Here is a 57,671-nt window from a genome sequence, read left to right as displayed (position 1 = left end):
AGATTATTCACTTCTTCCAAATGCCCTTTTTCCAAAATATCCTGAGCTTTCATTTTATTAAGTATACCTAAATACCAATCAGCTATTTGCTTTTTCTCATCCTCAGAAACTGGATATTTCTCTACTACGAAGGTTTTGATTTCATCAGGATTTCCTTGGTAAGATCTGATAAGATCCTCCATTTGGTACATGTAGATGATGTATTCGGCGATGTTGTTTGACTTTTTGTTTTCGGCTACTGACTGCATGAGACTGGTTTTTGAAAAGACAAAGTTGGGGAAATTTTCAATTAACAATTAACAATGATCAATTTTCAAATAGCATAAGAAGTGGAGGCTAAACTTGAATATTGAATTTGAAACTTGATCATTGAGTTTGAAAATTCTCTTATCTCCTACTTATTTACTACTTTTGCGGGCAGAATGGATATGCAAAAAATAAGGAATTTCTGTATTATAGCCCATATTGATCATGGGAAGAGTACTTTGGCGGATAGACTATTACAGCAAACTGATACAGTCGCAGATCGCGATATGCAAAATCAGTTGTTGGATAATATGGATCTAGAGCGGGAGCGTGGCATCACGATCAAGTCTCATGCGATTCAAATGAAATATACACATGAAGGTGAGGTTTATACGCTGAACCTAATTGATACCCCCGGTCACGTGGATTTTTCATACGAGGTTTCCCGATCTATCGCTGCCTGTGAAGGTGCTTTGCTAATCGTGGATGCTTCTCAAGGAATTGAAGCTCAGACGATTTCCAACTTATACTTGGCATTGGGTCATGATCTGGAAATCATCCCTGTACTAAATAAAATTGACCTTCCTGAAGCTGATCCAGAATCCGTTGCCGATGAGGTGATTGATTTGATCGGTTGCGATAGAGAAGATATTATTTTGGCCTCCGGCAAAACGGGTATTGGTATTGACGATATCCTGAAAGCAGTGGTAACTAGAATCCCCGCTCCTAAAGGAGATCCAGATGCACCTCTTCAAGCGATGATTTTTGACTCGGTTTACAATCCATTCCGAGGCGTGGAGGTAATCTTCAGAATTTTCAACGGTACGTTCAGCAAAGGAGACAAGATCAAATTTGTCAACACTGGAAAGGAATACGAGGCGGATGAAATCGGGATTTTGGGCTTAAACCAAATTCCACAACAAACCATGAGCGCCGGTAACGTAGGTTACCTGATCTCTGGGGTGAAAGTTGCCAAAGAAATCAAAGTGGGTGATACAATCACGCACATCAAAAGACCTTGTGATAAAGCTATTCAGGGTTTTGAAAACGTAAAACCTATGGTTTTCGCAGGTATTTATCCTGTGGAGACTACGGACTACGAAGAGCTACGCTATTCCATGGAGAAGCTTCAACTGAACGATGCTTCGCTAGTTTGGGAACCTGAAACATCCATGGCTTTGGGCTTTGGATTCCGTTGTGGATTCCTGGGAATGCTCCACATGGAGATTATCCAGGAGCGTTTGGAGCGGGAATTTGACATGACTGTGATCACGACAGTGCCTTCGGTACAGTTCAAAGCACTCATGACAAATGATACCTACCAGATTATCAATGCACCTTCCGATATGCCTGATCCAACTCGGATGAAGCATATTGAAGAGCCTTATGTGAAAGCTTCCATCATCACTGCCGCAGAATATGTTGGCGCAGTAATTACGCTTTGTATGGACAAGCGTGGTCAGATCAAAAACCAGGTTTACCTTACTGCTGAGCGTGTGGAATTGACTTTCGATATGCCATTAGCGGAGATTGTTTTTGACTTCTTTGATAAATTGAAAACCATATCCAGAGGCTATGCTTCCTTGGATTACGAGTTGAAAGGATACGAGATCTCGCACATGGTGAGATTAGATGTGATGCTAAATGGCGAGCCAGTTGATGCCTTGTCAGCGGTAGTTCACAGAGATAAAGCGTACGATTGGGGCAGAAGACTTTGTGAGAAACTGAAGGAGCTGGTTCCACGTCAAATGTTTGAAATCGCTATCCAAGCGGCCATCGGGCAGAAAATTATTGCTAGAGAAACAGTAAAGGCAATGCGTAAAAATGTGTTGGCAAAGTGTTATGGAGGTGATATTTCCCGTAAGCGTAAATTGCTTGAAAAGCAGAAAAAAGGTAAGAAGCGAATGAGACAAGTCGGAAACGTCGAGGTGCCTCAGGAAGCATTTATGGCGGTGCTGAAGCTGGACTAGTCGGAGGTACGATTTACGAAGCGCGATTTACGAGATTTAATTGTACCTCTATCTTCTATTTTCATAGGTAACTTTTTAGATTTAATTCTAAATGAATGCTGTATGAAACATGAAATGATTAGAAGGACAAAGCAATTTGCAATTGATGTTTGGAGATTGTGTTCTAGGTTGCCGCATTCCAGAGAGTATAACGGTTATGTGAATCAGTTAATTAGAAGTTCTAGTTCAGTTGCCGCAAATTATAGAGCAGTTACAAGAGCAAAGTCAAAAGCTGATTTTATTAATAAATTGAAAATTGTGGAGGAAGAAACCGATGAAAGTCAATTCTTTCTTGAAGTAATAGATGAGATCAATGATAATCATGACCTGATTTCTGAGATCAAGCGACTAATTAAAGAAGCTGATGAACTAGTAGCGATCATAGTAGCTAGCATAAAAACAGCAAGATCCTCTTAATTCTAAAAGTAGATTTTCAGGATCATTATATAATTTAAGGGTTGGAGTTCCTGAGGAACTCGTAAATCCAAAATCGTAATTCGTAAATCAAATGATCTTAATTGACGGTAAAAAAACCTCACAAGACATCAAATCCGAAATCGCTGCCCGAGTGGCAGAAATAAAAGCTGAAGGAGGCAAAACACCTCACCTAGCAGCTATTCTTGTGGGAAGTGATGGAGCGAGCCAAACCTATGTAAATGCAAAAGTGAAGGCCTGTGGAGAATGTGGTTTTGAATCAACTTTGGTAAGACTGGAGGATAATGTCTCCGAAGAGGAATTGTTGAAAGTGGTGGAGGATATTAATGAGAATGCTGATATCGATGGATTGATCGTACAGCTTCCGCTGCCTAAGCATATCTCTGTTGAGAAAGTGACCAATAAAATCAAGCCTGAGAAAGATGTAGATGGATTTACTCCAGCAAACGTTGGACGTATGGCTTTGAACTGGCCTGCTTACGTTGCGGCGACTCCTTACGGCATCGTAGAATTGCTGAAGAGATACAATATCGAGACTTCAGGCAAGCATTGCGTGGTGATCGGTAGATCCCATATCGTAGGAAGTCCGATGAGTATCCTGATGGCCAGAAATGGCTATCCGGGAAATGCTACGGTGACGTTGACTCATAGCCGGACTGCCAATCTTCCAGAGATCGCTAAAACTGCTGATATTCTGATCGTAGCTTTAGGAAAGCCTCATTTCGTAACTGCTGATATGGTGAAGCCAGGCGCTGTGGTAATCGATGTGGGGATTCACAGGATTGAAGATGCAAGCAAGAAATCAGGTTTCAGATTGGTTGGAGATGTGAAATTTGAGGAAGTTTCTGAAATCGCTTCTGCGATCACACCAGTACCAGGTGGAGTAGGACCTATGACGATTGCATCGTTGCTTTATAATACACTCTTGTCAGCTGAGAAGAAGGTTTACGGGTGATGATGATGCGTTTCTGTTAGTGGAATCTTTCTAGCGGCAAGACAGGCCCGAACAGAGGCGTTAAAGTAATTCCTAAGAAAATAAATGCAAAAGGTTAGCATCGGGTTTGCTTAGAATAGGCAAGTCTGATACTTTTGCAGTCTGTTAACCGCGCACGTGGTGAAACTGGTAGACACGCCAGCTTGAGGGGCTGGTGCTTTAAGTAGTGTGGAGGTTCGAATCCTCTCGTGCGCACAATGAAGCTCTGAAGCAATTCAGGGCTTTTTTTGTGACCTTTGAGGTTTTCGAAACCTCGAAGGTCTTGTTGTTTATTAAACCGCAAAGGCACAAAGGTATAGTTTGAATGATTGCTCGTGCCTCGGTTTGTGTCTCCACAAACCGAAATAGAAACGCCTTACCAAATTACTTTATAAAGAGTCAACTTAAGAATGGATTTCAAGAAAGTATTATCTTGAAAAATGCATGAACGTTGGAATGAAATTTATCAACTATTGGAAACCGTCCTTTCTTTATTAACTGCTTTATTTTCAGGTTTCAGTCTGTTTTTAGTATATAAAGGTTATTTATTAGCTAAACAGTATAAGGATCAGCAAAAAGAATTGAAAAATCTTGAAGAGCTGATATCAGTAAGGAGAAAATTATATCAAGATCTCAAATCAATGGAGGAAAAATTCAATATTTTCTACTTTGGTGGTTTTGAATATGATGAGCTTATTAATCCAACCCCTGAACAAATGAGAATTCCTGAATATCATTTTTCAGCCATTTTACCTCTTCCGAATTACCAATTGGTGCCTATAATTAAAAATAGATATAAGAGCGTTTATCAGGATATAAAAAACCTTGAAAGGGAAATAGAATTTAATGTGCTGTTTGTTTCATATCCAGAAATAGGTCAACAGCTTAGCCTTTTGAAGAATGAAATCAGTCATTGGGGAAAAGTTTATAAAAGCGAGGGTCATTATAAATTAGATAGTCCTACAACACCAATTATGTCATTTGAAGGCGGAACTGAAGATCAATTTAATGATCAGCGCTCTTTTCAACATAATGCATCAAGAGAGGTGCGAGATTTATTCGAGAGTAACAATCGAGAATCAATATTTTCAATATTAAAAAAACTAATGTCTTTGGTGATTGATATATCCAAACCAACAAAGAGGAGCTAGGACGCTTTATTTTTTTTAGACGATCTGCAAGTTTTATGATTTGAATTTGGTTTTTTTAGGGAGACCGTATAGTCCAAAAAATAAAAATCAGAGTAAATTAGTGAAGACTTGAATGTTTGCTATAAGCAGCCGCGATCTAACTTTTAACCTCCTTTTTCCACCATCGGCATCCTTCCTCCCATATATTTTCCTTACATTTTCAGCCTAAATAAACACCCATGAATCGATTATTTCCTTCGGCTTTCTTTTGCCTTGTTTTTTTTGCTTCTCAGTTTACCTTTGCTCAAGAAGCTCAATTCCCTCTCGTAAAAGATTTTGGGGGGATTTATGAAGTTCCTGAGGCCTCTGAAAGGCCAGATGGGAGTTTGGATTATTACATCCTAGTAGACATGACCTCAGCAGCTGAAGATAATGCTAAGATCAGTCGCTGGGTGGATAATATTGCCAGAATGATGAATCTTCACGGCCTTGCGGGTGTTTCTAAGGATCGCATGCATGTAAAAGTGGTAGTACATGGTGGAGCGATTGCTACCGTTATGAACAATGAAGTATATCAAAAGCGATATAATTCTGATAACCCGAATATTCCTGTTTTCAAGGCATTGGAAGAAGCAGGAGTAGAAGTGTTGGTGTGTGGGCAGTCACTTCGAGCTAGAAATCTAGAAAAATCAGATCTTTATGAGGGCGTGGAAGTAGCTTTGTCAGCTATGACCACAGTGACTACCTATGCTCCAAAAGGCTACACGATCTTAAAATTTTAATCCCCAATTGGAATAATTATTGGTTCCTGGGGTAATGTGTTTTTAATGAATAAGAAATCCCCTAGTTCCAGTACTGCTGGGAAAGTCGTTACCGGCTTTTTCATAGCCGCCATTTTCCTGATTGGAATGGCAGGGTTGACTTATTACACTCAGAATAGGCTCCTTGAAACCATGAAGGAACTTGCGGAGCCAAATCAGAAACAAAACCTGCTCAATAATCTTCAATCTGAGATTATTCAAATCACCCAGATGGATCACTCTACTGTTGATCAGGACTTTAGAGTTCAGGATTCAAGTGTGATTTCGCTTAAACTTAAGCTTCAGGAATTAGCATTATTGGCTGAAGACTCCTTAGAAAACAGCTATATCCAGAGTATAAGAACCAATCTCGATACCCTCATCTTGGGTTATATCAACTTGTATGAGGTTAAATCTAGTTTGGCTAATCGGAATTTCACCCAAGAAGCGTTGAACAAGGTGGAATTGGGAATTAGAAGGCGTGCAGCGAGTCTGGAGCAAAAACCCATAGAGAAGATCAATCCAAAAGCTTCCTTGTTCAATGAGCTGGAGGAAGAAATGACTTCTCGCCAAGAGGCAAAGACAGGTAAAGTTCAGCAAAAGACCATTATTACTAATGAAGATGACAAGTCAATTGCCTTCCTTCGTGATTTACAAAAGCAAAATTTCAAAGACTCCAATTTGCCAGAAGGGCAGACTCTAGATAGTGTTCTATATAACATCAAAGGTGTAATCAACAGAGTCAATCGGGAGGAGTCTATACAGCGGCAGAAACTTGCCAAGATGGAAGCCGATATTTCCATCAGCCAAAGCAAAATTATCAACACTATCCAAAGTCTCGTAAGCACCCTTCAGCAGCGTGCGATTGAGAAATCGGATCGCCAAAATGACTCCGCCTATCAGCTTACTTATGACATGACTTATTTCTTGATCATGATCGTGGTATTAGCAGTTATAGGTGCTGCGGTAATGGTTTATTCGATTTTGAAGGAGATCCAGGTTACAAAGAAATATCAGGAAAATCTCGAAATCTCGAGACAGAAGTCGGAGCAGTTAGCTAGGTCTAAGCAGGAATTTTTAGCCAACATGAGTCATGAGATTCGAAACCCTCTTCACGTAATTCAAGGCTATAGATCAGTTTTAGAAAAATCAGAATTAGACTCCAGTCAGCAATCCCATTTAAGAATGATAGGGTTTGCATCAGATACTTTAATGGAAATCGTCGATGAGGTGCTTGACTTTTCGAAACTGGAAGCCGGTAAGTTGAAGTTAGAGGCAAGGCCTTTCGACCCGGAGGCTCTCTTTTTCTCCTTGCAAAGCTTTTTTGAATTGCAGGCTGGAGAAAAGAAAGTCGATTTTGAATGGGCTTTGGATCTCCCAAAAGACAAATGGTTGATCGGTGATCAGCTTCGTTTGAAACAAATCCTAAATAATCTGCTTAGTAATGCATTTAAATTTACTTCAGAAGGCTCGATTTGTGTAAATGTGGGGTGGGTGAAAAATGAACTGACTGTGGAAATAAAGGACACAGGTATTGGGATGTCTCCAGCAGTGCTCGAAAAGGTCTTTATGGAATTTGATCAGGCCGACACCTCGATCTCTAGAAAATATGGAGGAACAGGTCTAGGTTTGGCCATAGTTCAGCGCTTGGTTTACTTGATGGGAGGAGAGATTAGCGCAAAAAGTGTAGAGCATGAAGGAACCTGCATGTTGGTGACTTTGCCTATGGTAGCTACAGAGTCCCAGCGCGTTGAGTTTAACCCCGATGAAATAGCAACCATTGATCTTACGGGGCTGAAGATACTTTTGGTCGATGACGACAAGGTGGGTATCAGGTATTTGGAGACTATTTTAAGTTACTTTGGGGGGTCTATTATCGCCTATCCTGGGGGTACTAATTTCCGGGATGAGTTTGTTGAGGTTGATTTTGACTTGGCGATTTTGGATATACAAATGCCTGAGTTCTCAGGATTTGATGTGGTGGCTAACTTACGATCTATTGATAAGTATAAAGAGATTCCGATCCTGGCTATGACAGCGAATGTGTTTGTGGAAGAGCGGGAAAAAATGATGGAAAGTGGTTTTACGGAGATAATTTTCAAGCCTTTCCAAGAGCGGGTATTGGTCGAATGCTTAGGTAAATTTTTCCCAAATAATGTGGTTAAAAACTCTCCTTTGAGCCCTAAAATCAGTGAATCGGAAAATACGTTGTTTCAGTTGAAAGATCTGGCGAGATTTTGTATGGGCGACGAACTTCTTCTGCAAGATATTGTACGTGAGCTGATAGCGGAGACTAGGAAGGATCTCGGTAAATTGAAAAAAGCGAGGTTAGAGGATGATTATGAGCAGATTCTCGAGATTTGTCATCAATTAGGAAGTCGCTTAGGTCAAATCAAAAGTACTGCAGGTCAGACGGCTAGGAAGGTAGAGAACAGTTTGAAAATAGGGAATAAAAATGGCCTCGGTGAAACGTTAAATCAGCTGGATGAAGAAATTAACATCTTGCTGTCAGCGCTTTCCGAGACCATTGAAAAAACTGCGGATTTACAAAGTTAATCCAAACCGTATTTTTCCATTTTACTATAAAGGGTTTTACGATCCATATTTAGAATTCGGGCAGTTTTGGACTTATTAAATTTGGTGTCCATCAGTACTTTTTGAATCAATTCTTTTTCCTGCTCTATCCACTGGGATTTATAATCCTTCGGAGAAAGCTTATCAGTCTTGCTTGAGTTGGAGGGGTAGCTTCCGTTTGACCCAACTAGACTCACAGAAGGCTCATAAATGTCTGCAGGCAAAGAGTCTTTCTCTACATATGATCCTGACGTCAAAAGAACCGCGCGTTTGATGATATTTCTTAACTCCCGCAAATTGCCTGGCCAGTCATAGGCAAGGAAAATCTCCCAAACTTCAGGAGAAAACCCTTTGACATTTTTGCCAAGACGGGCATTACTCTCTTCCAAGAATTGATCTGCGAAATCTTGCAAATCTTCTTTCTTGCTTCTTAGTGGGATAGCGCTTAGGGTAAATTCATTCAATCTATGATATAGATCCTCACGGAAATGCCCATCCCCAGCCTGCAAAATCAGATTATCATTTGTGGCAGCAATAATCCGTACATCGATTTGAATTTCCTTATTACCTCCGATTTTTCGGATGGTTCTCTCCTGAATCGCTCGCAGTAGTTGTATTTGCACATCATAGCTCAGATTTCCAATTTCATCCAAGAAGATGGTGCCACCATTCGCCATCTCAAAATGTCCTGTTTTGTTCTCTAAAGCTCCCGTAAAGGCACCCTTTACATGTCCAAAAAGTTCACTGCCAGCTAGTTCTTTGGGCAAAGCTCCACAGTCAATTGCAATAAAAGCTCCATCTTTTCTGGTGGATAAATCATGAATTCTTCTTGAAATAAATTCCTTGCCTGTACCGGTTTCTCCTAGAACCAATACGCTTAAATCAGTCGGTGCTACGAGTTGTATATGCTTTTCAAGTTTTTCGGCCTCAGAAGAAGTCCCTATTACATAGCTACTTTTTACCTTGTTTTTTGGTGAAAAACTTGTTGGAGCTGCAGTGTTCTCCGTAGAATCAGGCTCTTGGATTTTGGCTGAAAGAGATTCTTTTACAGTTGCCAACAGCTCATCCGGGTTGATCGGCTTGGTGATGTATTCGAAAGCTCCTAGTTTCATTGCCTTAATTGCAATTCGTATATCGGAGTAGTGAGTGATTAGAATCACTTGGGTATGAGGATAATTGCTTTTAGACCATTGGAGCAACTCCATGCCAGTGCCATCCGGTAGCCTGAAATCGGCAATGATCAAATCGAACTTAGAATTGCTAAACAATTGCTGTGCTTCCTTGACTTTGATAGCAGTCTGAATTAGGAATCCATTTTTCTCTAAAAAGGTCTTGACTATTCTGGAATAAGTCAGATCATCTTCTACTAATAATATGCGCTTCATGAATATCTTTCTTTGTAGAGCTAGTTAACAAAAAAAGCACCAGACAAGTGCCCGATGCTTTTTTACTTGAGAGATTAAGCAACTAGTCTTTTATTTTGTTTCCTTTTTTCGTCAGCTTTTCTTTTAAGTATTGCCAAATACACCAGGGAAATAGGAGATGCAGAGGGTATGCCTATTAGTGAAAATGCGCTTTTGAGCTATTTGTTGATATAAGTCAAAATGTATTTGTATAAAAATGCCTCAGATTGTTCTTTATAAATCTAAAAACACCCAATAAAACATAGGCTATCTCAGCTATTTCGCAGGTTATTCTGAATAGCAGGATTTGACAGAATATTTAATCTTTGAAGCGAACTTTTTTGAGGGAAAATTCTTTTAAAAACTAGTAACTTTGATTCTTCAAAATAACATTTGCCATACTCTATGAGTGACGCCATCAAACACGAATGCGGCATAGCAATGATTAGATTGCGAAAACCTGCCCAATATTATATCGATAAATATGGGACAGCAGCTTTTGCCTCTAATAGGCTCTATGTCCTGATGCAAAAACAAATAAATAGAGGTCAGGATGGTGCAGGAGTCGCCAATGTCAAAATAGACACAAAGCCTGGGACTAGATATATCAGTAGATATAGATCTATTGAGCCTTCAGCTGTCAATTTCATCTTTGACAAAATCAACAGGAAATATAAGAAGGCCAAGAAAATCGGAGGTCACGATGCACTTTCTGACGGAAACTGGTTGAAAGAAAATATTGCTTTTACTGGAGAAGTATGGCTGGGGCACCTGAGATACGGGACACATGGAGAGAATTCCATCGAGACTTGTCATCCTTTCCTGAAGCAAAACAACTGGAGAAGCCGAAACCTGGGAATGGCCGGTAACTTCAACATGACGAATGTGGAAGAACTTTTTGATAAGCTAGTTCAGCTGGGGCAGCACCCAAAAGAAAAGACTGATACTGTCACCGTGATGGAGAAAATCGGCCACTTTTTGGATGAAGAAAACCAACGGATTTTTGATAAATATAAGCACCAATTCTCCAATGAGCAGATCACTCAGGTGATTGAGGACGAATTGGACATGGCTAGAATCCTTAGGAGATCTTGTAGAGACTTTGATGGGGGATATGCTATGGCTGGCATCGTAGGGAATGGCTCAGCTTTCGTAGTGCGGGATCCTTCAGGCATTCGTCCAGCCTATTATTATGCGGATGATGAGGTGATTGTAGTCGCTTCAGAAAAACCAGCGATAAAATCTGCATTCAATATCAATTTCAATTCAATCAAAGAAATTCAGCCAGGTGATGCCTTGGTAATCAATAAAGATGGATCTTTTGCAGAATCAGAAATTATGCCTGCAAGAGAAAAGAAATCTTGTTCTTTTGAGCGTATCTATTTTTCTAGAGGAACTGATCCAAATATCTATCAGGAAAGAAAAAATCTGGGTAAGGCATTGATCCCTCAGATCTTGAAAGCGATTGATTTTGATCTTAAAAATACCGTTTTCTCATACATTCCAAATACTGCCGAAACTGCGTTCCTAGGAATGATTGAAGGGTTGGAGGATTATTTGGCGGCCAAACGAAGAGAAGTCTTTGTGGACGGCAAACCTCACATGGGGGATTTGGATGAGCTATTGAATTTCCGGCCAAGAGTGGAAAAGCTGGTGAGCAAAGATGTGAAATTGCGTACATTCATCACCAACGACGAAGATCGTGATTCCATAGTCGCCAATGTTTATGATACCACCTATGAGGTAATCAAGCCAGGTGTGGATACCCTAGTGGTAATTGACGACAGTATCGTAAGGGGAACTACACTAGAGAAAAGTATCTTGACTACGTTGGATAAGTTAAATCCAAAGCGAATCATTATAGTTTCTTCTGCTCCACAGATTAGATTCCCTGATTGCTATGGAATCGATATGTCGAAAATGAAGGAATTTATTGCTTTTAGAGCGGCATTAGCCTTGATCAAGGAACGGAAAATCGACTATACACTTGAACAGGTTCATGATTCATGTGTAGCACATCCTTATTCTACCGAGAATTTCGTCAAAGGCGTTTATAGCTCTTTTACGGATGATGAGATTTCTGAGAAAATCTCTGAGATTGTTACCAATGATGATATCAAAGCTGAAGTGCAAGTGATTTATCAGACAGTTGATAATCTTCATAAATGCTGTCCAGACCATCTAGGCGACTGGTATTTTACGGGTGATTATCCTACCACTGGTGGGATGAGAGTTGTCAACAGATCTTTCGTAAACTTCATGGAAGGCAAGACTGTGAGAGCATATTAAGCAAAAATATTTCGAATATAGTAATAGAATTATTAAGGCACAGAGAGGTTATTCTTTGTGCCTTTTTTCTTTCAAGACAGTTCAAATTCTTAATTTCACCTAATCAGAAAAAAATAAAAAATGGATATAAACGTAGCCCTCCTTAAGGAAATCTGTGAAATAGCCGGAGTACCTGGTCTTTGAGAAAAGAGTAAGAGATTTAGTTATTGATTTGGTCACTCCCTTAGCCGATGAAGTCAAAGTAGATAACATAGGAAATGTAATTGCCATCAAAAAAGGTAAAAGAAATCCCGATGGTAAGCGGGTAATGATCGCTGCTCACATGGATGAGATTGGCTTTATCGTCACACATATTGACGATAATGGTTTTTTGAGATTCCATACGTTGGGAGGTTTTGACCCGAAGACTTTAATTGCTCAGCGAGTGATCGTACATGGCAAAAAAGATCTGGTAGGCGTGATGGGAAGTAAACCTATCCATGTAATGTCAGCTGAGGAGAGAACAAAACTTCCAAAGACGACAGATTTTTTCATAGATCTAGGAATGTCTAAAGAAGAGGTGGAAAAATACATTACAGTAGGAGATCCAGTAACACGAGATAGGGAATTGATCGAGATGGGTGATTGTGTGAATTGTAAATCTATAGATAACCGCGTTGCTGTGTTTATTCTTATTGAAACTCTTAAGCAACTTGAAAACCCTGCTTATGATGTCTATGCTACCTTCACCGTGCAGGAAGAGGTTGGATTACGTGGCGCCAATGTAGCAGCGCATGGTATTAATCCTGATTTTGGGATTGCTTTGGACACCACGATTGCTTTTGATGTGCCAGGAGCTCAGGCTCACGAAAAAGTGACTGAATTAGGTAAAGGCACGGCGATCAAGATAATGGATGCGATGACCATCTGTGATTACCGCATGGTAGAATTTATGAAGCAAACAGCAGACAAAGCAAAGATCTCTTGGCAGCCTGAGATTTTAGTAGCTGGTGGAACAGATACGGCTGGAGTTCAGCGTATGGGCAAGCAGGGTGCAATAGCAGGAGCTATTTCTATCCCAACTCGACATCTTCATCAGGTTATTGAGATGGCTCATAAGCAAGATATAGCAGACTCAATAGCATTGTTGAAAACCTGTTTAGAAGAGATAGATCAGTACGACTGGAAGCATTGATTTTCTTATTTTAATTATAATTCAATTGTATAAACTTCTGATATTGGGTTAGTATTAATATTAAACTCAAAATTAATTGTCTCATTTTCAGTTAAATATTAATTAAGTTAAGTTCGCCTATTTGATAAGTTGTTTTTTTTCTTTCTTCTAGTTAATTTTTTTAGTTCGACTTAAATTCAAGAAATGAAAAACTTTAAGAATTCCTGTTTATCAGCGGTGTTAGGAGTAACGGTTTGTTCTACTACTTTTCTAACAAAGACTAATGGCCAGACTTTATCTGGACCAGAATGTTCAGAATATCAGGATAATAGAAGAAAAACGATTGGCGCTTACATTAGACTAGGAGGCTCCAATGTGAATTGTGAACCTACTGCTTGGATTAATGTAGGTGATCAAGTTAAATGTAAAACTTCTCAAGATGATCAATGCTCAGGCGAGACAGCGTGCACATTAAGTCAACCTTGAAATAGAAAGGGGTTCGAAAGAACCCCATTTTAATTTGGTTAATATGAGAAGATTTACAACGTTGCTTTTTTGCCTAATTAGTTGTGTGGAACCTGCAGAGGAGGCAGTAGAACTAGGTAATAGAAAAATAGAAGATAGGGTACTACTCTCCGAGGTCGCCGAAAGTATCGATTATGTGATTTTAGATATAGAGTCAGATGCTGTGATCTATGGCGTAGATAAATTGATCTATGAAAATGGTAGATTTTTCATTTTGGATAATTCTTACACTGAAACATTGGCTGTTTACACAGATGTAGGCACCTATTTATTCTCGTTGGAGATAGGATTGGGTGGCCCAGATGAGTTTGTGGAAATTTCAGATTTTGATTATGACCCTATTTCCCGGGAGATTTTTATCTTTTCTGGATCCCAAAGAAAGATTTTTGTATTTGATGAAAACGGAAACCCAAGCAGACAATATAAAATACCTAGTTCCTTTATCATTCATTCCTTAGGTTATTTGGGACAAAATAAATTCGCATTTTTCAGAGATATGACAGAAGAGTCTAAAGTGGATTTACCAAGTCAACTTTTTACTTATGATTTTGATAAGGGGCAAGTCTTAGATCAAGCCATTCCTCTTTCAAAAACCAAGATAATTTTATCCCAAGACTTTGCACTAGTTCGTTCAGGAAAAGAATTGTTTGCTTCAAAAATGTATGATTCAAGTATATTTTCCATATCTGATGAAGGACAAATCAGTGAAGTATTGAAGTTTAGTGATATAACAAGTTTAAGCAACCGAGAAGATATCGTTGATGAAGAGAGTTATAGGAAGGTGATGGCTGAAGAAAAGGGGGTTTTTTATATGGGGTATTGGAGTGGCAATTTGGATAATCATCTTTTTCTTATCAAAAAGGATCAGAAACCAGTATTACGATGGAAAAGCAAAACTCAGGATGTGTTAACTGAAAGGATTCAAAATGATCTGGATATACCTATATTCTCCAATTTCAAATATTTGAGTAATGAGGTCTTAATAGCGGTGTTAGATGAGGAGGCAATAGGCGGACTTCAAGGAATTCCGGATGGTAAAGCATTCCTGCAAAAGCACAGACCTGAAGGAGAATACTTGAGTCCTATCATTGCTAAAATTAAGTTAAAGCACGAATGAATTACTTGATCTCTATAGTATCCTTTTTGTTTTTACCCATGTTCGAGTCGGACAAAATGGTGGTAGTGAGTAACACTGAATTAGGATATGACTATATGATAGATACCCATGAAGTGACCATGGCTGAATTTGAAAAATTTGTTTCAGCTACCGGTTTTAAGTCTACCTGTGAAACCCGTGGAACTGGCCCCAAACCAACAGGTGATAGTCCCTCCGAACTAGTTGAAGGGTTGAATTGGCGTCATAATCAAGATGGAAAGCTGATCGATAAGAAATGGTATGCTAAACTACCTGTTACCAGAGTGACGATTACTGATGTTAAAGCTTATTGCAAATGGGTTGGGAAAAGACTTCCAACTGTAAGGGAGTGGAAAATTGCCGCTGCTGGAGGTGTTTGGCCACCGGTTTACAAATATTCTGGTTCAAATAAGGCAAATAGTGTAGGCTGGTATGATACAAACTCGAAGATGGAAATTCAACCAGTCGGCACCTTGGCGCCAAACCAATTGGGGGTATATGATATGTCTGGAAATGTGGAGGAGTTTGCGCTTTTAGAAAAAAATGGCACAGTGTACCATAGAATAGGGGGACGTTTTTTTAGTGACAAAGATATGATGGCAATAGAGGGTAATTACAGCTTCGATCTGAGTAATACGGAGTTTTCCAGTCCTTTTCTTGGTTTCAGGTTGGTGAAAGATGTACCTCGGTAGTTTGAGAAATTGCAAATTCATGCAGGTCAATTTACCTTCCTTTAGTTAAGATTTTTTCAAAAATTGCCCACTTTAAATAACCTTAAATTCAGTACATCATTTTTTTCGCAAGCTAGTGCAGCCTGGCTTTTGATTTAAAAGGGTAGAACCAACTATCCACTTTTAGTATGGCATTAGTGAAACGTGACAAAATAATTGTAGAACCTTTCTTAGCCTTTGGAAATGAAGATGAGGTTTTTTTCAAAGGAAGAGTAATAAAGGCCTATACAGAGAAGAGGCCGTCTTCCCGGAATAATTGGTTCTCAAATATCATTTCGGCAGTCAAAAGATATTCAGGTTCTTCTGTATCCCTTGCGAAGGTTGAAATCACCTTTCAGGGAAAAAGCTTTATTGTATCAACCGATGAAGATGGGGTTTTTGAGCTACAGATCGGGGACTCCAAACCCAGTACAGAGATAAATGAATATGTAACCTATCAGGTGTTGGAGCCAGTGACTAAAAAGTCTTCAGTAGTACATATGGAGGTAGTCAGGTACTCTGGAAAATCTTGGGGTGATTTCAGATATAGATGATACGATTATAATATCTCATTCTACTGATTTGGGGAAAAAGTTCTGGCTTTCTATCTCCAAGAATGCATACACTAGAAGGCCCTTGCCTGGTGTGTCCTGAATTTTATAAGAAGATTACCGAGGATATGGAAATACCGATTTTCTATGTGTCAAGTAGTGATTGGTCGCTTTATGATATGATTCGGGACTTTCTGAAATATAGGCATATCCCAAATGGCCCTATTTTGCTGAAGGATAAGCATATCAACCTGAAAAATATATGGAAGTCAGGGGGAGGAGATCATACGCATAAACTTAAGAAGATCGAGCTGCTTATGGAAATGTATCCAGAGATGCAGTTCTATTTGATCGGAGATAGTGGACAGCATGATCCAGAGATTTATGCTGAAGTGATTAAGAACTATCCCGGAAGAATCAAGGATGTATTCATTAGAATTGTTGGGAAATTGGATGAAAATAGAGAGAATGAGTTGAAGAATTTGGCTGGGTTTGATCACTTTCATTTTATATCCTCATCCAAGGAGGCAATTCAAATAGTCGAAAATGAATCAATTTTTAATTAGGCTAACATTTCAAATGAATGACTAGAAAATGTCTCTTAGTTTTCAATCCTATTTCTGGGAATGATTCTATTACCGAAGCGGAGCTTCTGGAACTAGCTGAAGTTAAATTGCCGGATTTTCTCCTTGAATTATGGAAAACTACTGGTGAAAAGGATGATGAAAAATTAATAAAGAAATTTGAAGAGCTCCTTCCTGATTTGGTTCTGATTGGTGGTGGAGATGGTACAGTTAAGTTGGTTGCAAATACGCTGCATGGCAAGAATGTCCCGCTTTGCATTTTGCCTTTAGGCTCAGCCAACGGCCTGGCTAAATGTATGGAAATTAATGATTTGGTGGATTCTTGGGAAGCTATTCATGATTTTAGCCCTCAGGCAATAGATGCTATCTACATCAATGGCGAACTTTGTCTTCATTTAGCCGACTTTGGAATGAATGCCAATCTGATCAAAAAATTTGAGGAGGAGGAATCCCGAGGCATGTTTGGCTATGTGAAGAATTCGTTTTCTGAGATTTTTGGTGCAGAGGAAGCTCGTTTTCAACTTATTGTAGGAGAAGAGGTAATTGAAATTAAGGCTAAAATGATCGTTCTAGCCAATGGAGATCGATACGGAACGGGGGCAATTGTGAACTGTAGAGGCAAAATGGGCGATGGGAAATTTGAGGTTATTTCCATCAATCCGCAGTCTGCTGAGGATTATTTGAAAATGACAATGGCATTTTTTAAGGGAAATCTGGACCAATTGGAAAGTGTGCAGACTTGGTCAGTAGATTCATGCCAACTTTTGAATCCAACAGGCGCTAAGTTTCAAATTGATGGAGAAATAATGGGGAGTCCAGAATCAATTACTGCGAAGATAGAGAAGCATGCATTTCAGTTTTTGACAGGAAAGTCATTCAAAGCTTGCCATATTTCCTAGAAAGCGTTCACTCATCTAAAAGAGTTAATCAGAACCCCAGAATTCCTTAACTTACTTTTATCTTTTTACATCAACCCTGATTTCCATGTTTAGAAAAGTAATTATTACTGGCCTTTTGGGCAGCGTACTCATTTCCTGTAGTTCTGAGAAGAAAGAAGTGATGGTCTCCGAAGAGCCCAAAGCAGAATGGATAGAAATGTTTAACGGACAAAATCTAGAAGATTGGACTCCGAAAATTTACCATCACGAGGCCGGTGATAATTACCAAAATACGTTTCGCGTAGTTGACGGCGCTATAGAAGTTAATTACGATGACTACAATGAGGGCTTCAATGATCGCTATGGTCACTTGTTTTACAAGAAGTCTTTTTCGTCCTTCCACATGACATGGGAATACAGATTTACAGATCAATGGCTGGAGGATGCAGCGAGCTATACTTACAGGAATAGTGGAGTGATGTTCCATTCTCAAGCGCCTGAGACGATTCTAAAAGAGCAGGATTGGCCGATTTCTGTGGAATGGCAAATGCTAGCTGAAGAAAAAGAAGGGGTGTCTAGACCCACGGGGAATATGTGTTCACCAGGGTACAGATGTGTTTTTCGAAGGTGAAAAGGATCCTCGCCATTGCATCAATTCCACTTTTCCAACCTTCAAATGGGATGAGTGGGTAAAGGCTGATTTGGTAGTTTATGGAGATTCGTTGGTGATTCATATGGTAAATGGAGACACCGTCTTACAATACACCAAACCACAGATCGGTGGAGGTGTTGCAAATAATTTTGACCCTAAATACAAGGAAGATGGCAAGCTTTTGAAAGAAGGTTATATTGGTTTACAAAGTGAAGGGCAAGGGGTGATATTTAAGAATTTGAAGATTAAAGAGCTTTAAGAAGTATCTAGTATCAAGACATAAGTAGCAAGGTTTCAAATTTGAGAACCAAGATTCTAGAATCAAGAAATAAAGAGTTACTAACTATTTGCCGCCGTTCGTGTCACACGAACGGCTTTTTTTATTTGTTCAAAAAGGGTGGGCTGAAGCTTCCGGATTCCAGCTTCCTACTTCAAATAAACCGTCTTTCCTGTCTTTGCACTTTCCACGGCTGCAGAGAGAATTTCTACAACGATCATGTTATTTTCCAAAGAAGGTAGAGCATATTCCTCAAGAGTTTGATCACCATTAATCACTGCTAGGAACAGTGTGAATGGATCTTCAAAAGGTGTGTTTTGATATTCAAGTTTTAACTTTTCTTCTTCAAAACCTGAATATCCTTCAGCAGATAGAATGCGAACATCAGTGGGATTGTCTGCGTAAATCACTCCGGTAAGTCCGTAGATTTCCATGTCTTTTCTGCCAATTGGCCAGTTCCAAGATGCCTGGATAGTAGCTTGGGAATCTTCATAATTTAGGATTATCGTAGCCTCATCATCCACTTTTGGATTGTTTTCAGGCTGAAGCTGTTGAGTCACGGCAGTTACAGATTTAGGCCTTTTCCCATTTTCCAACCAAGTCACCAGATTTGCTCCATAGCAACCAAAATCGATGATTGCACCGCCGCCATTTAATTTCGGGTCAGTCAGCCATTCTAGGAATTCTTCGCTTACACCAATTTTTTTCGGTCCTTTATGTCCATCTCGTACTACAATTTTCCGAAGGTCTCCTACCTCACCACTTTGAAGAACTTCATAAGCTTTGAAAGTGCTAGGATACCAAGTCGTCTCGTAATTTGTGATGAGCTGAATGTTGTGTTTCTCAGCTAGAGCTTTCATCTTTTTAGCATGTTCCAGGCTTACCGCCAATGGCTTTTCTACCATCACATGGATACCTCTTGGGGCGCAAGCCTCGACTACTGCTAAGTGATCGTAGATATTCCCGAAAGCCGTTACAGCTTCAGGTTTCGTCTTCTCAAGCATTTCTTCCATGGTGTCAAAAACCAAATCCATGGAAATACCATGCTGCTCAGTTAGACGTTTTGCCAACGCTCTATTCGGTTCAGCAATTCCGACGATTTCTAAATCTGTACGATCTTTAGCATTCAGGATCCAGCCCACATGCCCATGAGTTAGACCGGCCACACCAATTTTTGTGCGTTTCTGCTGGGCAAAAGAATGAGTACTTAAAAAAACTGAAAGTATTAAACAGAAAATGAATCGGGTTTTCATGGGTTAGTTAGGTTTGAGAACTAAAAAATCGGGAAATTGGATTGGCTTTGCAAGGATGCGATGATTTTTAGTTTTAATAGAACTCGACCATTGCAATACATTCAGTTTTGGAAGGCCTTAAAGGAAGGTACGTATTAGAATGATTAACCTAGATAGGATACAACTGCCATTTCAATTTGACAGTCAATTGCTTTAGGAAGAGGTGAAAAACTGATGGAAGTGGTGTGGATCAACCATTTTGAAATATAAAATTACCAAGGGAATTGGTCAGTGATTCCGCTCACAGCTAGAGTAGGAGTGACGCATCCTATCTTAATGGCGATAGCTATTCCAGGTGATTATGATTTTGTACCGACTCCTAGCCTAGAATCCAGTCCTTATTTTTTAATCAGTCTTGGAAAGCTTCAAAGCAGAAAAATGTTCGGTGAGGTTGATGAAATTAACTCCAGGTTCGGAGATAAAAGAGCATTATGATTATGATTTGGATGAAGGAGAAGTTCGGATTTACCTACCCGTTTTCACCAATGATAAGGTGATCAGATGAATGACTGGCTTATGGGGATTATGGGTTAACCAATATGCAAAAAGATATAGTCAGAAAGCTTTTGTGAGATGTTCTGATCTAAAAGGAGCTTTTTGAAGCAATTGCGAGTTTGTAGGTAGTATCCCATTAAATGTGTAAAGCAATCTGAAAAATTAATGAATAACTTTTCAACGTTTACACACTTAATGGGATAGTATTAATTAATGAGTTACTGCTTCTTCAATTTTGGCTTTCATGAAGCTCACCTCACCAGTCTCCACGTCGTAATAGCTACCAACCATTCCTATTTCGCCACTTTCGAATAATTCTTTTAAGACTGGGCTTTCTTTGATAATGGTGTCCATCATGCAAATCACATTTTGTTTTTCCACCGCATTGATAAATTCAGGATCAGTTTGGTCTGTTTCAGGCATTTCATTTTTAACTTCATCAATAGCAGGATTAATCTTCTCCAGTAAGCCCGTTAAGTTACCAGTTTTCACTCCTGCGCATGCACCTTTAATTGCCCCGCATTTGCTATGACCAAGAACTACTATAAGTTTTGACCCGGCAAGTTTACAGGCAAACTCCATGCTGCCCAAAATGTCATTGTTTATAATGTTCCCAGCAATCCTGATACTAAAAATATCTCCTAGACCTTGGTCAAAGATCAGTTCTGCTGAGGTTCTGCTATCGATACAACTCAATACTACGGCAAAGGGAAATTGACCGTCTTTGGTCTCATTCACTTGCTCAAGAAGATTTCTATTTATTTTCAGATTATTTATAAACCTCTGATTGCCTTCTTTTAATATTTCTAAAGCTTTTGCTGGAGTAATTGTAGCTTGAGTTTCTGCTGTATGTACTTTCATTTTTTTAATGTTAGGTTGTGGAGGGATAAGATTAATTTTGAAACAATTCACTGTATTTATCTTCTGATAAAACACGCTTTTCCGTGTAGACATTGTTGTTCGTTTCAATGTCATTTTCAAGTCTATATGCTTTTTTGAAACCTATAAGTACGACGGTTATGCCTTTTTCTTCGGCATTTATCGTCTTAAATTCATTGATCAAATCCAAAACATCTTGAGCGATATATACGGTGTCAGAAGCATCAATAATTACGTTAGAGTAGTCAGGTAATTTGTTAAGGGTAAGCTTGATTGCAGCTTTATTGAGAAATGAAACCTCTTGAGCCAAATCCACATGGATTACGTCGCCATGTTTGTATTCTTCTGTTCTGAAATAGTAAGCTTTTTTAATATTCCCTCTAAGAATGAACACAATACTCATAAACATTCCCAATACTACGCCATTCAGTAAACCTAGGAAAACGACCGCTAATAAGGTGATGATGAAAGGGATAAATTGATACTTCCCGCGCTGCCAAAAGTGCTTGACGGTACTTGGGTTTGCCAATTTGTAACCTATCATTAATAAAATGGCAGCAAGTGTCGCCATTGGTATCATATTCAGAATAGTTGGTATACTGAGAACACAGATAAGTAGCAGTAAACCATGCACTATAGTGGACATTTTGGTTTTTGCTCCTGCGTTTGAATTTGCAGAAGACCTCACCACCACCGAAGTCATCGGTAACCCTCCTAATACTCCGCTGATCATATTACCAATTCCCTGGGCTTTTAATTCCACGTTTGTGTTGACAAATCGCTTTAATGGATCCAATCTTTCAGTAGCCTCTATACATAAAAGTGTTTCAATCGATGCTACTATAGTTATGGTAAAGGCAACTACCCATACAACTGGATTAAATATCGCATCATAAGATGGAGTTGTAAAAATGCCTTTGAATTCTTCAAAACTGGTTGGTACAGGTAGGCTCACCAAATATTCAGGGGTGACAACCAAGGAGCTATTTGTTATTATGAATATCCCATTGATCAAGATACCAGTAGCTACGGCTACTAGTGCACCTGGAACAAGCTTTAGCTTCTTCAAAGCAGCAACTTTGTTCCAGACTATAAGTACTGTTAAAGACGCTGCAGTGATAATCAAAATGCCAGGTTGAATCTCCTGAAACGCGGTAAATAAGTCTGCAAACAGCCCGAAACCAGAACTGATTTCGACGTCTGAACCTAAAGCTAGAGGGATTTGCTGAATTAGAATAATTACACCAATTCCTGCAAGCATGCCTTCAATTACATTGGAAGGGAAGTAATTAGATATGGTTCCTGCTTTCACAAAGCCTAGGAGTATTTGCATAGCTCCGGCTAGAATAACGGCTATTAAAAATGCTTCGTAACCAAGATCGGTAATAGCGACGAAAACAATTGCTGTTAGGCCTGCAGCAGGTCCTGAGACACTTATGTGGGATTGGCTTAGAAATCCGACTACGATACCTCCAATGATTCCTGAAATAATTCCTGCAAATAACGGGGCTCCAGAGGCCAATGCGATTCCCAAACATAGCGGTAGCGCTACCAGAAATACGACTAAACCTGATGCGACATCTGATTTCAGATGCGCAAATAGATTATTACTTTTCATGTAAATAAATTATGAGTTAAAATTCCTGCACTAGTAAAAAGGTGTATTACCTATACGATTAGATTATCCACAAATGACAGGATAGGTGTCATAGGGAAAGAAAAAATCAGGAAAACTCAGGGGGAGGAACGATAATTCCAACGTGATGTATGGCCGTCAAATAGCCGACATTGCTATATTTTATTGTAATTAATTCAGAGAATGTTCTTTCGTCTAAATAGGTACTTGAGAAAATATAATCGTCCAGATTAGCAGATACCTTGACTTCATGTTCTTTAGTCTCTTCTTCTGCAAAAGAATATACCATAGAAATATCCACTTCCTCATCTATAGCTGACACAATAACAGAAGGCACCACCAAAAGGGAAGTTAGTATAACTAAAAACCCAAAGGCAATGATGCTATATATGGCTTTGCTGAAAATCAATCTTATTAAGTATGAGCTGTGGTTAGCGAATTAACTAAAAGTCAACGTGAATTGATATCAATTGTTCAATTTTTTTTATGGTTTATTACGTTTTTATACTAAATGAGGACTGAAAATTATGGAATTGATTTTCTTAGACGTTTGATTTAATAATGAATTTCAGCTCATTACAGCGGTTTTGTTTTGCTCTTTCTACACCGGGAAAATATTTAATGCTTGGGTCTGCGAATGACAGACTATACAAGCAGGGGATAAGAAATTGCATGAATAGCCATCATAATAATTACAAAATGAAATTCTGTTGAACCGTAGATTCCTTCAACTTAGTTTGAAGAAATCTACGTCAGTTACGATAAGGTAAAGCGATATAGAATATAATAAACAGTAAAGAGGAGGTGATTTCGATTTCCTGTCATCCTCGCTGGCTGATGGAAAATGACTTTCTACCCGAAATGCAAAGAAATTCAAGTAGCTCTCTTCAATGCTAATTCTATATAATTCCCGCTACATCCTAGCGATAGTCATTCCTCCATCCACGCAAATCACTTGTCCTGTGGAGTAGGGAAGATCTCCTCTCACCAAAGCAGCAACCACTTTTCCAATATCTTCTGGAACACCCATTCTTGGCTCTAAAGTCATTCCATTTTTGACTCCCTCATGATACTTTTCCCGCACCTTCTCTATCATATCTGTCTCTATCACTCCAGGGCGAATCTCATAAACCGGGATTCCGAATTCAGCCATTTTCACTGCCATGACTTGGGAAAGCATAGCCAATGAAGCTTTGGACATGCAATAAGATGCACGGATCTTGGATGCTACTGTGGCAGAAATAGAGGTCACGTGGATGATTGATATTTCGGAATCAGGAGTGGCAGTCTTAAGTTCTGACATCCACTTTGCGATAGCCTGGGTTAGGAAAAAGGTCCCTCTTTGATTGATGTTCATTAAATGGTCAAAATCGTCTTCCGTAATATCGAACACATCGGATCTCGTTCTCGGGGCAACTCCCGCATTATTTACAAGCACGTCGATTTTCCCAAACTTAGCGATCATCCCTGAAACAATAGCCTCACGATCCTCTGCGGAAGCAATGTTTCCTTGTAGGTATTCTACCCGTACACCAAATCCTTTCAATTCCTCCAAGGCTTCACGTACACTAGCCTCCTCACGCACTCCATTGATAGCTAGGTTAAAGCCTTCCTCAGCGAGTTTTTTAGCAATTCCCAAACCAATCCCTCTGGATCCCCCAGTTACTAATGCTACTCGGCTCATGATGCTTTGATAGTTTTAAGTGTTTCGTGTATTTCCATTTTCTTATAAAAAGGATCCAGTGGGAAGCATCCTGAGATCATTCCATTTCTTCGCGCCGTAGTACAATCCGAGAAGGTACGACAGATTTTTGCCCGCTTCATTGGTGTTCCTTGCAGAACATCTGCTGGCAATTCGGGATAACTCAGTACCATTCTTCCCAAGCCGATAGAATCTGCTTTTCCTGCTTCTAATACGTTTTGAGCCACATTAGGTAGCCATTCTTGTAAGTAAGAGTAGGCAGATCCGACGGTGTAGAATTTAGGGAATGCTTTTTTTACTTCTGCGACAGCATCGATTTGCCGAGCGACTCCATGCAATGGATCTTCTGGTGGCATGTAGCCGTCTGAAGGTGGGAAAAGCGCTGGGCGCTGTATATGCGGATTGTAATAAGGACTGCCTGCTGTGGTGCAAAGTAATTCTATGTCCAGTTTTTCCAGTTCTTTCAGAAACTCAAATGACTCCGATAGATTCTCGCCTATGCCTGATTCATTTCCTCCAAAAGCATAGTTATAAGGACTTTCGGCAGCTGGAATTCCAGTTCCTTCAGTCCCTTGCTTAAATGGCACCCAGTCGAAAATGCTCATGCGGACTCCAATTTCCAATCCTGGTGCTTCTGCTCTGATTCCGGCGGTTATTTCCCGGATAAAACGGGTTCTGTTTTCTAAAGACTTTCCATATTTTCCTTCACGGTCATAAGCACTCAGGAATTCATGTCCTAAATAGCCATGACAATGTTTGATGTCCACGAACTTGTATCCGGTCTTTTGTGCGCGAACTGCTGCAATCACATAAGCATCGATCAGCTCGGATATTTCTCCATCAGTCATAAGCGGGTAATCATCCGCCAAACCAAATTTCTTATTCAACACTGGATGCGAATATAGAATCTTCGGCTCCATCTGAGTTTTGCTATTCGGTTTGCAAAACCTGCCTGAATGTGTGAGTTGCAGGCCTGTGAGTAAATCATCTGTGCTTCCAAATGCTGCCTTGTGCTCACTTTCCACCATTTGATATAACTCATCAAAGTCTCCGAGATTTTGCTCATTGATCATGAGTTGATTCGGATTGGCACGTCCAGAAGGCTGCACTGCTACAGCTTCGCAGCCCCAGAGTAATTTGGCTCCGCTGATAGCAAAGTTCTTCCAGCGTCTTTTGGTAAGTTCGGTAGGTTTGCCGTCCGTAGTCCCATCCCAACCTTCCATGGGAAGGATGCAGAATGCATTTCCAATCTTATTGCCGGCTCGTGTGGTATGTGCTCTTGCAAAAGGTGAGTTTTCTCCAGTTTTTAACTCTTCATCAAAATCTAGGTTAATACTCTCTTTATTCAGGTGGTCACGTAGATTTTCTGCTGTTTTCAGCTGCGCGACTCTCGGGTATTGTGGCTTGTATTTTCCAGTGCTCATTGGCTTACGCAGTTAAAGTAGCTGTAGTAGTTTTCTCCTTTTTGCATGCGCTGAATAAGCAAAGCCAACTCTCGGGCATGGTAATCCCCCCACATACATGACTCCCCGTAAGGAGCTTTAGTTGGGTCTGGTCTATAGTCCCAACCATTTGGTTGATGATAAATGGAGTGTAAGATCAAACCTTGGTGGGTTGGATCAGTTGATAGATAGGGCTCTGCGAAAAGATTACCTGCTATCTGAATTCCAGCGTTGATGTACTTCTCTGATCGTTCAGGATCGGAGCTTTTCAGCCAATTCCCAATTCTGATCAATCCCTGAGCGGTGATACAAGCTGCAGAAGAATCTATAGGTTCGTGCGCATTGAAAGGATCAGATTTCTCGTTTAGGTAATCTCCCATTTTATGCAAATTGGGAGCTCCGGTATCCCAGTAAGGAATTCCATCTGTAGGAGTATTTGCCAGGTAAAATTCAGCTGTGGCATTTGCCGCCTCAGTTAGTTCTTTGATCAAGTCATTTTTAGAAATGATCTCAGCATAATCACTTTCATCAATTTGATCTAAAATTTCCAACGTTTCCCCAATTCCACAAATAGCCCAAGCCAAGCCACGAGTTTCAGGTACTGAAGCCTGTGTAGCCTTGCTGAGAATTTGGACAACGGTAATTTCCATCGTTAGTGTTGAAGATGATTTCATGCGCCGTTCTACCAGAAACATCATAGGTGTCTCTGCCATTCCCGTAGTAAATCGAATATCGAATTGTGCTCAAAATATGCTGAATAGCTCGCTGGATCAGTGAAATTCGTTTGTCATTTTCACCTTGTAGCACATGCCCCAAACCGTGTGAGACGACCAAAGCTCTGCATGAGCGAATGGTGTCCACAAATAATGAGTGTGGACCATTGAATGAATAAATATAGCCTCCGTCAACCGTACGTGTCCAGCGCATGGCCTGCACAGCTCCACTAATTTTCAGGGCTAATTCGTAGAAGTTTTTCTCCCAATCAGCGCCTTCAATTTTACCTTCTTTTATCAGTCTAAGCAGATTTCCATAGGTACTCACATTGTTGAAACCATGATCATGCACACCAGTATGCGTGAGGTGCGGAGCCATTTTGTTCAAGGTATTATCTCTGCCGATTTTCAAAAATTGCTCGTCGCCAGTTGCATCAAACTGGAGAATTGCCGAGCCGTACTGGAACCCTTCGAGTCCATTCCGTCCAGCCTCTTGTGACATATTTTCCTTTTTCTGTGAAAACAGGCGCTCCATTCGCCGTATCAAAGGATGTTTCTATCAAGTTTATTTTTTCTCCAGAAAGCTCCCAAAATCGTTTGAGTTGAACTTCAAGATCATTTATGGAAAAGTTAGGATTGAGTTGCATGTTGTTTCTTTTGTGATTGAGAATGAGTGATCATAATGATGGTAGTCAGAATAAATAAGATTCCGTACATCAAGTAATCAATAGGTTGTCCGGCTATTTTTCCTGGTACAATTTCCAGAAGCGAACCGATAAAAGTTGCTAGAGCAAGTGTGGAAAGTACTATTAGAGATTTGGGAGGCTTAAGAAAGTCACTGCTCCCAATACTACTGGTGCGATCATAGACGTGCCGGTGAAGCTCACACGCGCAAGTAAAACGAGCTCGTCGCTCATATAAGTAGAGAACACTAATACGATCAGCGAGAAGACCATAATAGAGATCTTGGTGATCCGCATATTGGTTTTGTCAGATCCAGTAAGTAGAGATCTAAGTTCAGTACCCAAAGCAAAAATCTGAGCATTGGTCGTAGAAAGACATGCCGCAAATAAGCCAACCACTGCTAATGCAGCAACAGGGACAGCTTGATCAAATAACAATGCATTTGTCAGGAAATCTGCAGTACTCGCTTCAGGGTACTTGATCGCTCCATAAAGTCCAATAAATGCTGTAGGTAAAATTACCAGCATCGCGAAAATTCCTACGGCATAAGCCATTCTGTGGACTGACTTCAGGTTTTTCATCACTACCAAACGCGTGGTGAACTGAGGTTGTGAAACTGGAATCAAAACAATCGCAATGGCTGAAGCGATCAGGAATGGTGAAGTGAATAAACCTTTCGGTCCAGGAAGTGTAAGCAAATCTGGGTTTGTAGCGGATACTTTTTCAAGTCCGGCTTCCAGTCCGCCGCTCATGCTGAGGCAAGTCACTCCGATAATCCAAATCACTGTAAGCATGATCACTCCCTGAATTGCATCGCTATATACGATGGCTTTTAGGCCGCCGATTTCTGAGTAGATCAACATGATGAACACCAACAATACCGACCAAGCCCAATAAGGAAACATGTCAGGGAAAGCGGCATCAAGAAAGATGGAAATTCCACGGATTTGAATTGCTACATAAGGAATCAAAAAGAGAAAGGCACTGGCGAAGACTAAATAGCCAGCAAAGGAGTTGCCATAGCAGGATTTCATCAATCCCGCGACTCCTTTATACCCATTGATTGTAGCTCTTTTGCGCAGCGCATAACCAAACCAAATCAGGAAAAACACCATCAAAGCATCTGATAAAGCCAAGAAAATCCATGCTCCTACGCCATGTGTTCGGAAGAAATCCGGCATTCCCATAAAGGTAAATGCGGAGAATAGTGCCGCCGAGAACGTCAGGAATCCGAGAATGGTGCCAATGTTTGATCCTGCGAAGATGAAGTCATCCGAGGTCCTTTCTTTATTGTACGATCTGTAAGAGGCGTATCCCAGCATGGCTAGGAACAGCGTAAAGAAGAATATTAACCAGCCGATCATTGCTTCTTTGGGTCTTCAAATGGAAAGAATTTCGACCCCAGAAATGTAGCAAACACCACGAGGGCGGTTACAAGAAATCCACTCCAAAACACGAAGGGTATGCCTGCTAGAGTGGGCTGAAGTTTGTTTTCTTTAAATAAAAGGAGGAATGCACAAACCGTCAGTACAATGACAGCGAGCACCAAGATTTTCCATTGTTTGGATTGCATGGGAATAGGTTAAGGTTATTTTGGATAATTTGGGTTTTGCCTAAAAATCATTTTAAGATCGGCTTAAAATAGCAATTATCTTTTTTAATACTAACCTGTGCTGATGCTTGGATGCTGATTTTCTTACGAAATGGATTGCATGTGGAGCGGAGGGATTTGTAAGTAGTTAGTCGTAAAACTTGTAAGTAGTAGAACAAAATTTACTACTGACTACTTACTGTTTACAAAATTCACCCAGCCTTCTCCACACTTACTCGCACCGACTTACTAATCGGAGTATTGCTCTTATCCGCGTATTCATGAATTGGAATTAGCGGATTTGTTTCTGGAAAATAGGCTGCCAAATTACCTTTTGGGATCTGGTAGGGGATGACTAAAAATTGGAAAACTTTACGCTCTTGCCCATCATAATTACTCATAATATTCACCACGTCCATTTTCTTGAGGTTCTCCCGAAGCATATCAGCTTCGCTCATGAAAAGAACCCTGCGCTCATTATGAATGCCTCTGTACCGGTCGTTCAAGCCATAAATAGTCGTATTGAATTGATCATGTGTCGGCGTATGCTCATCAACAGGTATTCGTTTTCCTTTAAGTTATGAATTGGAAGTTCGGTGTTGCTGAACTGTGCTCTTTGATTTGGGAGTTTGCTGAAATCCAGCTCTCGTACATTGTTTGGCAAGTAGTATCCAGACCCTTCAGACTTTGAATTCATGTCTTTGAAGCCGGAAATCACCTCGCCAAGTTTCTCACGGAGTAATTCATAATCCGAACCAAGCAACTTCCATTTTACAGGATGATTTCCTTTGAAATAGGTGGAGGCAATTCCTGCTACTATTTCGGGTTCACTTTTGAGGTCATCAGATATTGGATCGAGGAAGCCCTTAGATTGGTGGACTATTCCCATGCTATTTTCCACTGTAAAATGCCGTTGCTTCCCGTCTTTGAGATCCTTGTCAGATCTTCCAAGTGTAGGTAAAATCAAAGCGGTTTTCCCAGTGATCAAATGGCTACGATTTAGCTTGGTGCTGATCTGCACCGTAAGATCACAATTCTGAAGTGCTTTTGCTGTGTACTCTGTGTCAGACGCAGCAGACACGAAATTGCCTCCTAGTGCGACGAAAACCTTAGCCTTCCCCTCATGCATGGCGGGAATTGCTTTGACTACATCCACTCCTTGATGAGATGGCGCATCGAAACCAAAGGTATTTTTGATCGCTGCATTCAATTCCTCCGAAACGTAGTGCATGATCCCCACACTCCGGTCGCCTTGCACATTGCTATGCCCGCGAACGGGACATGTTCCTGCGCCAGGTTTACCGATACTTCCTTTAAGGAGTAATAGATTGACGCATTCTTTGATGTTCTCCACTCCATTTTTATGCTGAGTCAACCCCATCGCCCAGCAGATGATGATTTTGCTTTTCTTGGCTAAAAGAGCAACTGCTTCGTCTATCAATTTCTCGTCAACGCCACAGAGTTCTAGTAATTCATGCTCTGAATGCCTGTCCAGATGTGCTAAAAGAGATTCGTAGCCTTCGGTGTACTTCTCAATAAACTCATGATCAAATACCTTCCCGTCAATCTTGTCTAAAGCAACAAGTTTTTTCTCAATCAGTTTTAAAAGCGCGACATCCTGATTGATTTTCACTTGAAGATAACTATCAGTCAATCCATGGCCATTCAAAAGCATTCCGCTGATTTCCTGCGGATTTCTGAATCGTATGAGTCCGGCCTCCTGAAGTGGATTAATGCTAATGATTTTACCGCCGTTTCTCTTACATTTTTCCAGTGCAGAAAGCATTCTTGGATGATTCGTTCCTGGATTTTGACCCATGACTATTACCACTTCGGCTTTATCAAAGTCTTCGAGTTTCACAGAGCCTTTTCCGATTCCGAGCGTTTCAGAAAGTCCGACTCCGCTGGACTCGTGGCACATATTGGAGCAATCAGGCATGTTGTTCGTGCCAAAAGCTCTGACGAATAGTCCGTATAAAAATGCTGCTTCGTTACTCGATCTTCCAGAAGTGTAGAAGATGGCTTCGTCAGGACTGGCGAGCGCATGAAGATGCTCTGAGATCACTCTAAAAGCTTCTTCCCAGGTACATTCCTCGTAGTGATTTGAGTTTGGCTTTAATATCATCGGAGCCACCAAGCGACCACTTTTGCCGATTTTGTAGTCAGACCAGCGCGAAATCTCCTGTACGGAATAGTTTGAGAAAAATGCATTGTCTACCTCTTTGTGAGTAGCTTCTTCAGCCAGAGCCTTAGCTCCATTTTCACAGTATTCTGCCACTTTGGATGGATGCTCAGGATCAGGCCATGCGCACACCAGGACAGTCAAACCCATCCTTCTGGTTCATATGAGAAAGAGTCTGGAAGGATTTTATCACTCCCATTTCCTTGAACGTATGCTGAAGGGCTACTTTTACTCCAGTAAATCCGGCAGCGTAAACAGCTGGTTTCTTCAAGTCAATTCCAGTAAATTCTTTGGAGCTTTGGGTTTGGATATTCTTGCGTATCGAAGGAGACATGGGCTAGTATTTCTAAGAGTCACTAAGTTAAAGTTAAAGAAATATGAACGCCAAAAGGTTTAGATTGGCCTTGGTTTTCTATCAGGTTAATAGTCAGGTGTATTTTTAGGCTTTATTATATAGGTTAAGATTTTATAAATAAAAAAAGCGGATTGAGTGCTAACCCAATCCGCTTTGTATGTGTGGAAAAAGCTTCAGTTAGATAACTGTCACAAATTTCTCTTTTGGAGTACGTACCTTTTTCATGTTGACTAACCAGTCGCCTTCTTCATTTCTGTAGCCAAGTGGCAGCACCACTACACTTCGGAGTCCTTTGGATTTTAGATCCAAAATCTCATCCAGTGCCGCTGGGTCAAAGCCTTCCATAGGAGTAGAATCTACTTCCTGCTCAGCTGCAGCGATTAGTGCCGTGCCAAGTGCTATGTAAGCTTGCTTCGCTGCGTGAGTGAAGTTCTCTTCTGCAGTTTTCGCAGTATAGCTTGTCAAAAGCATGTTGCGGTAATCATCCGTGACAGAGTCTGGAAGATTTCTCTGCTCATTGTTGTATTTGAATACGCCGTTGATACGCTCAGGAGTGTAATTGTCCCAGGCAGCAAATACAAGAACGTGTGATGCGTCTGTGATTTGGCTCTGATTCCAAGCGATAGGCTTGATTTTTTCCTTTACTTCCTGATCAGTGATCACCAAAATCTCGTAAGGCTGCAATCCTGAGGAAGAAGCTGAAAGTCTAATAGCATCTAGGATGTAATCTACTTTTTCTTGTGGAACAGGCGTTCCGTTCATTGATTTGGTGGCATATCGCCAATTCAGATTTTCTAAAACTTGCATAATATGTTGGTTCAGTTTTCAAACTTTTGATGGTAGAATCAAAAGATATGACTACTAAACACTGACAGGTTCTTTAAGTTCCGTGTTTAGAAGATAAATGTATGTACATGTAAAATATTTTTTGGTGATTATTGATTTTCAGGTTCTTAGGTTTATTGCTTCGGCTTGAAACTTATGTCCAATTGCTGGACTTTAGGGTCTTTCTCGGGAGTTAGGGTGAAGAAAATCGAAACATTTCCATTTTCTCCTTCCATCGTGAAACTACCTCTAAGTTGGTTTTGAGGAATCAGGTCGGAGATAGTTGTGATTTTTCCAGCTTGTGCTAAAAAAGCTTTGTATTGAGTATAGCGACTTTCTTTTGATTGATCCAAAAAGAAATTTTCAGCTAAAATCGACTCTTCTATTTCTTGGCTGCCTGTCTGAATTAAAAGCACGATTTGATCCTTTCGCTTTTCTAAAATATCTGAAACTGGTAACTGCCTCGGGATCATTACACCTTTGTCATAAAGCAATTTCTCAATCTCTGCAAGTGGCCAAGGGGCTGTATATGTCAAGTTGCAAAATGCCATGATCCCGATTCCGAACTCAGGAAAAAACCTAAAGTTACTTCCAAAAGCAGGCAAAGCGCCTCCGTGAGACACCCACTTGGTACTGTTGCAGTTTTGATAAATACCCAATCCAAAACCATAGCCGCTCATGATAGCGCAATCCCCGTTGGAGTTTAGCCGCGGGAATTGTGGTGTATGCATTTCACGTAGCGAACTTCGTTTGATCGGACCTTCTTCTGGGCCATTTTTGGGTGGCCAAGCAGATAGATGAAAACTTACGTACTTGCTGAAATCCTCAATCGATGTAATCAATCCGCCCATCGCTCCGAAAGCTCCGTCATGAAGCATTGGCTCCAGTTTCCATTGTTCATCTTCCCAACGATATCCAACTGCTAATTTTTCATCAGGAACTTCATCAATTTCCCAGTAAGTATGCGTCATTCCCAACGGTAGCAAAATATTGTCGGTGATGTATTCCTGATAGGGTTGCCCGGAAACTTTCGAAACGATGTGACCTAAGATCGCGTAGCCGGTATTGCTGTATTCGTATTGATAAGAGGGCGAATTGGACAATGAAATGCCTTGGCTAATCAGATCTAAAAGCATTTGGTCTGGCTCATCTAACTGGCGGTCTCCCCATGGATTGTCTTCTGGGAAACCAGCAGTCATGGTCAACAGATTTTCGATATCAATTAACGCTGCATCACTGGGTCAAGTACTTGAGATTAGCTAATTCAGGAACATATTTCTCCGCTGGATCAGATAAAGACAATTTGCCTTCATCCCGAAGTTTTAGGATGGCCATCGCAGTAAAGCTTTTGGTCATTGAAGCAATCCTGAAAGCTGAATTGGTGGATGCTGAGGTGTTTTTCTCCACATCTAGTAAACCTGTAGAAGATGCTATGACCAGTTTGTCGTCCACCACAATGCCATAAGAAATTCCCGGAATGTGGTTTTCCTTGGCGTATTTTGTCATGAGCGCTTCTAGTTCTGGTAGGATTTCCTTGATCTTTTCAGCTCTATGATCTTTTTTGAAAACTGGCTTTTGATAGTCTTCAGAGAATGTATGGGGTACTCCTTCAGGTGTTTTTTCCTGTGCATTTGCGGAAATTGATAGGCATGCAAATGCTAAAAGAGTAATCAAATGGATTGGCTTCATAGTAGATTCTTTGGATGAGAAAGATTAAGATAATCACTTCATCCTAGAATCATGAGTAAAGGGGTTCGCAGCGCCTAAATTCTACTTCTTAATGAAAAGTTTTTTTCCAAAATGAATAATCGCCCACACAACGAACCCTACCACCAAACCTACTAGGAATTCGGTGATGATAGACGGGATAGAGGGTAAAATGTGGTGCATGAAATCAACGTTATGAACGAAGATTCCACCAGATACCAAAAGCAGTGCGATGGTTCCAACGATCCCCATTCCCTTGATGATTTTTGGTAAAGCATTGACGAGTACTAATCCTACTTTGTCAGAGAAGCTATCTTTTTGTTTGTTTAGAGCAATCAGTTTGTAGCCAAATTCATCCATACGAACGATTAATGCGACAATGCCATAAACGCCGACAGTAGCAAGCATAGAGATTGCGGATACCACTAGGATTTGCTCTAGTAGTGGTTCGCCTATTACAGTGCCAAGCGTAATAATTATGATCTCTATTGATAAAATAAAATCTGTGACGATAGCTGACTTTACCTTTTCTTTTTCTTTAGCTAAAATCTGCTCTTTGGTAAGAGTTTCGTCAAGGCTTACATCTTTGTGCGGCTTCTGAGGCACGATGTATTCGTAGATTTTCTCAGCACCTTCGTATGCCAGATAAAGCCCCCCGAGTAGTAAAATATAGTTAATGACTGCTGGTACAAAAGCAGAGAGTAAAAAAGCAAAAGGCAGAATAATAGCCTTGTTAAGAAGTGAACCTTTGGTGATCGCCCAAAGCACAGGGATTTCACGATCCGACACGAAACCAGAAGCTTTCTCTGCATTTACAGCAAGATCATCGCCCAAAATTGCGGCGGTTTTCTTCGCTGCCACTTTACTCATTACTGCTACATCATCCATCAGAGTAGCGATATCATCAAGCAATGCAAATATTCCAGAAGCCATTTTGTTATTAAAATTTAAGAAGGTAGATGCCGAAAAAAGGACAATTGAAAGTGAAGATACTTTGCTCCAACGAGGTGCACAAATCAAGATTTCCTAAATGAGCGATTTGCTGGACTGCGCTAGAATCTGTTTAACTTGAAAATTAATACACGTTTTATTCCAAAACTCAGATTATGATGCGATTTGCCTTTGTTTTCCTACTATTTATTCTTCCAAAAGTTTCTGTCTTTTCACAGTCGAATTATGAAATCCCTGCAGATACGCAGCGAATAGTGTTTTTGGGAAATAGCATCACGTATGCAGGACAGTACATAAGTTATGTGGAGACGTATTTTCGTTTAAAATATCCAGATCGGGAATTAGATTGGATCAATGTGGGGCTGCCATCTGAGACGGTTTCTGGACTATCTGAGGAAAATCATGCGAATGGCGCTTTTCCAAGACCAGATCTGCATGAGCGATTGGATCGGGTATTCGAGCAGATGAAGCCCGACTTGGTTTTTGTGAATTATGGCATGAACGATGGGATTTATTTGCCATTAGATGAAGAGAGGTTCCTAAAGTATAAGGATGGAATTAATTGGTTGGATACAAAGATTAGGGAAATTGGTGCTGAGGCGATTTTCGTGACTCCTCCAGTATATGATCCGAAAAAGGGTGAGGCTTATGCCAATGTATTAGATAATTATTCGGAATGGCTAATTTCTAAAAGATATAATGAGGATTGGAAGGTAATTGATATTCATTGGCCAATGCGAAAGTATTTAGAAGATCAGCGTGAATTGGATAGTGCCTTCTATCTCGCAAAAGATGGCGTGCATCCAGGAGAAATCGGTCACTGGCTGATGGCAAAAGAGATTCTAATTAGTATTGGTGAGTCTGAAGTAAAAAACTATGTAGACATCCACGATGCTATCGCCTCACATGCCATGGGAGAGGAAATTCTATCCCTTGTTTCAAAAAGACAAGCTTTACTTCGGGATGCTTGGCTTACGGCCACTGGGCATCTTAGACCGGGTATAAATGCTGGGATTCCTTTAGAAGAAGCCCAGGCTAAAGGGAGAGAAATTGATGCGGAAATCAAAAAAATGTTAAAGTAGGTGTTAGCCCAATTTTCATTGAAAATCAAGGTGGTAAAGTTTTTCCTTCAATTTAATATGGAAGGCCTGCAGGTTTTTTCTGCGAGGAAAAGCGAGAGTTTCAGGTCCTAGAAAAAAAAATCAAATTAGCTTTGTGCGAAAATTGTGAGGCTCCATAAAGGAGTTTTTCCTATTATCCTATTATCCAATGCCCTATTTAATCAGAAAAGCCAATTTTGCTGACCTGAATCCTTTGGTGGAAATGGCGAGAATTTCATTTGTCGAAGCTTTCACAGAAGGAAATAAAATTAAAAATGTCAACGCCTACTTAGAAGAGGCATTTACCGAAGAACAATTCTCGGAAGAAATGGAGAATCCAGCTTCTGTGTTTTTTCTTCTGGAAGTAGACGGGGAGTTGGCTGGCTACGCCAAGGTTAATTTTGTTCCCGCTCAGACAGATCTTCAGGATAATTCTAGTCTGGAAGTTGCTAGATTGTATCTTCTTCAACGTTATATCGGTCAAGGATTAGGGAAGGTGCTTCTGAATCACACCATTAATTTTGCGAAGCTGAATAAGAAAAAGTACCTGTGGCTAGGCGTCTGGGAAAAGAATGTTCGAGCGATCAAGTTTTACGAAAAAAATGGCCTGAGTATTTTTAGCTCACATCCATTCCCATTTGGTGATGAGATTCAAACAGATTTTTTGATGCGAATTCATTTCTGAATGTATTTTCAATACTTACTGATGATTATCCGCAAAGATGCCAGTCACCTTAGATTCTTTGCTTATCTGGCCGGATGACCAACGACTCCCGCACTGGCAGGACAGGCTGAAGAGGCCTCAATACCTAAGTTTAACCCATACTTTTTTGCTTTTGAATACTGGCACAAAAGCGAATAATCATAAAAATTAAAAAAGGCGACCAGAGGCCGCCTTTCGGATTTATAAATAGGGATCAATCAAAGAAAATTATTCTCCGATTTCACCTCGTTCAGCCATTTTTTGCATTTTCTTATTTGCATAGATCGCAACTTCTACTCGTCTGTTTTGCTGACGACCTGCTTCCGTTTCATTGGTAGCAGTAGGTTGCATCTCGCCATAGGCTGTGATTTCCATTCTTCCTTTTGAAATACCATTTTCCGTCAGGTAGTCCTCCACGGAATATGCCCTTCTACGGGATAAATCCATGTTGTAGTCATCAGCTCCGGTATTATCCGTATGCCCTTCTACGAGGATATTGGTTTCCTCATACTTTTTCAGCGTTTCTCCCAGTTCGCTTAAGTTTTGCTTAGATACCTCACTCAATTCCGATTTATCTACTCCAAACATTAGCCCAGAGTCAAAGGTGATCCTGATCCCTTCACCTACGCGCTCTACAGTAGCTCCTTCCAAATCTCGCTGAAGTTCATCTGCTGCTTTATCCATTTCATTTCCGATGATAGCACCGGCAGATCCGCCTATAGCTGAACCTATCAGTACACCTACGGCAGTGTTGTCTTTGCCTGCTATCACGCCTCCTAGTACACCACCAGCAGCGCCACCTATAGCGCCACCTTTGACGGCATTACTTGATTTACAACTTACAGCACCTAGTGTGGATAAGGTGATTAGTGCTGCCATTAAAAATTTGTTGGTCGTCTTCATATCATTGTTTGTTTGATGCTATACTTCATTCCAATTCATGTACCATATCGTTTAGGAGCTAATTAGAGTCATTTAAGGATTATCATCATGGGAAAATGTTCCCGATTTTGTGGTAACAAGGGATGCAATTGATCTTGCTTTCCCCGAAAAATGCTAGTTTGTAGTTGAGTTTTTATCTGGAAAAAATGATCAACTAGTGATGTTCTTCTGTCTTTTTGCTCCAAATCGGATCGATTGGAAGACCATTCCTATTTCAAAAAGTAAGTGTTGCCAATCCTTCTGGTTTTATCAAACTGTTATTAGTGACAATCGGATTGTATCGCAATCCTGCAGGAGGTATTTTTGAAAAAAGAATACGCTATGAAAAGATTCTGTTCGCTCTTTCTGATTGCACTGGTTTCATTTCCAGTTCTTACTTTTTCCCAAGAAAAGAAAGAGCCCATAGTCATTTTAATTTCGCTCGATGGCTTTCGATACGATTATGTGGAGCGGTTTGAGAACCAGAAAATCTCAGCCGCTTCATAGCCAGTGGTGTGGCGGCAGAGACGAACCATGGCCCTCTTTCCCAAGCAAGACTTTTCCCAATCACTATACGATCGCCACCGGTTTGATGCCTGAGCATCATGGTTTGGTAGACAATTCTTTCTACGATCCCAAGAAAGATCTAGGCTCTATGGGATAGGGAAAAGGAAATAGTGCAAGATGGAACTTGGTATGGAGGAACACCGCTTTGGGTACTTGCAGAGCAAAATAATATGGTCGCAGCAGACTTATTTTTTTGTAGGTTCTGAAGCGGATGTACAAGGGGTACGGCCGAGCTACTATTATGATTACGATGGGAATGTAAGCAATCTCTCCAGAGTAACTGAAGTGTTCAAATGGCTGGAACTTCCAGAGGAAAAGCGACCAAGTTTGATTACCCTGTATTTTTCGGACATGGATGATGTAGGTCATAGATATGGGCCTCACCGCGATCGATGAAAGGCTGTCCGAAAGGTTGACTCAGCTAGATCATGAGTTGGGTGCGCTCTTCGAGGGGCATCAAAAGCTATGACTTGGATATCAATGTTATCGTGGTGTCTGATCATGGAATGATGGACGTTACACCAGATCACTTCCTTAATTTGACTGATCTAACCAAGGGTATTCCCGCCAGAATCGTGAATAGTGGTGCGCTAGCCCATGTGTATCTGGAAGACCAAAAGGACAAGGAGAAAATCATAAAGCAGCTGGAAAAGTCTGAGCTGCCGATTCATATCACCGATGTGGATGATAAGGAAAACTACCACGATTTGATGTATAAGGATAGGATAGGTGATATTTTGATCATTCCTGACCGATACTATTACTTGGCTTGGGAGACCACACTTACTCGGATGCAAGACAATATGGATAGGTTAGATACGGATATTTTTGGAGAACATGGGTATAGCCCAGCATACAAAGACATGCATGCTATCTTCTACGCTAATGGTCCTGCTTTCAAATCAGGATTGGAAATTGAAACTTTTCAGAATATCCATGTGTATCCTTTAGTATGTAAGATACTGGGGCTTCCGATTCCAGAGAATATTGATGGTAAACTGGAAGTGCTAGAACCAATTTTAAAGTAAAAGATGGATAAGATTGATATAAGATCGAGGAAGGAAGTTGATTTTTTGGTAAGACGTTTTTATGATCAAATACGCCAACACGACACTTTGGGACCGATTTTCAATGGAGTAGTTAAAGATTGGGACACGCATCTAGTGCACCTAAGTGATTTCTGGGAAATGATTTTGCTTCAAACTGGACCCGGTGCAGGGCAATTCAATCCAGTAAAAGTTCATCGCCAAGTTGATGCCGAAGTGAATAACAGCATAGAGCAGGCACATTTCGGTAACTGGTTGGAACTCTGGTTTCAGACTTTAGATAGGTACTTCGAAGGTGAGACGGCCAACTACGCCAAAGAACATGCAAGGCGAATGGCGCACATGCTTTTTATGAGGATTTGGGAAGCAAGAGTTAAGTAGAGGGCAGTTTGCAGTCTCAGTTTTCAGTCACAGCCTTGGAGCAAGTTTCCTGACTTTGGCCTTTTTCAATGCATGCTTCAGGCTGCTGTAGGTGAATATAGGCCTTATGACCACAAGACCGTCTTAGGCCTGCAATACGTTAGGTCCAAGTCAATAAACTTGAATCAAAATGTGCGGAAGTGCCTTTGGGGACAATCTATGGGTAGAAAAAGGATTAATCCGAAAATTAGCTGTGCTATAGGTACAGCTCTGTAATTGGCTTAAAAAAAGTATCTCATGAGAATTGGTGGATTATTTTTAGCTTAAGGAATCTTTAACACTTTCCCGAAATCATGAAAAGAATATCCTTAGCCCTATTTTTTATTTCCATTGCTTTTTTCGCTCAAAGTCAAACCGTCAACCTCTTTGATGGAAAAAGTCTAGCTGGTTGGTATATGGATGTTCCGGATCTGCAGGCGGATAGTTCTTTACGCATTCCATTTATTATTAGAGATGGTCTTTTGGTGAGCTTGGGTACTCCTCAGGGACACCTGATCTCCGAGGCTGAGTATGAAAATTACACATTGGAACTTGATTACCGCTTTGCTGGAGAGCCTGGGAATTGCGGGATTCTGGTTCATGCATCTACTACCACGAGCGCTTTACGGTATGTTTCCTAAGTCAATAGAAGTTCAGCTGATGCACAGTAATGCAGGAGATTTTTGGTGTATTGAGCAAAACATAGAAGTGGAGGATATGGAAGCCAGACGTGGACCAAAGGAGAATTGGGGTGTGAATGGCAAGAAACTGAGAAGAATAAAAAACCTCACCGATGATTCCGAAAAGCCCCTGGGCGAGTGGAATCATATCAAAATCCGCTGTGATGCCGATAAGGTCACTGTGTGGCTAAATGGTGATTTGGTCAATGATGGCTTTAATGCAACAGCTACCCGAGGTAAAATAGCCCTGCAAGCCGAAGGAGCAGAGGTAGAGTTTAAAAATGTGATGCTGACAAAGCTTTAACCTTACACGACAGTACCTTAATCAATAGAAATAGTGGGTATGAAGTCCTGAAAATGTATACCTTAGAAAGAGTTATGCAGTCTTGAAAAGGCTTATAGATGTAGTTTAATTTGTTTTTTTAGCTTAAAATCTAAGAGTATGAAAAAGTTTTTGTCCCTCATTTCTTGTTTCATTTTTATTTCTTTTGCTGCAATCGCACAGCAAGAAGAGTTACTGTTTGATTCAGAAGATATCTTAGAGGTTAGCATGAAGTTTTCAGTGAAAAAACTTCGCAATGAAACCAATGATACCACATTATTGGATTCTTTTTTAGTTTATACCACCCCAGCTGGGACCCAAGATACCTTGGGTGTGGGGCTTAGGGTCAGAGGAAACTTCCGTCGGGAAAATTGTTTTTATCCCCCCGTCAGAATGAGGCTAAATAAGAAAGAAGGAAAAGGTAATATTTTTGATGGCAGCAGGAATTTGAAAATAGTTTTTCCTTGTGCCACTAATAATAATGCTGAGACATTTATAGTAAAAGAATATCTCTGCTACCAACTCTATGAAGAAGTGAGTCAATACACGTTTAAGACACGGATGATCCGGATCAACTTTCAAAACGAAGACGATAAAAAGGCTCGTACTGAGCAATTTTTGGCGTTTTTGATTGAAGATGACGATAAGGTTGCCGAGCGTTTTGATGCTGAGGTGTTGGAAAATAAGAAAGTAGCAGGGACTTTTTTAGAGGATTCTCCGAGCAGTTCGTCATGATCTATTTCAATACATGATTGGTAACACAGACTGGTCGAGTCTATACCAGCATAACATGAAAATTTTGAAGCTGGACTCGAAAACTGCAATTCCCCTGGCCTACGATTTTGACATGACCGGCATGGTAAAGCCACCTTATGCGCAGGTCAGTAGTTTAGTTGATATCAAGGATGTGAGCCAAAGATTGTATAGAGGGTTTTGTAGGGATGAGGAACTAATGAATGCTATAAGAGATGAGTTTTTGAGCAAAGAGCAGGTTCTTTTGGATAATATTCAGCAGCTGGCACATTTGGTGTCTGATCAGGAGGTTAGGAATATGACTAATTATATGGAAGAGTTTTTTGATGTGATGAAAGACGATCGACTATTTAAAATCAATATTTTATCTGCCTGCAGAACCTCCGAGTAGTTTTTCTAGTTGATCAATGACTAGAAAGGTAAAATTGATTAAATGGCTTTTATTTTCTGCTAGTCTATACTGATTAATTAAAGACAAAAAGCACCAGTAACCACCGATTTTAATGGCTTGGAAAAAAGAGAAAACAGAGGAGCAAGTTGCTGAAGAGCATCAGAAAGAGATTGATAAAGAACTGCGAAACTCAAAGTCTAAAAGCGCAGACTCATTAAAAACGCATGGTGAGATATTGCGTGATCAGATTATCGATGCGCTGGAGACCTATGACAAAAGCTACCAAAGTTTGTTTACCAGTTCGCTCACTGCCGGGCTGGAGATTGGTTTTAGTTATTTGATGCTTTGCACCTTGTATTTCTTTCTCATTGGCAAGGTGGAGGACTCTTCCATAATTAGAATTGCCGCATTGGTCTATCCACTTGGTTTTATTTTGGTGGTATTGGGGCAAAGCATACTTTTCACTGAGCAGACGGCACTTCTTACCCTTCCTGTATTGAACAAAAAGCGCAGTATAGGTAGTATGCTGAAACTGTGGGGAGTGGTGATCTCGGGTAATCTGGTGGGAGGTTATATTATGTCGGGTATTCTCCTGTGGCTCGGGCCTCATTTAGGGATTTTTGACAGGGACGTAGTTGTGGAGATTGCGAAGCATGTACTGCATGTGAAGATGCAGGTGGTATTCGTCAGCGCTATTCTTGCGGGCTGGTTGATGGGCTTGCTATCATGGTTGCTGGCTTCTTCCAGAGACACGATAAGTAGGATTGTAATGATTTTTGTGATCACCGCAGTAATGTCTTTTACAGGGTTGCACCATAGCATTATCGGCAGTGTAGAAGTGTTTTCCGGTATGTTGAGTTCTCCTGATATCAGCTTTTGGGATTACCTCTCTTTTCAAAGCACGGCTTTGGTTGGTAACGCATTTGGCGGGGCCACTTTTGTAGCCTTGCTGAAGTACAGGGCCTTTGTATTCAATATTGTAGCAAAGAACTGAGTTAAGGAATATTAACTTAGGTAGTTAGTTTGTGCTAATTATATTCAGGGATGAAAAGACTTTTACTTCCCTTAGTTGTCATGCTGTGTTATTTTTCTTGTGGCCAAAGAGAGCAGACTAGCTCGATAAAAGCTGATGATTTTCATTTTGAAATCGTTGATTCACTCCAGATTGATTACTTGGGTAACCTGAGGATATTAGATTACGAACCTGAAAGCAAAAGTTATTTGGCTAAAGGAAATCGTGATATGGAATTCATGATCTTAGATAAGGATGGAATGATAAAATCAACTCTTGATTTCCCTTCTGATGGACCATACGCATTGAATGGATGGTTAAACCCGATTGGATTGAGAGATGGGAAGATAGAATTTCATTCCATGAATCAAGGTTTTTTTAGATACGACTTGAATGGAAATAGAATTTGGCAGTATAAGTTGCCGTTTGATTATTTCTATATCAATGGATTGTCTGGTGACCCAATTTACCCTTTGGGTAATGAGATTGCCTTTATCCGCCCTGAACGTGGAGAGATGGATTGGGATGAAGGTTATAAATCACTTTTTGAGGGAGTTTATTCCAAGCCTATTTTAGAAGTAATCGATACAGTTTCAAATGTTAGTCGGGAGACCATGCCATTTCCTCCCAATTCAATGTATAGCGATGGGAACTTCTATTTTTGGATGTTTCCAACCGTCATCAGAACTGGTACGGAATGGATTCTTTATTTCAGGAATGAAATGAAATTCTGGGTGTACACCGAAAAGGAAGGTGAGGTCAATTTCCAAAAAGAAGTGAGTCTCGAAGTGAATGATGCTGTTCAGCCTGTTGGCGTTCCATTCGAACAAGAACAAGATTATAGAGAATTGACAAAGATTAATTTCCCAGGGACTATCCAGAAAATTTACAGATCAACCAACAGTACAATTGTAATTTACAACAAGGGAATTATAGAGAGTTTGGCAAGCCAATATGATAGGGATGAATCTTCAGGGCGTTTAGAAATAGAAAAGTTGAAAAAGAACTATGTGGCTGTATACGATGCTAATTTTAACTTGCTTCAAAATGATATCTCAGTTCCTCAGGGCTTGATATTCACTAGTATTCTGACTGAAGACGACGAGATTTTAGCGCTAAAGCATCCTGACTTTTTTGAGACTGAAGATGATTTTGTAACCTACTATAAACTGAAACTTTTAAATTAGGTGCATGAGAAAAAATCGTTTCATTTTATTTCTTCTTTTTGGCAGTTTGAGCTTATTGGTGAGTTGCGGATCAGAGTCTGATAACAACACAACTCCTCAGGAATTGGTTTCTGATGGACAGCTGGTTTCCCTACCTATAGATAGTCAGACTTCGAATGTAAGCGCAGGTTTGGCGCCGTTTCAGGATGAAAATAACTTGTGGTTATTCAATGTGAATCACACGAATAACGAGATTCAACTTTACGATTTGGAATCCAAAAAAATGGAGAAGAGAATTGTCTTCGATGTAGAAGGGTCGGAGGGAGTTGGTTTCATTCAGGGCATTCATGTAGAGAGTTTGGATAGCATTTTTCTTTTTGACTTTCCATCCAGAAACCTTCATCTTGTCGATACCAGTGGAGCTGTTATCGACAAAATTAAGTATGAGCCACCTGTTGGACATAGTCCAGCTTTCATTCATAATGCACATTTTATTACTGATCCAATCTTGTCTGGTAATCAATTACTTGTAAAAACAAGGCCTGAAGTTGAATTGGCTAAGGTGAAGAGGGAGGATCTTATTGATAAAAAACTAACCTATTCAATTGATCTTAAATCAGGCGCAGCTAGACTTTCAGGAATGAGGTATCCAGAAGATTATCTTGCAGAAGGTGTAAAGCAATTGGATTTTAGTATGGCTAGAGCGGGCGATAAACTAGTCTATTCCTTCATATCTGATCATAAGTTGTATGTCTCTGATTTGAAAGGGAATCCTAAGGACACTGTTCAAGCAAAAAGTCAATTCTTGACTGCCGGCTTCGAAACTCTTTCTGACGTAACAAATAGAATAGCAACTCAAAAGTTCTTATACGCCTCAGATCGCTACGAGCGCCTATTATATGATGAATATAGAGGAGTTTTTTACCGCTTTGTCTTTCCAAAAATAGAAGTCCAAAATATAGAGGAAATCAATCAACTCAGAAGATTTCCACGGAAGTTTTCCGTGATGATTTTAGATAAAGATTTAAATGTGTTAGGCGAAACTCTGATGCCAGATAATACCTACTTCCCTGCAAATTCCTTCGTGAGCAAGGATGGACTTTTTATCTCAATCTCTCATCCAGACAATCCTTCAAACGAAGAAGATCTGATGAGTTTTGAGGTGTTTAAACTGAAGGAAGTGGAGTGAGGTAGGATGTTTGGTGACCGATGCCGGATGGCCGATGCTAGATGTATGAAGCTTGATGTCCGGAGGAAAAGCTGGGAGACGGGAGACCGAAGACAGAATTAGCCTCCTTCAAAACGCTTAGCTAAATCTTTAATGCTTGCGTCTTTTTGACCAAAAAAAAAGTAAGCTAAATAGGAAATGGTTAACACTAAAATTGACGATACTTCGGTCTCCTGTCTTTGGTCTTCAGGCTTTTCTACTTCAACTTCACCAGCGGATAGTTCAATCCATTCACTAAGTTTTTTACTACTACATATTTGTCCAAATTCTTGAATAACTCTGTGAGGTTACGGAAGCCATAGGATCTGGGGTCAAAACTGGGGTCGATTTTTCTCAACGATGCCCCGATCTTGGCAATGTGGATTTCCTCTTCTTCATCCGAAGAGATTTCAAATGCCTTGTCAATGATGCTTAGATCCAGTTCCGCGGTTTCTTTCTCAGGTAGTTCTTTTTTGATTTCCTCGTTCACGACCACATTCTTGCGCGTGGTGGGGGTTTGTGATTTCTCTGCTTTTTTAGCAGTTGATTTTGGCTTTTCCGCAGGCAAAAGGTTTTCTGCATAGGTGAAAATTTCGCAAGACTGCACAAAGGCTTTTGGAGTAATCCTGCGTCCAATTCCCATCACAAACATGCCTTCTTCACGGATTCTCTTAGCCAAACCTGTGTAATCTGAATCCGAGGAAACGATGCAAAAACCGTCCACACTGCCGCTGTGCAGGATGTCCATCGCATCGATGATCATGGAGCTATCCGTAGAGTTTTTGCCGGTGGTGTAGGAGAATTTCTGGATAGGACTGAAAGAATGAAGGTTAATCATTTCCTTCCAGCTGTTCATATGTGGTGTGGTCCAGTCACCGTAGATTCTACGGATGGTGGCCTTGCCGTATTTGGAAACCTCTTCGAGAATTTCCTTAATCAATTTTGCTTGTGCATTATCCCCGTCTATGAGGACGGCGATGTTGAATTTGTTGTTATTCATGTATAAAAATATAAGTTATTGCCCTTAAGGTAGCAATTAGTACGCCGAGGTTGGAAATTGGAAAGGAAACATTAGGAAAGAGAGGTGTGATTAGCAGTATTTTTCCTTGTCTTATGATTCCGGAAGGGGAGAGAGACTGTATTGCTGTTGTCCGGGATGACACGAACAACGGCGGAGCGATTGGGCTGTGTGTTGAACCTCTGTCGGCGTGGATTGTGTCTCGCAAACCACTTGACAATGGATTTGAATTACAAATTCTAGAAAAGAAAAAGATGTAGTTACTAACTAGTCCTGGTCCAGATCGTTGGTCTATGCTTAGCTCAACACTTATGTCCACGATAGGTGGGGGCGAAGTCAATGTTATTCTTCGTTGATAATGAGTAATTCGGTTTAATTGGATTTATATCTTCCGATTTTACCCGTAATAAGTATTACTGTTCCACCTCCAATGAAACACCCCAGAAGAAAGGCGCTCCAATCATTATGAGGCAGGAAATAGATTGAAATGCCCATGGCTATAAGTACTAATCCTAAAATTCTTATTTTATTCATGCTGATTTGCGGCTTGAGTAGAAGTTAAATTACAACATTTTTTAAATAGCGGGATACTATTGCTGTTGTCCGGGATGACACGAACAACGGCGGAGCGATTGGGCTGTGTGTTGAACCACTGTCGCTATGGATTGTGTCTCACAAACCACTTGATAATGGATTTGAATTACAAATTCTAGAAAAATTTAAAGTGTAGTTACTAACTCATCTAATGGAAGGCGCGGTCCACGCAAAGAGCGGTTACTCTTTTACCATGGGTTGCACCCATGGTTATTAATGGTTTGACCTCCTTCGGGGTCATGCTTTTAGTTCTAATATCAGCAGCATGACCACGGAGTGGTCCAACTTTTCAATAACCGCGGGTGCAACCCGTGGATACTTGCCTATTACCATCCTCCGGCAACCCTGAAGGGGTTGAACAATTTTGTTCTTGATTAAACAAAAAAAAGAGCGCCTCTCAGCACTCTCATTTAATATCTATTAGATTTCCTTACCCCAACTTCTCCTTAAAAAACCCAATCGTCCTTTCCCAAGCCAATGTCGCAGCCGCTTCATCGTAGCGAGGTGTGGTGTTATTGTGGAATCCGTGGTTTACATCTGGATAGATAAAAGCTTGATTTTCCACATTATTTTCATTCAATGCTTTTTCATACGCTGGCCAGCCGGCATTTACGCGTTCGTCCAGTCCTGCAAATTGTAGCATGAGTGGAGCTTTGATTTTTGCGGCCTCCTCTGCTGATGGCTGACCTCCGTAGAAAGGAACAGCAGCATTCAAGGTTGGAATGCGAACCGCCATCATATTGGAGATCCAGCCTCCGAAGCAGAATCCTACCACACCGATCTTGCCATTGCAGTCAGGGTGCGCTTTCAAATACTCATATGCAGCGATAAAGTCCTCCAGCATTTCATCCCGGTCTCGTTTGCTTTGCATTGCACGTCCTTCATCGTCATTGCCTGGATAGCCACCCAGTGGGGTGAGCGCATCGGGAGCCAAAGAAATAAAACCCGCTACAGCAGTTCTTCTTCCCACATCTTCAATGTATGGATTCAGACCTCGGTTCTCATGGACCACTACCACTCCAGGTACTTTACCTTTCATTCCGGCAGGAGTCGAAAGCAATCCCTTGATCTTGCCTCCACCTTTTGGAGAATCGTAGGTGATGTAGTTTGATTCCAAGCGAGGATCATCTGCTTTGATGGTACGGGTGTCTTCATAGTTTGGCATCATCGCACTCATAAGCGCAGCAACCGTTACGCCTCCTACGGCATAGGCGGATAGTTTTTCTATGAATTGCCTACGCTCCAGTTTGTTGTGTGCGTATGCATCGTATAGATCAAATACGCCTTGGTCTATGTCTTCTTTCTTTAATTCCTTCATTGTTATTGGTGTTATGGGTTGTAGTGTAATTTACATGAAATAAGTACAAAGTATCAAATATTAAGAACCAAGAACCAAGAACCAAGAGCCAAGAATCGAGAATCAAGACGATAGACGCAAGACATTAGAAATTAGATATAGAAAACCCTTTAACCCTTCGACCATCCACCTTTCAACCTTTCAACCTTTCCACTTTCCCACCTTTCAGCCTTCAAACTTCATACTTTAGATTTCATACTATTCTTCCGAACTTGCACGCACAAATCATTGACTATTCCCTTGGCTTCAAAAGTTCTATTCATCACCCCGCCTTTTACTCAGTTGAACACACCGTACCCAGCGACGGCTTATCTGAAAGGATACCTCAATCAAATCGGTGTGGCTTCTAATCAGGTGGATTTGGGAATTGAGGTGATCTTGCAGCTTTTTTCAAAGGCTGGATTGAATAGAATCTTCCAGGAGATAGAAGCTGATGAGTCGGAATTGTCTGATAATGTGGCTAGAATCCTGCGCCTGAAGGCAAATTACCTGCAAACCATAGATCCTGTGATTGCTTTTCTTCAGGATAGAAATCCTACGCTTGCCTATAGAATTGCTGAGGGAGATTACTTGCCTGAGGCCAGTAGATTCGAGCAATTGGATGATTTGGAATGGGCTTTTGGTACGCTGGGGATTCGGGATAAAGCCCGGTATTTCGCGACTCTTTATTTGGAAGATATCGGTGATTTGATTTCTGAGCAGATAGATCCGCATTTCGGCTTCAGCCGATACGCTGAGCGATTGGGAATGTCAGCCAATTCTTTTGATGAGATGCAGGAAGCACTGAATCAACCTTCCGGATTGATCGATGAGTTACTTTGTGATTTATTGGAGCAAAAGATACAGCAGTATCAACCTACTTCTGTTGCCTTTTCAGTGCCTTTCCCAGGAAATCTTTACGGGGCTTTCAAATGCGGGCAATACCTGAAAAAGCATCATCCAAACTTGGTACTTTGGATGGGTGGTGGATATCCCAATACAGAATTGCGCTCGCTGAAGGAACCGAGAGTTTTTGATTATATAGACTTTATCGTACTAGATGATGGAGAAGCACCGATTCGGTTGTTACTCGATCATTTGGATGGGAAGATACCTGTTGCTGAGCTGAAGCGAACCTTTACCCGAGTTGACGGTCAAGTGACTTTTTGCAATAATCACGCAGTAAAAGATGTGGCACAACGAGAAGTCGGTACACCGGATTACAGCGATTTAGTGATTCGGGATTACCTCTCTGTGATTGAAGTGGCAAACCCAATGCATAGACTTTGGTCGGATGGTCGTTGGAATAAGATGACCCTGGCGCACGGCTGCTACTGGGGAAAATGCACTTTTTGCGACGTGTCGCTGGATTACATTGGGAGATATGAGCCGATCACGGCTTCCATTTTGTGTGATCGCATAGAGGAGATTATCGCTCAGACGGGCGAAAATGGGTTCCACTTTGTAGATGAAGCGGCACCACCTGCTTTGATGCGGGATCTGGCGATAGAGATTCTTCGCAGAGAACTCTCTGTGGTTTGGTGGACAAATATCCGTTTTGAAAGCAGTTTTACGGCAGACCTTTGTCGTCTCTTCAGAGCTTCTGGATGTATTGCGGTTTCCGGAGGTTTGGAAGTCGCTTCTGATCGCTTGCTGGAGATGATCAAAAAGGGTGTGACCGTCTCTCAGGTAGCTCAGGTAACCAACCATTTTACCCAAGCAGGAATCATGGTTCATGCGTATTTGATGTATGGTTTTCCTACCCAGACGGCTCAGGAAACAATTGATTCTCTGGAAATGGTGCGACAGCTGATTCAGGCTGGAGTGATCCAATCCGGTTTCTGGCATCGTTTCGCCATGACTGCACATAGTCCAGTTGGTCTGGATCCAAAGTCTTTTGGAGCTATTAATCTCATGCCTAACGCAGGTACTTTTGCAAATAATGACCTGCCTCATGAAGATCCTACGGGTGCTGATCATGAAATTTTCGGTGAGGGCTTGCGCAAATCACTTTTCAATTACATGCATGGAGTCTGTTTCGATGTGCCGCTTCAGGATTGGTTTGAGACCAAAGTACCCAAAACTACTATTTCTAAGAATTACATAGCTCAAGAAATCAATAACGAGCCAGCTCCAGAATATAAAGATCGAAACAGAATTCTTTGGATAGGGGCTCAACCCGAGTTGCAGATTTTCGAAGAGGATGAGTTATCTGAGTTGATTTTTTCAGGGAAAAAGGAAGATTTCGCCATGGAGCTCCCGCTGGACTTGGGACGGTGGGTTGCTGATTTGCTAAGTACCGTTGGTTATGATCAAAAGCTCAATACTCTCAAGCCAATTCGGGAAAGCTATGAATCTCAATTTGGAGACTTTGAAGAAATGCTGGAATCCGAAGTCTGGGAAATCCTGAGAGAGCAAGGATTGTTGGTGTTTTAATAGCTTTGATTACTGATCGTGCCGTTGGCACTCTAGCAGTATCATTGGTCTCATTTCTTTAACCCAGAATTGTATTCTGGGCTTTTACGGCCTTGCCTTTGGCAAGTGGCATTATCAACGTATTTTTTTGTGCTAACGGTACAATCTGTAGTAGCCCCGAATACAGCGAAGCGAATTTTGGGGAAAGAATAAGTGAAAGTCACCCAAGATTGCCAACGGCACGATCTGTATTAACAGAGTCCATTCAAGAAATTTTTCATTTTCCCAATTCGGGAAATGGATCTTGTCTCAAAACGGGAATATCTTACCCAAAGAAAAAACGGAAAGCTATCAGGAAGTGCATGATTGGCATAGTAGGGAAGGTTGTATAGATGTTTTGAAACAAAAAATTGCTATGGCACAACTTGTGAATTGTTGCCATAGCAATCATTTTAACTACTAAACTTTCCCCTTCATGAACAATCTTTTCAAAGGACTAATCGCAGGCTACGGAGCTTACAAACTAGGCGGAGGTTGCCTAGAACCATCTTGGTATTTGTGATCATCTTTATGCTACTAGGGCAGTGTAGCTAAGAGGATACTCCACCACCAACTTTAAACCACTTTTCCCATTTGAGGATCTGAAATGCTGTCTTTTCCGGTTTCCAACCTTCCGGCGTAGGTAAATTTCAGATCCTTATTTTCTTTATCCGCAAGGGTGATCTGATACCATCCTTTGTGCTTTTTTGTATCGACTTTGAGACTAGTTTTCTCACCAGCAGGCAGCTTAATTTCCTTCGTGAGCTTTAGGTAAATCTCGTCCTTTACAAATAGTGTTAGACTGGAAGCCGAAGTGTTTTTAATTGTCAGTTCTAGCTCTTCGGTAGCTTTATTGTTTTTGAAAACTGGTTTAGCGCTAAATTCTACTTTCTGCGAAGGATTTGAGCCTTTGAATTCCCTGTAGAAACCATTTGGCCCATAGACACGAAGGTGATATAGGCTATTTTCGAATTCGGAAACTGGCCACTCGTAGCTAATGCTATCCCCAGACTTCACGGCAAATGCCCAAGTTTTCACCGGCTCAAACGCTTTCGTCTCCTGATTCCAATAGTTGCCAGGTGCATAGACGTTGAAAGCCGAACCTAATGCCTTATCACCAAACACCTCTTGGGATGCATTAAATGTGATGATGAATTTCTTGCCGTCTTTGCTAACTTTTCCATCCGCATGTAAATCGTACTTCAAGCTATTGGAAGGCTTGGTGCCTGGTTCCTGTGCCGCGAAAACAGTAGAATTCGCTTGGTTCTGAGCTTCTTTCTTAGCCTCCTCTGGAGTTAGCTTTTTAAAGTTGGTGGGAATGTTCTTGAATTTCGCATTGTAGATCTGCTTGACGAACTCTTCTTGGTCTATAGGATCAGCATGTTTTATCTTCTCCCCATTGTAAGGTCGGAAAGCCGAAGTCAAATCTCCGCTTACTGTTCTTCTCCAAGAGCTGATATTCGTCTCCTCTATCTTTTTTCCTGTCTTTTTCGAGAGGAAAGTTTCCAGAAACTGTAGGGTAGAAGTGATGTCGCAAACTTCAGAGTTGACCCAGCCACCGCGAGACCAAGGGGATGCGATGATTAACGGTACTCTATATCCAAGCCCAACTGGGCTGGTTCTCGCGTTTTCAGGTTTGAATCCGTCGCGGATTTCTTCCTCGGCTGTCACGTATTCTCCAATGCTGGAAAGTCCTTCGGACATTTTCCCATTAGGAGAATGTGGATTTGGTGGGACAAAAGGAGGGATGTGATCGAAATACCCGTCATTCTCATCGTAATTGATGATGAAGATCGTCTTTTTCCATACCTCAGGATCCTCGGTGAGTATGTTCATGATTTCCGAAGCATACCAAGCGCCATACCATGGCGCGCTAGGGTGATCAGAGAATTTTTGCGGAGCGACCATCCAAGAGACAGTAGGAAGTGTTCCTTCTTTTACGTCTTTTCGGAATTGATGCAAAATATCTCCTTTTGGGATTAGCGTCTCGCGATCTTCTCCATTCTCTTGGTAAGAAAGTTTTTCCGTTTTATGATAATCAGGGTCGCCAGTATTTGTCTGAAAGGCCTTTTTATGCAGGTTTTTTGAGCGCTCTGAGAGTTTTTCAAACTCAGTAGCATTCCACTTTTTCAAGTAGATATTCAGGTAAGCCAAGCCATCTTCCTTTTCTTTCAATTCTTTTTGAAGCTCCTCGAGATTGGTTGGGTTACTTGCCAGTTTTACCTTGAGTGCTGCGATTTCGGCAGGAAGGGCCTTTTCTCTTGCCTGGAGAAAAGAGGTAATGTGCGGGATGAAAACCTGTATTGAACTGTGAAAACCACTCTAAGTTGTTGTCTGTGAAATTCGCCAGAAGTGACTCGTCTTCACCTTCCAATTCTGTGGTGATACTTAATTCATTTTGGTAGACCTTCCAAGAGATGTCATTTTCCTCCAATCGCTCAGGGAATGTCTTCCAATTCCCTTCTTTCCCATAGGTCAATTCCCCATTTCGGACTTTTGCTTTTTCCCCATCTTCTCCATGTGTTTTTCCTGTCCAGAAATAGCTCCTATTCGTGGTAGTTCCAGTTAGAGCTGCGCAAAAGTGCTGATCACAGACGGTGAAAGCATCTGCAAGTGCATAATAGAAAGGCAAATCTTCACGACTATAGAACCCCATTGTCAGTGGGATATTATAATGTTTTTTACCACTTTTTAGCCTCTATCCAATTGTTATATTTTCCGTCATTTCTGGCATCTACTTGATTTTCCCAAGAGTGAGGTAGTCGCCGCCGATCCAGGTTGCATTTGTGTCTTTGATGTCAAAGCGAAAAGGCGCAAAGCGATTTCCTTCTTTATCAGGCTGAAGCCAGACTGGGTTTTGGTCAGGAAGAGAAATAGCTCGGGGGTCATTGAATCCGCGCACACCTTTCATGGTGCCAAAGCAGTGATCAAAAGACCTGTTTTCTTGCATCAGCATCACCACGTGTTCGGCATCGTAAAAACTTGTTCCTGGCGCTGCTTGAATAGCCATTGCGCGTTGCACAGCCATAGGCATCGAGCTCCATATACTTGCTCCGCCTGTTACCAAGGCAGCTTTCTTTAAAAATTCTCTTCTTGAATCGTTCATTTCTTATTGATTTGAAGGATAAGTATAGGGACTTTTTCCATTTCCGATAAGTAATCAATGATTTCCTTTTTGTTATGAATTTGAGAGGAAATGGCTAATTTGAACTCTTTCAAAGACTTACCTCAGATCGGTAAATTATTTTGTAAATTCAGAACGAACAATTTTATTGAAATGGAAGAAATTTTGGAGCCTAAAAAAGATAAAACAGAAAGAGCAACTCAGACTTTTTTCCGTGTGACTTTCATGAATAATTGTAACCTGCTTCAGATCGCGGACAATAAAGCCAATATTGTAATCAGCATCAATGCGCTGGTGATTTCCTCAGTAGTTGCGATTATAGGCTACGGTACGCTGTCCCATCAATTTGATTACGAAAGGACAGTTACTTTGATACCAATTATGGTTTTGATTACTACTTGCTTGGTGTCTACTATCTTGGCGGTGCAGGCAGCTAGACCCAAATTTCTGGGTAAGAGAAAAAATAATGAAGAGGAAGTGAAGTCCAGCATGATGTTTTTTGGAGTTAGTTCCAACTTTACCCTTCAGGAATACCTCACAGAACTGGACGAAATCTTACCATCCAAAAAACAAGTTCAAGAGCAGATGGCTATTTCCTTATACTATCAAGGAAAGGTTTTAAATAGAAAATATAAGCTTTTGGCGCATGCCTACACTGTTTTTATCATTGGTTTGGCGATAGGAGTGATCACGTTTTTTATTTACTTAATCGCTTTGTAATATACTCGAAAGCGCACCATATCGCATTCACGTAAGTAACTAGTAACGCCCGTTTTTCACGCAAAGCTTTAACGAATCCCCTCCACATTTTCCCTAATCACCAAAGGTTCTCATGTGATAGTTTATGCTTGCGCAAATGCAAGAATCCAGATTTTAAGAATAAGGAAAGTAATATTAAGATGTTTTGTAAAAGTGGTATTTGCTATTGAGCAATGAATGGGGCTTATTTCAATTTTGTCATCAAAATAATTCCCGTAGACCAGTCCATTTTGGTCATACAAAAATCTTCTCGTGCTTCTAGAGTTGATACTAGCTTTTTTACTTTTTGGGCATGGCCGTCAGGCCAGTTTGGTTGCTCATTCATATCATCGATAATGTAGATGCCACCTATTTTCACCAATTCCAGCACCTTGTCCAAATCGCTGAATTTTCTGGTCATGCATCAGCAAAAATCAAATCAAATTTATCTCCTGAATAGTTGTTGATCCATTCAGAGCCGTCTTGACATAGGATATCTACTCTTGGATCTAGCATGAAAAAATGGCTCACTATTTCTGTGAGTTGCGGATCAGTGTCTATGGATATGATATTTCCACAATCGTCCATACCATCGGTCATCCAAGAAAGCGAAAGCCCAATTCCAGTCCCAAGTTCAAGGAAATTTCCGCAAGGTTTGCTCGCTACTAGTGATTTCAGTAGTGTACCTATGTAAATATCGGAAGGTTTATCAAAGCCTATTTCTTGACATTTTGCTTCAATAGTAGCATGTGCTCTAGGTCTATTAACAATTGCTGAAAGATTCATCTAATAAAAATTTTAAAGTTGGTAGAGTTCGAAGACCCAAAAAGTAACGTAAAAATCCGCTTTCGCGGATTTAAATTTAGTAAGTATATTTCACATATACTCTCTTTTGAAGACTTTGCTCATCAGGATTTAACAATGGAGGTGCAGGAGCTCCATCTGCATTGGTTCGCATCATTTCCATTTTAGCATAGGCCACAGGAATTGGGTGAGAATCCAATCTAGACTCTGTGTACTCGGATGGATTTGATTCCCAATGTCTGGGCGATGAGTTGTGCACGGCTTTCTGCATTTCTCAAGGCAGCAGCAAGCAATTCGTCTTCTAGAGACTTTTGAGTAGCCTCTGAGATCTGAAAATGAAGATTAAAGCCCATGTCTCCAGCTCCTTGGATAGACTCTACAATTTTCTGCAAATCTTCATTTTTGCTGTTAGTCACCACCCGTAAAGCTTGACGTGCTACATAGCCTGAATCCCGTTGTACACCACTTCGATAGATTCGATTCACATCTACGGAATAGTTGTCTGCAATTAATTTATAATCCTTGATTTTAGCTTTTTTCAAGGCGTCAGCGAGTAATTGCGTTTTCTTATTGATCACTGCAACGGCATCGGTAACTTTCATTGCTTTTTCTTCCAGATTAATTTGGAAAGTCGCTTCGTCTGGTGCGATCTTTTTTTCGCTAAACCCTTCCACCTCGATCAAAGGAATAGTCATATCGTCTTGCGCAAAAACTGGAACGGCTAAGAGTAAGGCGAATAGTATGGTTAAGTAATTTTTCATATCAGTTTGGTTAGTTACGACTACATGTATTCAAAATGGAAGCCAGTTTTATAAATCAAAGTGTCAATTAAGGGAAATTAAGGGAATGGGAATTCAAAACTCAATCTTCACTTATCATTTTCAACGTTGCCAACTTCCTAATTAAAAATTCCGAAATAAGAGATTCCTACTTCCAGTCCAGTGCTTCCATGGTGTTCAGCTCTGGGCCTCCACCTCGTTTGGCACTTCCAGCTGCCACATAGAGTTTGCCTTTGTAGTAGATCACTCCAGTGCCATGTCGCCCTCGATTCAAATCAGGAAGGCTTGACCATTCGCCGGTTCGAGTATCGAGAACTTCAACCTCTGCATGAGAGGATTCTTGCACTGTACTTTCACCATTCATCACCAGTAAATATTTTCCATTTCCAATGGATGAAGTGCCTCCTCTTGGGGTAGGCAAACCTGCCTCTACTGAATTCCAGGAATTAGTTTTGAAATCAAAGAAATCAACCTCGGGAATTATCAAATCCAGCACTTTTCCTATTTCGGCGTGAGAAGTTCTCCCGCCAGCTGCATAGATTTTATCCTCTACCAATACAGCCCCAAAATGATCTCTGGGTCTTGGTGCATCCGGAAGAACTGTCCATTGGCCTGTTTTGGTATCATACTCGTCAAACCACGGAACAAAGTCGGCATAATGTCCATCGACGATGCCGCATACCCAGGTAGATTTTATCACCACGAACTGTTACTCCAACTGAGCCTCTTCTCCTATCTTCAGGAATTTCGGCTCCCTGTCGCCATTCATTTGTTTTTGGATTGAAAATCAGAAAATGGGTCAATGGCGTTTCGTGAGGATATCCACCTGTTAAGGCTCCAATCACGTAGATTTCATTTTTGAATGAGATGGCTTGAAAATGATGGAATTCCATAGGAGCCATTGCCATTGTCTTCCACATGTTAGTTTTCGGATCGTATTCTTCAATAGGTTTTATCCCACGTCCGCCTAAAAGATAAAATTTACCATTGTTCTCTACAAAGGAATTTTCATGTCTTGGAAGGGGGAAGTTTTCTGTTTCTATAGTTGTCCAGTGATCCTTGGACTGAGAAAATGCTGATACAGCAATAAGGAGAAATGCTAGCGTGAAAAAGGATTTCATAGGATTGGGTCGTTTTATGGAGTTCAAATTACTGAATTTGGAATGGTTATTATAATAGTCCGGTGATCAACTTTCTTGCACCCTCCAGGAAAAACTCAGCGTACTCATAGTTAAAAAAAACGCCACTTGAACTTTCAAATGGCGTTGATTAAAATCCGAAATCATACATCGGAACCCCGAAATCGATTTACTTCTCCAGATCCAGAATATCTCCAATTTTATTGATTTCAGTCATATCATCAGACAGTCCTTGCCCGTCGCTTGCGGCAATTTTTTCGCGGAAAGCGCTCAAATTGGAGATGTATCCATCCAGTGCAGATAAGATATTGTCTTTGTTCTCAGTGAAAGTAGGTGACCACATTGCTGGACTTGACTTCGCTATGTCGAACTGTGGAGGCAAAGCCAGAACCCGCCATATCGAAGATGTTTTTCTCATCTGCCATTTTCTGCAAGACAGTTTTGCCCAGCATAAAAGAAGAAATATGCGAAAGGTGAGACACAAAAGCCAAGTGGCGGTCATGCTCCTCTGGATCCATAAATCTCAATTTTAGATTCAAGAGCATCAAATAGCTCATAAGCTTTCTCTTTCAGACTTAGGTCAGTTTGTTCCGCTCCAGCTCACAGATGATCATGACTTTGCGATCTAGCAAATAGGTGC

Annotated in this window: 52 protein-coding genes, 1 tRNA gene and 6 pseudogenes (1 of these 59 running past the window's edge); 30 read left to right on the top strand and 29 right to left on the bottom strand. The window is 40.8% G+C overall.

Annotated elements, in window-relative coordinates:
• Positions 1-248: the 5' end (the start) of a DUF4924 family protein gene (locus AC0L6R_RS11920; protein WP_473271432.1), read on the bottom strand. 292 nt of this gene lie to the left of the window's left edge; the window shows 248 of its 540 coding nt (coding positions 1-248); its start codon is at positions 246-248; its stop codon lies beyond the left edge, outside the window.
• A 174-nt stretch (positions 249-422) separates the two neighbouring features.
• On the opposite strand from AC0L6R_RS11920, the gene lepA reads away from it, so the two are divergent.
• The 7 genes from lepA (at position 423) to AC0L6R_RS11885 (ending at position 8,149) form a co-directional block, all read left to right on the top strand.
• On the top strand, positions 423-2,216 hold the full coding sequence (gene lepA, locus AC0L6R_RS11915; protein ID WP_473271466.1) for a translation elongation factor 4: 1,794 nt from the start codon (positions 423-425) through the stop codon (positions 2,214-2,216).
• Between the two features lie 102 nt (positions 2,217-2,318).
• Positions 2,319-2,672, top strand: coding sequence for a four helix bundle protein (locus AC0L6R_RS11910; RefSeq protein WP_473271431.1), 354 nt, complete (start codon positions 2,319-2,321; stop codon positions 2,670-2,672).
• Positions 2,673-2,763: 91 nt separating this feature from the next.
• Complete coding sequence (locus AC0L6R_RS11905; protein WP_473271430.1) at positions 2,764-3,645, top strand: bifunctional 5,10-methylenetetrahydrofolate dehydrogenase/5,10-methenyltetrahydrofolate cyclohydrolase; 882 nt, start codon at positions 2,764-2,766, stop codon at positions 3,643-3,645.
• Between the two features lie 150 nt (positions 3,646-3,795).
• Positions 3,796-3,879, top strand: a tRNA-Leu gene (locus tag AC0L6R_RS11900).
• Positions 3,880-4,103: 224 nt separating this feature from the next.
• A complete protein-coding gene (locus AC0L6R_RS11895; protein WP_473271429.1) occupies positions 4,104-4,814 on the top strand; it encodes a hypothetical protein in 711 nt (236 codons plus the stop codon).
• Positions 4,815-5,032: 218 nt separating this feature from the next.
• The gene (locus tag AC0L6R_RS11890; RefSeq protein WP_473271428.1) at positions 5,033-5,575 is read left to right on the top strand and encodes a DsrE family protein; all 543 of its coding nucleotides are present in this window, start codon (positions 5,033-5,035) and stop codon (positions 5,573-5,575) included.
• A gap of 45 nt (positions 5,576-5,620) precedes the next feature.
• Positions 5,621-8,149 carry a hybrid sensor histidine kinase/response regulator gene (locus tag AC0L6R_RS11885; RefSeq protein WP_473271427.1) on the top strand — a complete coding sequence of 843 codons (2,529 nt, stop codon included), beginning with the start codon at positions 5,621-5,623 and terminating at the stop codon, positions 8,147-8,149.
• On the opposite strand, the gene AC0L6R_RS11880 is transcribed toward AC0L6R_RS11885, so the two are convergent.
• On the bottom strand, positions 8,146-9,552 hold the full coding sequence (locus AC0L6R_RS11880; RefSeq protein ID WP_473271426.1) for a sigma-54-dependent transcriptional regulator: 1,407 nt from the start codon (positions 9,550-9,552) through the stop codon (positions 8,146-8,148). The two genes, AC0L6R_RS11885 and AC0L6R_RS11880, sit on opposite strands and share 4 nt — an antisense overlap.
• 423 nt (positions 9,553-9,975) lie before the next feature.
• Between AC0L6R_RS11880 and AC0L6R_RS11875 the strand changes: the two genes are divergently transcribed.
• The 9 genes and pseudogenes from AC0L6R_RS11875 to AC0L6R_RS11835 all read left to right on the top strand — a co-directional run bounded on the left by AC0L6R_RS11875 (position 9,976) and on the right by AC0L6R_RS11835 (position 18,306).
• The gene (locus AC0L6R_RS11875) at positions 9,976-11,859 is read left to right on the top strand and encodes an amidophosphoribosyltransferase (protein ID WP_473271425.1); all 1,884 of its coding nucleotides are present in this window, start codon (positions 9,976-9,978) and stop codon (positions 11,857-11,859) included.
• Positions 11,860-11,979: 120 nt separating this feature from the next.
• Positions 11,980-13,033 (top strand): annotated as a pseudogene (locus tag AC0L6R_RS11870) (M42 family metallopeptidase).
• A gap of 508 nt (positions 13,034-13,541) precedes the next feature.
• Entirely contained in the window at positions 13,542-14,654 is a 1,113-nt protein-coding gene (locus AC0L6R_RS11865; protein ID WP_473271424.1) for a 6-bladed beta-propeller, read from the top strand.
• Positions 14,651-15,364: an SUMF1/EgtB/PvdO family nonheme iron enzyme gene (locus tag AC0L6R_RS11860; protein ID WP_473271422.1), complete on the top strand. Its 714-nt coding sequence runs from the start codon at positions 14,651-14,653 to the stop codon at positions 15,362-15,364. Before AC0L6R_RS11865 ends, AC0L6R_RS11860 begins: the two co-directional genes overlap by 4 nt.
• 167 nt (positions 15,365-15,531) lie before the next feature.
• Positions 15,532-15,936, top strand: a complete 405-nt coding sequence (locus AC0L6R_RS11855; protein ID WP_473271420.1) for a hypothetical protein — start codon at positions 15,532-15,534, stop codon at positions 15,934-15,936.
• Positions 15,917-16,036 (top strand): phosphatase domain-containing protein, encoded by a 120-nt coding sequence (locus AC0L6R_RS11850; protein ID WP_473271418.1) that lies wholly within the window; start codon positions 15,917-15,919, stop codon positions 16,034-16,036. The genes AC0L6R_RS11855 and AC0L6R_RS11850 overlap by 20 nt, the downstream gene beginning before the upstream one ends.
• Positions 15,999-16,499: a phosphatase domain-containing protein gene (locus AC0L6R_RS11845; protein ID WP_473271416.1), complete on the top strand. Its 501-nt coding sequence runs from the start codon at positions 15,999-16,001 to the stop codon at positions 16,497-16,499. The genes AC0L6R_RS11850 and AC0L6R_RS11845 overlap by 38 nt, the downstream gene beginning before the upstream one ends.
• 17 nt (positions 16,500-16,516) lie before the next feature.
• The gene (locus AC0L6R_RS11840) at positions 16,517-17,416 is read left to right on the top strand and encodes a diacylglycerol/lipid kinase family protein (protein WP_473271415.1); all 900 of its coding nucleotides are present in this window, start codon (positions 16,517-16,519) and stop codon (positions 17,414-17,416) included.
• 160 nt (positions 17,417-17,576) lie between these two features.
• Positions 17,577-18,306, top strand: a pseudogene (locus AC0L6R_RS11835) (3-keto-disaccharide hydrolase).
• A 167-nt stretch (positions 18,307-18,473) separates the two neighbouring features.
• On the opposite strand, the gene AC0L6R_RS11830 reads toward AC0L6R_RS11835, so the two are convergent.
• From AC0L6R_RS11830 to AC0L6R_RS11760, 15 genes and pseudogenes are all read right to left on the bottom strand, one after another.
• Positions 18,474-19,577: a Gfo/Idh/MocA family protein gene (locus AC0L6R_RS11830; RefSeq protein WP_473271414.1), complete on the bottom strand. Its 1,104-nt coding sequence runs from the start codon at positions 19,575-19,577 to the stop codon at positions 18,474-18,476.
• 744 nt (positions 19,578-20,321) lie between these two features.
• Entirely contained in the window at positions 20,322-20,972 is a 651-nt protein-coding gene (locus tag AC0L6R_RS11825) for a carbonic anhydrase family protein (RefSeq protein ID WP_473271412.1), read from the bottom strand.
• Positions 20,973-21,003: 31 nt separating this feature from the next.
• Positions 21,004-22,608 carry a SulP family inorganic anion transporter gene (locus AC0L6R_RS11820; RefSeq protein ID WP_473271411.1) on the bottom strand — a complete coding sequence of 535 codons (1,605 nt, stop codon included), beginning with the start codon at positions 22,606-22,608 and terminating at the stop codon, positions 21,004-21,006.
• Positions 22,609-22,714: 106 nt separating this feature from the next.
• Entirely contained in the window at positions 22,715-22,963 is a 249-nt protein-coding gene (locus AC0L6R_RS11815) for a hypothetical protein (RefSeq protein ID WP_473271410.1), read from the bottom strand.
• A 576-nt stretch (positions 22,964-23,539) separates the two neighbouring features.
• Positions 23,540-24,310 (bottom strand): 3-ketoacyl-ACP reductase, encoded by a 771-nt coding sequence (locus AC0L6R_RS11810; RefSeq protein WP_473271409.1) that lies wholly within the window; start codon positions 24,308-24,310, stop codon positions 23,540-23,542.
• Positions 24,307-25,752 carry an oxidoreductase gene (locus tag AC0L6R_RS11805; RefSeq protein WP_473271408.1) on the bottom strand — a complete coding sequence of 482 codons (1,446 nt, stop codon included), beginning with the start codon at positions 25,750-25,752 and terminating at the stop codon, positions 24,307-24,309. The genes AC0L6R_RS11810 and AC0L6R_RS11805 overlap by 4 nt, the downstream gene beginning before the upstream one ends.
• A pseudogene (locus tag AC0L6R_RS11800) lies at positions 25,749-27,130 on the bottom strand (glycosyl hydrolase). Before AC0L6R_RS11800 ends, AC0L6R_RS11805 begins: the two are co-directional and overlap by 4 nt.
• 162 nt (positions 27,131-27,292) lie before the next feature.
• Positions 27,293-28,531, bottom strand: coding sequence for a sodium:solute symporter family protein (locus AC0L6R_RS11795; protein WP_473271407.1), 1,239 nt, complete (start codon positions 28,529-28,531; stop codon positions 27,293-27,295).
• A gap of 439 nt (positions 28,532-28,970) precedes the next feature.
• Positions 28,971-29,264, bottom strand: a complete 294-nt coding sequence (locus AC0L6R_RS11790) for a hypothetical protein (protein WP_473271406.1) — start codon at positions 29,262-29,264, stop codon at positions 28,971-28,973.
• Positions 29,261-31,036 (bottom strand): FdhF/YdeP family oxidoreductase, encoded by a 1,776-nt coding sequence (locus AC0L6R_RS11785; RefSeq protein WP_473271405.1) that lies wholly within the window; start codon positions 31,034-31,036, stop codon positions 29,261-29,263. Before AC0L6R_RS11785 ends, AC0L6R_RS11790 begins: the two co-directional genes overlap by 4 nt.
• Positions 31,037-31,055: 19 nt before the next feature.
• Positions 31,056-31,274, bottom strand: a complete 219-nt coding sequence (locus AC0L6R_RS11780; RefSeq protein WP_473271404.1) for a hypothetical protein — start codon at positions 31,272-31,274, stop codon at positions 31,056-31,058.
• A gap of 198 nt (positions 31,275-31,472) precedes the next feature.
• A complete protein-coding gene (locus tag AC0L6R_RS11775) occupies positions 31,473-32,102 on the bottom strand; it encodes an NAD(P)H-dependent oxidoreductase (RefSeq protein ID WP_283414562.1) in 630 nt (209 codons plus the stop codon).
• A 152-nt stretch (positions 32,103-32,254) separates the two neighbouring features.
• The gene (locus AC0L6R_RS11770; protein WP_473271403.1) at positions 32,255-33,319 is read right to left on the bottom strand and encodes a serine hydrolase domain-containing protein; all 1,065 of its coding nucleotides are present in this window, start codon (positions 33,317-33,319) and stop codon (positions 32,255-32,257) included.
• A 34-nt stretch (positions 33,320-33,353) separates the two neighbouring features.
• Entirely contained in the window at positions 33,354-33,809 is a 456-nt protein-coding gene (locus AC0L6R_RS11765) for a serine hydrolase domain-containing protein (RefSeq protein ID WP_473271402.1), read from the bottom strand.
• Between the two features lie 81 nt (positions 33,810-33,890).
• Complete coding sequence (locus AC0L6R_RS11760; RefSeq protein WP_473271400.1) at positions 33,891-34,760, bottom strand: DUF808 family protein; 870 nt, start codon at positions 34,758-34,760, stop codon at positions 33,891-33,893.
• A 173-nt stretch (positions 34,761-34,933) separates the two neighbouring features.
• Here AC0L6R_RS11760 and AC0L6R_RS11755 point away from each other — a divergent pair, with 173 nt between their 5' ends.
• Entirely contained in the window at positions 34,934-35,860 is a 927-nt protein-coding gene (locus AC0L6R_RS11755) for an SGNH/GDSL hydrolase family protein (RefSeq protein WP_473271399.1), read from the top strand.
• A gap of 187 nt (positions 35,861-36,047) precedes the next feature.
• Complete coding sequence (locus AC0L6R_RS11750) at positions 36,048-36,563, top strand: GNAT family N-acetyltransferase (protein WP_473271397.1); 516 nt, start codon at positions 36,048-36,050, stop codon at positions 36,561-36,563.
• A gap of 246 nt (positions 36,564-36,809) precedes the next feature.
• Here AC0L6R_RS11750 and AC0L6R_RS11745 read toward each other — a convergent pair whose 3' ends face one another.
• Positions 36,810-37,484, bottom strand: coding sequence for a YiaD family glycine zipper/OmpA-like lipoprotein (locus tag AC0L6R_RS11745; RefSeq protein ID WP_473271396.1), 675 nt, complete (start codon positions 37,482-37,484; stop codon positions 36,810-36,812).
• 463 nt (positions 37,485-37,947) lie between these two features.
• Here AC0L6R_RS11745 and AC0L6R_RS11740 point away from each other — a divergent pair, with 463 nt between their 5' ends.
• The 10 genes and pseudogenes from AC0L6R_RS11740 to AC0L6R_RS11695 all read left to right on the top strand — a co-directional run bounded on the left by AC0L6R_RS11740 (position 37,948) and on the right by AC0L6R_RS11695 (position 45,027).
• Positions 37,948-38,166, top strand: coding sequence for an alkaline phosphatase family protein (locus AC0L6R_RS11740; protein WP_473271395.1), 219 nt, complete (start codon positions 37,948-37,950; stop codon positions 38,164-38,166).
• Positions 38,167-38,186: 20 nt separating this feature from the next.
• The gene (locus tag AC0L6R_RS11735; RefSeq protein ID WP_473271394.1) at positions 38,187-38,465 is read left to right on the top strand and encodes an alkaline phosphatase family protein; all 279 of its coding nucleotides are present in this window, start codon (positions 38,187-38,189) and stop codon (positions 38,463-38,465) included.
• A gap of 32 nt (positions 38,466-38,497) precedes the next feature.
• Positions 38,498-39,097: an alkaline phosphatase family protein gene (locus tag AC0L6R_RS11730; protein ID WP_473271393.1), complete on the top strand. Its 600-nt coding sequence runs from the start codon at positions 38,498-38,500 to the stop codon at positions 39,095-39,097.
• 3 nt (positions 39,098-39,100) lie between these two features.
• The gene (locus AC0L6R_RS11725) at positions 39,101-39,496 is read left to right on the top strand and encodes a group III truncated hemoglobin (protein WP_283414555.1); all 396 of its coding nucleotides are present in this window, start codon (positions 39,101-39,103) and stop codon (positions 39,494-39,496) included.
• 332 nt (positions 39,497-39,828) lie between these two features.
• A pseudogene (locus AC0L6R_RS11720) lies at positions 39,829-40,498 on the top strand (3-keto-disaccharide hydrolase).
• 138 nt (positions 40,499-40,636) lie between these two features.
• Positions 40,637-41,251, top strand: a complete 615-nt coding sequence (locus AC0L6R_RS11715; protein WP_473271391.1) for a hypothetical protein — start codon at positions 40,637-40,639, stop codon at positions 41,249-41,251.
• A 55-nt stretch (positions 41,252-41,306) separates the two neighbouring features.
• Entirely contained in the window at positions 41,307-41,660 is a 354-nt protein-coding gene (locus AC0L6R_RS11710; RefSeq protein ID WP_473271390.1) for a hypothetical protein, read from the top strand.
• Between the two features lie 112 nt (positions 41,661-41,772).
• On the top strand, positions 41,773-42,654 hold the full coding sequence (locus AC0L6R_RS11705) for a formate/nitrite transporter family protein (RefSeq protein WP_283414552.1): 882 nt from the start codon (positions 41,773-41,775) through the stop codon (positions 42,652-42,654).
• Between the two features lie 50 nt (positions 42,655-42,704).
• On the top strand, positions 42,705-43,859 hold the full coding sequence (locus AC0L6R_RS11700; RefSeq protein WP_473271388.1) for a hypothetical protein: 1,155 nt from the start codon (positions 42,705-42,707) through the stop codon (positions 43,857-43,859).
• Positions 43,860-43,863: 4 nt separating this feature from the next.
• A complete protein-coding gene (locus AC0L6R_RS11695; RefSeq protein ID WP_473271387.1) occupies positions 43,864-45,027 on the top strand; it encodes a DUF4221 family protein in 1,164 nt (387 codons plus the stop codon).
• Between the two features lie 235 nt (positions 45,028-45,262).
• On the opposite strand, the gene AC0L6R_RS11690 is transcribed toward AC0L6R_RS11695, so the two are convergent.
• Together AC0L6R_RS11690 and AC0L6R_RS11685 are read right to left on the bottom strand one after the other, a co-directional pair.
• Positions 45,263-46,045, bottom strand: a complete 783-nt coding sequence (locus AC0L6R_RS11690) for an NYN domain-containing protein (protein WP_473271386.1) — start codon at positions 46,043-46,045, stop codon at positions 45,263-45,265.
• A gap of 1,042 nt (positions 46,046-47,087) precedes the next feature.
• Entirely contained in the window at positions 47,088-47,975 is an 888-nt protein-coding gene (locus AC0L6R_RS11685) for a dienelactone hydrolase family protein (RefSeq protein WP_473271384.1), read from the bottom strand.
• Positions 47,976-48,254: 279 nt separating this feature from the next.
• Here AC0L6R_RS11685 and AC0L6R_RS11680 point away from each other — a divergent pair, with 279 nt between their 5' ends.
• Positions 48,255-50,429, top strand: a complete 2,175-nt coding sequence (locus AC0L6R_RS11680; RefSeq protein WP_473271382.1) for a B12-binding domain-containing radical SAM protein — start codon at positions 48,255-48,257, stop codon at positions 50,427-50,429.
• A gap of 594 nt (positions 50,430-51,023) precedes the next feature.
• Here AC0L6R_RS11680 and AC0L6R_RS11675 read toward each other — a convergent pair.
• Together AC0L6R_RS11675 and AC0L6R_RS11670 are read right to left on the bottom strand one after the other, a co-directional pair.
• Positions 51,024-52,622, bottom strand: a complete 1,599-nt coding sequence (locus AC0L6R_RS11675; RefSeq protein ID WP_473271381.1) for an alkaline phosphatase family protein — start codon at positions 52,620-52,622, stop codon at positions 51,024-51,026.
• Between the two features lie 31 nt (positions 52,623-52,653).
• Positions 52,654-53,358: pseudogene (locus tag AC0L6R_RS11670) on the bottom strand (alkaline phosphatase family protein).
• Between the two features lie 285 nt (positions 53,359-53,643).
• Between AC0L6R_RS11670 and AC0L6R_RS11665 the strand changes: the two are divergent.
• Positions 53,644-54,291 (top strand): Pycsar system effector family protein, encoded by a 648-nt coding sequence (locus AC0L6R_RS11665; protein WP_473271379.1) that lies wholly within the window; start codon positions 53,644-53,646, stop codon positions 54,289-54,291.
• Positions 54,292-54,514: 223 nt separating this feature from the next.
• On the opposite strand, the gene AC0L6R_RS11660 is transcribed toward AC0L6R_RS11665, so the two are convergent.
• The 7 genes and pseudogenes from AC0L6R_RS11660 to AC0L6R_RS11630 form a co-directional block, all read right to left on the bottom strand.
• The gene (locus AC0L6R_RS11660) at positions 54,515-54,730 is read right to left on the bottom strand and encodes an O-methyltransferase (RefSeq protein ID WP_473271378.1); all 216 of its coding nucleotides are present in this window, start codon (positions 54,728-54,730) and stop codon (positions 54,515-54,517) included.
• The gene (locus tag AC0L6R_RS11655; protein WP_473271377.1) at positions 54,727-55,095 is read right to left on the bottom strand and encodes an O-methyltransferase; all 369 of its coding nucleotides are present in this window, start codon (positions 55,093-55,095) and stop codon (positions 54,727-54,729) included. The genes AC0L6R_RS11660 and AC0L6R_RS11655 overlap by 4 nt, the downstream gene beginning before the upstream one ends.
• 76 nt (positions 55,096-55,171) lie before the next feature.
• Entirely contained in the window at positions 55,172-55,312 is a 141-nt protein-coding gene (locus tag AC0L6R_RS11650; RefSeq protein ID WP_473271375.1) for a hypothetical protein, read from the bottom strand.
• 1 nt (position 55,313) lies between these two features.
• Positions 55,314-55,874: an SIMPL domain-containing protein gene (locus tag AC0L6R_RS11645; protein ID WP_473271374.1), complete on the bottom strand. Its 561-nt coding sequence runs from the start codon at positions 55,872-55,874 to the stop codon at positions 55,314-55,316.
• A 166-nt stretch (positions 55,875-56,040) separates the two neighbouring features.
• On the bottom strand, positions 56,041-56,592 hold the full coding sequence (locus AC0L6R_RS11640; protein ID WP_473271373.1) for a Kelch repeat-containing protein: 552 nt from the start codon (positions 56,590-56,592) through the stop codon (positions 56,041-56,043).
• Complete coding sequence (locus AC0L6R_RS11635) at positions 56,525-57,013, bottom strand: Kelch repeat-containing protein (protein ID WP_473271372.1); 489 nt, start codon at positions 57,011-57,013, stop codon at positions 56,525-56,527. The genes AC0L6R_RS11640 and AC0L6R_RS11635 overlap by 68 nt, the downstream gene beginning before the upstream one ends.
• Positions 57,014-57,200: 187 nt before the next feature.
• Positions 57,201-57,549: pseudogene (locus AC0L6R_RS11630) on the bottom strand (prephenate dehydrogenase dimerization domain-containing protein).
• Positions 57,550-57,671 lie beyond the last annotated feature (122 nt).

The sequence above is a fragment of the Algoriphagus sp. 10J20-15 genome (genome assembly GCF_055809615.1).
Note: the sequence above shows the minus strand (reverse complement) of the source record. Positions and strands in the feature narration are given on the sequence as shown.

Bases quoted from the DNA above. Each gene is read 5' to 3' on its own strand.
- lepA (WP_473271466.1), top strand. From the start codon at position 423: ATGGATATGCAAAAAATAAGGAATTTCTGTATTATAGCCCATATTGAT.
- AC0L6R_RS11910 (WP_473271431.1), top strand. From the start codon at position 2,319: ATGAAACATGAAATGATTAGAAGGACAAAGCAATTTGCAATTGATGTT.
- AC0L6R_RS11905 (WP_473271430.1), top strand. From the start codon at position 2,764: ATGATCTTAATTGACGGTAAAAAAACCTCACAAGACATCAAATCCGAA.
- AC0L6R_RS11895 (WP_473271429.1), top strand. From the start codon at position 4,104: ATGCATGAACGTTGGAATGAAATTTATCAACTATTGGAAACCGTCCTT.
- AC0L6R_RS11890 (WP_473271428.1), top strand. From the start codon at position 5,033: ATGAATCGATTATTTCCTTCGGCTTTCTTTTGCCTTGTTTTTTTTGCT.
- AC0L6R_RS11885 (WP_473271427.1), top strand. From the start codon at position 5,621: ATGAATAAGAAATCCCCTAGTTCCAGTACTGCTGGGAAAGTCGTTACC.
- AC0L6R_RS11880 (WP_473271426.1), bottom strand. From the start codon at position 9,552: ATGAAGCGCATATTATTAGTAGAAGATGATCTGACTTATTCCAGAATA.
- AC0L6R_RS11875 (WP_473271425.1), top strand. From the start codon at position 9,976: ATGAGTGACGCCATCAAACACGAATGCGGCATAGCAATGATTAGATTG.
- AC0L6R_RS11865 (WP_473271424.1), top strand. From the start codon at position 13,542: ATGAGAAGATTTACAACGTTGCTTTTTTGCCTAATTAGTTGTGTGGAA.
- AC0L6R_RS11860 (WP_473271422.1), top strand. From the start codon at position 14,651: ATGAATTACTTGATCTCTATAGTATCCTTTTTGTTTTTACCCATGTTC.
- AC0L6R_RS11855 (WP_473271420.1), top strand. From the start codon at position 15,532: ATGGCATTAGTGAAACGTGACAAAATAATTGTAGAACCTTTCTTAGCC.
- AC0L6R_RS11845 (WP_473271416.1), top strand. From the start codon at position 15,999: ATGCATACACTAGAAGGCCCTTGCCTGGTGTGTCCTGAATTTTATAAG.
- AC0L6R_RS11840 (WP_473271415.1), top strand. From the start codon at position 16,517: ATGACTAGAAAATGTCTCTTAGTTTTCAATCCTATTTCTGGGAATGAT.
- AC0L6R_RS11830 (WP_473271414.1), bottom strand. From the start codon at position 19,577: ATGAAAACCCGATTCATTTTCTGTTTAATACTTTCAGTTTTTTTAAGT.
- AC0L6R_RS11825 (WP_473271412.1), bottom strand. From the start codon at position 20,972: ATGAAAGTACATACAGCAGAAACTCAAGCTACAATTACTCCAGCAAAA.
- AC0L6R_RS11820 (WP_473271411.1), bottom strand. From the start codon at position 22,608: ATGAAAAGTAATAATCTATTTGCGCATCTGAAATCAGATGTCGCATCA.
- AC0L6R_RS11810 (WP_473271409.1), bottom strand. From the start codon at position 24,310: ATGAGCCGAGTAGCATTAGTAACTGGGGGATCCAGAGGGATTGGTTTG.
- AC0L6R_RS11805 (WP_473271408.1), bottom strand. From the start codon at position 25,752: ATGAGCACTGGAAAATACAAGCCACAATACCCGAGAGTCGCGCAGCTG.
- AC0L6R_RS11795 (WP_473271407.1), bottom strand. From the start codon at position 28,531: ATGATCGGCTGGTTAATATTCTTCTTTACGCTGTTCCTAGCCATGCTG.
- AC0L6R_RS11780 (WP_473271404.1), bottom strand. From the start codon at position 31,274: ATGTCTCCTTCGATACGCAAGAATATCCAAACCCAAAGCTCCAAAGAA.
- AC0L6R_RS11775 (WP_283414562.1), bottom strand. From the start codon at position 32,102: ATGCAAGTTTTAGAAAATCTGAATTGGCGATATGCCACCAAATCAATG.
- AC0L6R_RS11770 (WP_473271403.1), bottom strand. From the start codon at position 33,319: ATGACTGCTGGTTTCCCAGAAGACAATCCATGGGGAGACCGCCAGTTA.
- AC0L6R_RS11765 (WP_473271402.1), bottom strand. From the start codon at position 33,809: ATGAAGCCAATCCATTTGATTACTCTTTTAGCATTTGCATGCCTATCA.
- AC0L6R_RS11760 (WP_473271400.1), bottom strand. From the start codon at position 34,760: ATGGCTTCTGGAATATTTGCATTGCTTGATGATATCGCTACTCTGATG.
- AC0L6R_RS11755 (WP_473271399.1), top strand. From the start codon at position 34,934: ATGATGCGATTTGCCTTTGTTTTCCTACTATTTATTCTTCCAAAAGTT.
- AC0L6R_RS11750 (WP_473271397.1), top strand. From the start codon at position 36,048: ATGCCCTATTTAATCAGAAAAGCCAATTTTGCTGACCTGAATCCTTTG.
- AC0L6R_RS11745 (WP_473271396.1), bottom strand. From the start codon at position 37,484: ATGAAGACGACCAACAAATTTTTAATGGCAGCACTAATCACCTTATCC.
- AC0L6R_RS11740 (WP_473271395.1), top strand. From the start codon at position 37,948: ATGGCTTTCGATACGATTATGTGGAGCGGTTTGAGAACCAGAAAATCT.
- AC0L6R_RS11735 (WP_473271394.1), top strand. From the start codon at position 38,187: ATGGAACTTGGTATGGAGGAACACCGCTTTGGGTACTTGCAGAGCAAA.
- AC0L6R_RS11730 (WP_473271393.1), top strand. From the start codon at position 38,498: ATGAGTTGGGTGCGCTCTTCGAGGGGCATCAAAAGCTATGACTTGGAT.
- AC0L6R_RS11725 (WP_283414555.1), top strand. From the start codon at position 39,101: ATGGATAAGATTGATATAAGATCGAGGAAGGAAGTTGATTTTTTGGTA.
- AC0L6R_RS11715 (WP_473271391.1), top strand. From the start codon at position 40,637: ATGAAAAAGTTTTTGTCCCTCATTTCTTGTTTCATTTTTATTTCTTTT.
- AC0L6R_RS11710 (WP_473271390.1), top strand. From the start codon at position 41,307: ATGAAAATTTTGAAGCTGGACTCGAAAACTGCAATTCCCCTGGCCTAC.
- AC0L6R_RS11705 (WP_283414552.1), top strand. From the start codon at position 41,773: ATGGCTTGGAAAAAAGAGAAAACAGAGGAGCAAGTTGCTGAAGAGCAT.
- AC0L6R_RS11700 (WP_473271388.1), top strand. From the start codon at position 42,705: ATGAAAAGACTTTTACTTCCCTTAGTTGTCATGCTGTGTTATTTTTCT.
- AC0L6R_RS11695 (WP_473271387.1), top strand. From the start codon at position 43,864: ATGAGAAAAAATCGTTTCATTTTATTTCTTCTTTTTGGCAGTTTGAGC.
- AC0L6R_RS11690 (WP_473271386.1), bottom strand. From the start codon at position 46,045: ATGAATAACAACAAATTCAACATCGCCGTCCTCATAGACGGGGATAAT.
- AC0L6R_RS11685 (WP_473271384.1), bottom strand. From the start codon at position 47,975: ATGAAGGAATTAAAGAAAGAAGACATAGACCAAGGCGTATTTGATCTA.
- AC0L6R_RS11665 (WP_473271379.1), top strand. From the start codon at position 53,644: ATGGCTAATTTGAACTCTTTCAAAGACTTACCTCAGATCGGTAAATTA.
- AC0L6R_RS11660 (WP_473271378.1), bottom strand. From the start codon at position 54,730: ATGACCAGAAAATTCAGCGATTTGGACAAGGTGCTGGAATTGGTGAAA.
- AC0L6R_RS11655 (WP_473271377.1), bottom strand. From the start codon at position 55,095: ATGAATCTTTCAGCAATTGTTAATAGACCTAGAGCACATGCTACTATT.
- AC0L6R_RS11645 (WP_473271374.1), bottom strand. From the start codon at position 55,874: ATGAAAAATTACTTAACCATACTATTCGCCTTACTCTTAGCCGTTCCA.
- AC0L6R_RS11635 (WP_473271372.1), bottom strand. From the start codon at position 57,013: ATGAAATCCTTTTTCACGCTAGCATTTCTCCTTATTGCTGTATCAGCA.